The sequence below is a fragment of the Nostoc sp. genome (genome assembly GCF_036917155.1).
In the GTDB taxonomy this organism is placed as follows: Bacteria; Cyanobacteriota; Cyanobacteriia; order Cyanobacteriales; family Nostocaceae; genus Nostoc.
In genome coordinates this window covers 1-57,671 of the sequence record NZ_JBALDZ010000131.1, presented here as the reverse complement: position 1 = coordinate 57,671, position 57,671 = coordinate 1, and the positions used below count along the sequence as shown (strand labels likewise).

The following is a 57,671-nucleotide window of genomic DNA, read 5'->3' as shown; positions in this document are numbered from 1 at the left end:
AAGAAAATAGTGAGATTAAATCAGCAAAAACATTACCAATATTACTATTACTTTTTATGCGAAATTCTTCAGATATTTCAACAGCTTTGTCTTTTATTTTTTCTTGTATTAACTCTGAAGAAAGTTGCGGTGCTTGATTAAGCAAATATTCAAATCTCAGCGATTGTTGAAAATTATGTAACTCATGGAGAGCTTCTTTTTCCATATCAGAATTGATGAAAATTTGAGTTATATTATCTCCTCTAACTCTTTGTAATATTGGAGTTACTAAAAATTCTTTAGATAAAAACTGAGTTAAAAGTGGTACAGTAATTAGGATTATCAAAAATCTCAAGGCAATTATTGTTCTACTTTTAGAAATGCGATAATTCCTGAGAAATTCTTCTTCTGTCTGGGGTGCAAAATCTTCTTGTATTTTATGAATTGTTCTGCCAATAGAACTCGGAACCGCCCCATTTCTTGGAGTTAGAGATTTAACTTCAATATCATTGATATTAGATAAGTTTGGCTGTTTTCTTATTTCGTTTTGGTTAGTTTTGAGAGGTTGAGAAGTTGATACTAATGAGCTTTGATTAATTATTTCATCTTTGATAGCGTATCTTTCTACAACTTCATCAATGACCTTTAATTTTTCTAACAAAACAGAATTAGAAATATTGACAATTCCCCGACTAAGTTGGAATTCTGCAAGCCTGATTTTAATAATAGTTAGGCTCTTATTGAGATATACTTGCCAATAAGACATAACACTTTCAGTATATTTTACTGACTGTGAGGATATTTTTTTGCGATCAAAATGTTCGTCCTCAATGCTTTTAATTCTCTGAGCGGCTTGGTAAGCTTCTAAGAGTGCCCTTTCTGGTGTATTTAACAACCAACGGTTAAGCGATCGCAAATATCCTTTGAAATTTTGGCGGAGTGATTCTGCTGTTTTTGCAAATGAATCTTTCATTACATATATGACTATTTAGATAATATGTATTATAGTTATATAACCATGAAGAATGGGTAATAGCTAGTTGAAAATATTAACAAACAGAATTCAGGAGTCAGAATTCAGAATTGAATTCTGAACGAAAAAGCGGATAGCGTAGCTAAGCCTTTGTCTTCTCCCTTGGTGTTAGCCTCTCCCAATGTGATTCGGGGAGACGCAATCATGCGAACGAGCGTCTGAATAAACGGCGTTTAAGACCCCCACTAAATCGGAGATTTAGTGGTCTTTAATGAGTGGTGGGTCTGAATCCCCCACTCATTAATTCTGACTCCTGAATTCTGAATTCTGAATTCTTTTTCAACTATACTACTACAGCAATTCGTTTCAATCCCCAGTATCTTAATGCCTACAATAATCTGGTCTTGCCCACGATAACTTAGAAGACTTCTAGGGGGCAATTGATGACTAGAACCGAGCCATACAGATTCACCCCAAAGATGCCGCTCCTTACAATACAAATAATAACGCGGTTCGTCTCGCAGGGAAGAACGCACAGGAATAAATAAGTATTCTGGCGATGAAACAGGAGTAGATCATAGACTAGCGATCGCTTCAGCAACTAGTTTAGAAACAAAGGGCAAAATAGCCTGACTCTTAGCCTGCGCTTTCCCTTCAGTAAATACCACTAAGAGGTAAGGGCGCTGTCCTGGTAACTCAATATACGCGGCATCATGGCGAACTTGACTTGTCCAACCTGCTTTTGACCAAATTTGAGCATTTTTAGTCAGTCCACCACCTAAAAAACCTGTCACCTGATTTTCTTCACCGTCAGAGGATAAATCATTGAGAGGACGTTTTAGTAAAGCCATCATTGCTTGCGATCGCGTACTTGAAACCGCCACCCCACCGATAATACTATGTAGTAAGCGAGCGATCGCATTTGTGGTCAACATATTGCGATTTTCTAGTAACTCTCCCACAAAGGCCCGTTCCCGTCCATAAGGGCCATCACCCCAAGTTTTTTGACAGACATTAATCGTCTCAATTTCTTCCCAACCCAATGATTGGTAATAACGGTTCACAATATTACGCTGATATTTCCAGGTTTCAAAGGGCCCAGTTGGTAATTCTGGCCCTGAGGTGGTGCCAGTCAAAATATCCACAACCAAGCTGGTAGCATCATTACTAGAATCTACAATCATATCGCGTAAGGCTCGCTCCAACTCCTTGGAAGTTTGACTCATGCCTTTTTCTAGCCATTCATTTACCGTTACCAGGTAAAATAACTTGACTACACTAGCAGGATAAATCCGTTCAACACCGCGATAAGTAAAACCACGAACTGGGTGATCCCAAAAAGCGTTGGGAGTCAGCGCACCACCAGTATTTACTCGCACTGGGGGATCGTAAACAACCCAAGTCAGGGCAATTTGGTTACGCGCTAAGGTTGGAAATTCTGCCCAAGCTGCATCTAAAATGCCATTACCCAGATTTTCCAATTGATCGTCTTTATTAAAAAAAATCATTCTCTGATAATGTCCTTTAATCTAAAATCACAAATCCAAAATCCAAAATCAGGCGAGTATCAGTGTTTAGCTGACTTGAATTTATATGATTCTCCTGAATGTACGCGTTTAGCAACTCAAGCCGCATCTGAACGACATTTATGGGTAACATCAAATTATCAAAATTTAGCAGTCGAAGTATATTTATGTGAAGATGACTATCCGGGATGGGTATCTCTTTCAGATTGGGATTCATTACAACCTGCTACTGTACCTTATCAGGCGGCAACATTTTCTGAATCTGAAATTAAAAAATTCCTCACTGAGATTATCGCCTTTACCCAAAAAGCGATGCAACAACCAAATTATTACCTTTGGGGTGGTACGGTGGGGCCAAATTATGACTGTTCTGGGTTGATGCAGGCGGCGTTTGCTTCGGTAGGGATTTGGCTACCAAGAGATGCCTATCAACAGGAAGGATTCACTCAACCAATTACGATTGCCGAATTGGCAGCCGGGGATCTGGTATTTTTTGGAACTAGCCAAAAAGCTACCCATGTCGGACTTTATTTGGCCGATGGTTATTATATCCATAGTTCTGGGAAAGATCAGGGACGGGATGGGATTGGGATTGATGTTCTTTCGGAACAGGGAGATCGGGTTAGTCAGTCATATTATCAGCAGCTGCGGGGTGCTGGTAGAGTTTTTAAGAGTTACGAACCACAGAGACGCTGAGGGCGCTGAGGCTTATGAGGAGTGGGTTGATCGATCAAGGGGTGATGGGGGAAAATGGGGGGATTTCAGCAATTGTCCCAGATGTTTCAGTGGTGGTGCCAATACATGACGAGGTGGAAAGTTTGCCGCTTTTACTAGAAGCGATCGCATCTACTTTAGCCTCTAGTCAGATAAGTTATGAAATCATTTGTGTAGATGATGGTTCTACAGATGGTTCTGGGGATTTTCTCAAACAAGAGGCGCAAATCCGCACTGATTTAAAGGCGGTGATTTTGCGTCGTAACTATGGACAAACGGCGGCGATGGCTGCGGGATTTTATTATGCAGTCGGTAAAGCGATCGTCACTTTAGATGCCGATCTCCAGAACGATCCAGCTGATATCCCCATGTTATTAGCAAAGCTGGACGAAGGTTACGATTTAGTGAGTGGTTGGCGGCAAAAACGTCAAGATGGTGCTGTAAATCGGTTACTTCCTTCCAAAATTGCCAATTGGCTAATTCGGCGTACCACTAGCGTGAATATTCATGATTATGGCTGTTCGTTGAAAGCCTATCGTCCCGAACTGTTAGCAGATATGAACCTCTACGGTGAATTACACCGATTTTTACCTGCTTTAGCCTACATCGAAGGAGCTAGAATTACCGAAGTACCTGTACGTCATCATGCCCGTCGCTTTGGCCGCAGTAAATATGGAATTTGGCGGACATTCCGGGTATTGATGGATTTGTTAACCATTCTGTTTATGAAAAAATTCCTCACCCGCCCGATGCACGTTTTTGGGCTGTTGGGCTTGATTTCAATGTTTTCGGGCACTGCGATCGGCATTTACTTGACTTTCGTCAAATTGGCTTTCGGTGAGATGATTGGCAATCGCCCCTTACTAATTTTAGCAGTTCTCCTACTTGTTACGGGAGTACAGTTGTTTTGCTTCGGTCTTTTAGCCGAATTACTCATGCGTACATACCACGAATCCCAAGGACGGCCCATATATCGCGTGCGAGAAGTAGTAGCAAAAAATGTTAAGTAAGGTAACAATAGTAGTCCTAATCCGCCAGCGCAAATACAGGAGCAAACTGAAGAAGAGGATCGCAACTTTTGGCAAATTTTGGTCAGTCCACGGGTGAGAGTTCCAACTATAGTTATGTTGCTGGTTGGTTTATCCCTTGGTGCTATACATACCTTTGTGTCGCTGTTCCTCAAATCCACTAATCTGGACTTCAATGGCGGACTGTTTTTTACAGCTGCGGCAATTTCTAGTTTTAGTATCAGAATATTTTCTGGTAAGGCAAGCGATCGCTTCGGTCGTGGTTTATTTATTACCTTTGGTATTTTTTGCTACGTTTTAGTTTTACTACTGCTGTGGCAGGCTAACAGCGCGATCGTTTTCTTACTGGCTGCGATCGCTGAAGGTGCTGGTGGTGGTACACTCATCTCGATGATGATCACGATGATGGCAGACCGCTCCTTGCCTCAAGAGCGGGGGAAAGTTTTTGCTATATGCATAGCTGGACTTGATATGGGGATTGCGATCGCTGCTCCTCTTTTGGGCATCATCGCAGAACTTGTAGGCTACCGGAATATGTTTGGCTACGGTGCTGCAATCACTTTTCTAGCACTTATGATCTTTCTCACGCGATCGAGCAAAGACTTATCCAACTCCCTACGCTTCGCACTAGGTCTAGCTCCAGATGCTTACGCCTTAAACGACTTAAAACTTAGGAGTGATGAAATTTAACTCATCACTCCTAACTTTCAACTCTTAACTTTTTAAAACGGGCGAGGAGGGATTCGAACCCCCGACACCGTGGTCCGTAGCCACGTGCTCTAGTCCACTGAGCTACACGCCCTCTCCGACAATCTATATTAACACGTTCTAACCAAATGACGCAAGATAATTTTCCATCTAATTTTGCAAACCTAACCCATCTAGATCGCCAAGGACAGGCACAGATGGTAGATGTGTCTGATAAAGCACCCACTATTCGCCAAGCCGTAGCTGCGGCCAATGTGCGGATGTTGCCAGCCACCTTCGCTGCCATTCAAGCTGGAAATGTCCCCAAAGGTGATGTGTTGGCAACTGCAAGATTGGCTGGAATTATGGCAGCCAAGCAAACAGCCACTTTAATTCCTCTGTGTCATCCGTTGCCTTTGCAAAAAATCACAGTCGAAATTACACCCGATCCCCAACTACCTGGTTATCAAATTCAAGCCACAGTCAAAACTAAAGCTGAAACCGGTGTAGAGATGGAAGCCTTAACCGCCGTTTCTGTAGCTGCCCTGACTTTATACGATATGGCAAAAGCCTTAGAAAAGTCGATTCAAATTGAATCCATTCGTTTAATAAGTAAGAGTGGCGGAAAATCAGGAGATTATTCCCAGCCAGAGCAATAAACTACGCTATTTTGGAGCATTAGGTATTTTCTCCCTGCCCAGTCTTAAAATGGGACATGACGTAGAAGATTAGTTGATTCTCAATTGCAGCACTCCAGGTTTGATTTATGAGTCAATAATTTGAGGGATAAAAACGCAGCACTTAATATATATCGCGGCTACACAAACTTTCGTCCGCCTGCGCGGACTCTCTGAAACCCGCGTAGGCGGGTTTTGTTTGTATAGCCCCAGACTTCTAGTCTGTTCGCGTAGCGTGCGCCTTAGCGCAGGGCGATCCGCCAAAACAGGATGCTCCCAGATCGTAGTTCCTATCTCCTGCCTCCAAACCCGTAGCTTGTACTTCATACAACTGCTGTATTTGACAGCATAAAAAACAAAAATTATGACAAACAATATCATTGACAGGATTCATCGCTTTAACCAAGGACGCAACCCAAAACTACTTGAATTAAAATACAAGGCAATGCGTTCTGATGTTTTTAGTTTTTATCGCGGCACGTGTCATTTATTTTATGAAGACTTCCCTAAAAATTCCCCATTGAATGCAGCCCCGCCAGTATGGATTTGTGGTGATTTGCACCTGGAAAATTTTGGTAGTTATAAAGGTGATAACCGATTAGTTTACTTTGATCTTAATGATTTTGATGAAGCATGTCTTGCCCCTTGCACCTGGGATGTAGTGAGGTTTATTACCAGTGTGATAGTTGGCTCTCACGCGCTGGGGGTGAATGAATCAGAAGGATTGCATTTAAGCAATTACTTTCTTGATACTTACAGCAATGCTTTAGCTAAAGGTACTGCTAGAAGTGTTGAAAAGGAAACCGCTTCGGGCTTAGTTAAAGATTTATTAAGGAGTTTAAAAGACCGCTCTCGTCAAGAATTTTTAGATCAGCACACCAAGGAAAAGAAAGGTAAGCGGTATTTAACTATTGACAATAAACACATTATGGAAGCCACAAAAGCCGAACAGCAAGAAATCAGAGAACTCATCTCCAATTGGTGCAAATCTACACAAAAAGATGCAGATTTTTATCAAGTTTTAGATGTACAACAACGAATAGCTGGTACAGGTAGTTTAGGGCTAGAACGTTATGCAGTTTTAGTAGAAGGTAAAGGTTCTCCTGATGGTAATTATTTCTTAGATTTGAAGCAAACACAAAGTTCCTCATTACAACCCTATTTAACACTATCTCAGCCGGATTGGTCGAGTCAATCTGAACGGGTAGTAGCTATCCAACAACGGATGCAAGGAACCCCACCCGCTCTTTTAGGGGTAATACTTGACGGCAATAAATCTTATGTTTTACGAGAGTTGCAGCCAGTACAAGATCGGGTGAGTTTACAGGCATGGGATGGAAAGCTGGGACGTTTAGAAAAGTTGATGCAGACAATGGGTAAAGTGACAGCGTGGGATCAATTACGCAGTAGCGGTAGACAAGGTTCTGCGATCGCAGATGATTTAATCAAGTTTGCTCATTTATCTAATTGGCGTAATCACATCCTAGAATATGCAATCAGCTACTCTAAGCAAGTAGAACTAGATTACCAAGAATTCTGTCAATAATCGCTATGTAACCCTGTTTTGTCATTTATGCTTTGACCGAACAAGGCAAAAGTAAAAAGTTAAAAGAAACAAAGAGGTGATTATCTTTTTACCAAGCCCCTTCGGGGCGGGAACAGGGAACTCTTAACAGGGAACAGAAAAAAAATTAGCCCCGAATACAGGGTTTAAAGCCCCTAAATTTATTTATGAAAAGAGATAAAAATATTTGAAACGAGATGGCGTCAGCCACGATGTTTCAATGTGTCCTTGTACAAATCCCCTGATTTTAATTATGGGGATTTCCCTGTTGCCTGTTGCCCGTTCCCTGTTCCCTTTTAATTTTTACTTTTTAAGAAGAAGCTGCCAGAGCGATCGCTAATGGTAAAATTCGATGTTCCTGAATTTGAATCCTGGCATGGAGTGTTTCTGCTGTATCATCCGGCAGTACTGGTACTGCGGCTTGCATCAATATTGGGCCACTGTCCATTTCTAAACAAGCTATATGCACTGTACAACCAGTGATTTTTACCCCAGATGCCAAGGCTTGTTCTACAGCATGAATGCCTTTGAAACTAGGTAACAAACTAGGATGGATATTAATAATCCTCTCAGAAAAGGCATCAATTAATACTGACGTTAACAGTCGCATCCAACCTGCCATAATCACCCACTCTACATCGTAGTGCCGCAATGTCTGCACGATTTTCTCGTCAAACTCTTCTCGGCTTTGATAGTTGCGGTGATTTAATAAAACAGTTTCTACACCTCTATTAGCTGCTCTCAGCGCTGCTTTCGCCGAGGGATTATTGTAAATTAAAACTTGAATTTGGGCATTTAGCCGCCCATCTTGGATAGCTTGGGCAACTACATCAAAATTGCTGCCATTCCCAGAAGCCATAATTCCCAGTTTTAAAGGGGCAATTTGTTGACAAACATCGCTAATGCTGGGAGAAACCAAGCTCAGGGTAGGATCAGGGCGGAGGGTCATAACAGCTAAGAGGGTTAATTTATAGGTGCCAAAAATAAAGATAGCGAAAATAAATATTTTTGTTATCAAAAGACGGTTGCAGACAATGTAACAATAGCGATCGCAAGCAAATACTTTTAGCCATACCCACCAGTGAACGCCCCTACCAATATCTCTGCACAAACTCAGAATCGCAAAGCCGATCACATTCGGATCTGCTTAGAGGAAGATGTTCAGTCTCATCAAATCACTAATGGACTGGAACGTTATCGCTTTACCCATTGTTGTTTACCCGAACTAAACTACAACGATATTGATATTAGTACAACTTTCCTGGGGAAACACCTTGGCGCACCCTTGTTAATTTCTTCCATGACTGGCGGAACAGAACAAGCCGGAATTATTAACCAACGTTTAGCCCAAGTGGCGCAAGATTACAAAATTGCAATGGGTGTCGGTTCACAGCGAGTAGCGGTAGAAAAACCGCAGGTGGCTGATACTTTTGCTGTCCGCAAGTATGCGCCCGATGTTCTATTATTTGCGAACTTGGGGGCTGTGCAACTTAACTACAAGTACGGCTTAGATGAATGTTTGCGGGTAGTTGATATTCTAGAGGCTGATGCCCTGATTTTACACATTAACCCTCTACAAGAGTGCATTCAACCCCAAGGTGATACTAATTTTCGGGGTTTGCTTGACAAGATTTCTAAATTATGCTCAAAGATATCGATACCAGTGATTGCGAAAGAAGTTGGTAACGGCATTTCCGCAGCGATCGCACAGAAACTAATCGCCGCTGGGGTAGCAGCAATTGATGTCGCTGGTGCGGGGGGTACTTCTTGGGCAAAAGTAGAAAGCGAACGGGCAGAAAGTCCCTTACAACGTCGCTTAGGGATAACATTTGCCGATTGGGGTTTACCGACAGCAGAGTGCATTACAACCATTAGAGCGATCGCTCCAGATGTGCCCTTAATTGCTTCAGGTGGTTTGCGGCATGGATTGGATGTCGCAGCCGCGATCGCCTTGGGAGCAGATATTGCTGGTTTAGCAATGCCTTTTTTGCAAGCAGCAGCCACATCAGATACAGCAGTAGCCAAACTCGCTGAAGTATTAATCGCCGAAATTACCACAGTCTTATTTTGCACTGGCAACACCACCTTGTATCAGTTAAAGCACTCTGGTAGTTTACAGCGCATAGAATAAGTAAATGGGGCATTGGGCATTGGGCATGGGGGATTAGTTCTTTCTCCTCTATTGGTTATAACTAGTGACCAATCTTCAATGACGCCAGTCGCCCCAAATTGGGAAACCTCCAGATGCTACCTTGGCGCTAACGCCAAGGGTTCATAGCTAGTTGTTCATTTGCTCACTATTGCTTACTTATGCTATATTTTACCTATGGCATATATACCACTTAGAAAAGCGGTTGAATTTCTGGGATTGCATCCAAATACGTTGAGGAGATATGCAGATGAAGGCAAAATCAAAAGCATTAAAAACCCAGCAGGGCAAAGACTCTATGACGTTGAATCTTACGTCAATGGCAGTTCAGGTAGAGCTACCATTATTTGTTACTGCCGAGTTAGTTCCACAAAGCAGCGAGATGATCTTGACAGACAAATCGCCTATATGCAATCCCTCTACCCAGAAGCCGAAATCATCAAAGACATCGGTTCAGGAATCAACTTTAAAAGGAAAGGACTGCAATCCTTACTGGACAGACTTTTGCGCGGGGATAAGTTCACACTTGTTGTTGCCTGTCGTGACAGACTCGCAAGATTTGGATTTGAACTTGTACAGTACATGGTCGAACAAAACGGTGGACAAATCGTGGTTCTCGACACAACTGTATACTGCCCAAATACCGAACTCACCCAAGATTTACTCTCAATCCTTCACATCTTTTCATACAGAATGCACGGACTTAGAAAATACTCTCAGAAAATCAAAGAAGATTTCTCTAAGTTTGACACCTGCACAAAAAGTGATAATTAAACAATGGTTTGGTGTTTCCAGATTTGTTCATAACACAACTATCAAGTTGTTGCAAGATAGTGAAATCAAAGCAAGTTGGAAAGCTCTGAAAACAGATATATTGAATAATTTAGGCCAGATAAAAAACCTGGTGTCTGAGTTACATAAAAAGACAGCTAAGTTTTTGGTTGATAACTTCGATGTAATTCTTTTACCAAATTTTGAAACATCTCAGATGTCAAAAAAGGAAAAAAGAAGAATAAGGAGTAAATCTGTAAGGCAAATGTTGACTCTATCTCACTATCAATTCAAACAATTTCTCAAACATAAAGCTTTTGAATACAGAAAAGTGGTGTTGGATGTCAATGAAGCCTATACCTCAAAAACAGTTAGTTGGACTGGCGAAATAGTCAAAAATCTCGGCGGTTCTAAAACTATTAAATCTCTATCTGCAAATAATATTATGGATAGAGATTTGAATGGTGCGCGAGGAATTTTTCTTCGTGCATTGGTTGATACGCCTTGGTTAAGAGAAAATCTTAACTTATGTATTTGTTAGCATTAGTTAGCAAAAAAGTATCGGAAAAGACTAGACTGCCAAGTTCCCACCTACATCATTACCACTGATGTTCGTTCGTCTTTGGCATCGATGACTAGCTAACCCTAATACCCGCTTGTCCACATTTCCCATGCCCAATGCCCCATGCCCAATAACTAAATAACTAATGCGTAATTTTATCAAACAAACTTTTGCTAGTGTCGTTGGCACCTTACTAGGACTAATTATTTTCGGTGGTCTAGGAACCACTGGACTTTTCTTGCTGATATTGGCTGCTAGTTCCTCTAAAGATACTGGGCCAAATGTCAAAGATAAGTCAGTGCTAGTTTTTGACTTGTCAATGAAAATTACTGATAGCGAACCTAGTTCAAGTGAACTGTTTCAAAACACGATATCAGGTGTAGATGATGATAGGATGGCACTCCGCAAAGTTTTAGAAACTTTGGAAAAGGCGCGGCGCGATCCGCGAATTGTCGGGATCTATCTGGATGCAACGAACACAAGCCAAGCTGGTAACGTCGGCTATGCCTCCCTGAAAGAAATTCGGAAAGCCCTGGAAGAGTTTCGCGCATCTGGGAAAAAGATTATCGCTTATGGCAGTGATTGGAGTAAAAAGGAATATTACCTTAGTTCAGTGGCGGATTCCATTATACTTAATCCTCTGGGAATGATGGAAGTCAACGGTTTGAGTTCACAACCAATGTTCTTAGCAGGAGCATTGCAAAAGTATGGCATTGGTGTTCAAGTCGTGCGGGTAGGGAAATTTAAAGGAGCCGTTGAGCCGTTTATCCTCACCAAGTTGAGTCCAGAAAACCGCGAACAAACTCAGAAATTGTTGGATGATGTTTGGGGAGAGTGGCGCATTGCTGTAGGCGCAAGTCGAAAAATTGAACCTAACCAGTTACAGGCGATCGCAGATAATCAGGCCATACTAGAAGCCACACAAGCTAAAACCAGCGGTTTAGTCGATCAAGTACAATACCCCGATGAAGTGGTAACAGACCTGAAAAAGTTGACAGATAGCGATAAAGAGGACAAAACATTCCGACAAATTAGCCTGAATAACTACGCACAAGTTTCCGGCAAATCTTTGGGTGTAGAACGTAACTCCAAAAATCAAATTGCCGTTGTTTATGCTGAGGGTGAGATTGTCGATGGTAAAGGTGATGATGGGCAAGTTGGAGGCGATCGCTTTGCCAAAATCTTCAACAAACTACGACAAGATAAAGATGTGAAGGCTGTTGTATTACGAATTAACAGTCCTGGTGGTAGTGCTACCGCAGCCGAAGTCATGCAGCGAGAAGTGAAATTAACTCGTGAGGTCAAACCAGTTGTGGTGTCAATGGGTGATGTCGCCGCCTCTGGTGGTTATTGGATTGCTAGCGACTCTAATCGCATTTTTGCAGAACCAAATACCATTACAGGTTCCATAGGGGTGTTTGGGATGCTATTTAATGGGCAAAAGTTGGCTAATGATAATGGCATTACCTGGGATTCAGTGAAAACTGCACGTTATGCTGATAGTCAAACAGTTTCGCGTCCAAAATCGCCTCAAGAATTGGAACTTTATCAGCGCAGCGTTAACAGGATTTATAGTATGTTTTTGAATAAAGTTTCTCAAGGTCGCAAACTCCCAGAACAAAAAGTAGCAGAAATTGCCCAAGGACGGGTTTGGTCAGGTGAAGCGGCCAAAGAAATTGGTTTGGTGGATGAAATTGGTGGTTTGGATACTGCGATCGCATACACTGCCAAGCAGGCGAAACTAGGAGAAGACTGGGAGGTGCAAGAATATCCTCGCACTAGCAGTTTCGGAGAACGCTTTTTTGGGCGTGCAACAGAAGAGGCGCGGACTGCTTTAGGAATTGAATCGGCGAAACTCAAATCAGCCAATCCCATCACCACTGAATTCCAAAAATTACAACAGGAAGTAGAGATTCTGCAAAAGATGAACGATCCACAAGGAATTTACGCCCGCTTGCCTTTCAACTTAAAGATTGATTAGATGCTTTTTTGAGCGACTAAACCGAGGCAAATGGTTTGGACTCCAATACGCTTTGTTAAGGTTGTTATCGGTGAGATTCGATAGCGGTTCCCACTCAGATGCGGTACAAAATTATATTGCAAGATATAGGGCAATACGGTTCAGTTAAGGCTAAAATCCTTTTTTTTAACGTAGACGCGGAGCGGCTTGCCGCAGGCTACCGCAAAGGAAGAGAAGGAAGAGAAGCTTAACTGAACTGTATTGAGATATAGGGGCAATTCATGAATTGCCCCTACGGGTGTACCTCACGTGAACGAGAACCGCTATATAGTGCTTTCTAGATAAATCAAGAGCGCAATCTCGTGCGACATAAATGCGACATAAATTTTAATACATTTAGTCATGCTTTTGTCACAATTTTGCAATAACTTTGTCAATATGACGTGTGATGCTATAGCTCTGGCTTCGGAAGTAGTCTTATGCTCAACCCACACGCCAGAGTCTACCGAGGAGAATCACTTCAGGCACAGGCCCTTATGAAGATGACTCTTCAAATCAAAATTGCAAAATTTCATATAGTTTAGAAGGAACAAGAAGATGAATTGGAAAGTACTTGCTTTACTCCCTGCTCTAACTCTAGCTACTGCTTTGCCTGCTTTCTCTTTAAGCAATAATAAAAGTCAAAATCCGGCTACTGCTACCTACATCGCCCAAAGTGCTCCGCAAAAAAACACGATTAAAAAAACTAATGCTGTTGCCAAGCACAAGCCCAGGAGTATAGCAAAGCGTAGTAATGTACTTACAGTAGGTAGCAGGGGAGAGACAGTAAAAACTGCTCAGAATTCTTTAAAGCAGCAAGGATTCTATACAGCAAGTGTGAATGGTGTGTTTGATAACAAGACTCGTGCAGCAGTAATCAAATTTCAGAAGTCTAAAGGATTAAGAGCAGACGGAATAATTGGACACCGGACTTTAGCAGCTCTTAAATAAAATTGTTTACTATCCTCATTACTGAAATGCCTTAAACACAAAAAGCTAGGAAATAAATTCTAGCCTAAAATAGTAACCCAGCTTTTTCTATCTCAATATTGCCTGCGGCTATGTCGCAGGCATTTTAATATTGTGCTAACTACGGTGGGCTACGCCAACGTGAATCCTCGACTCAGTGAAGCGGTTTCAAGGCAATAATAACTGAATAACAAAGCTGTGGATTTTTCTGTAATTTAGCAACCTTGGCTTTAAGGATGAGAGGGATATGCTCAAATGTATGCAATCCCGTTTAACGAATTATGACAATATTATCTTTGGCAACTTGAGATCAGCGATACACTGAGGAAAATTCCTTGAGGAAGCGTTGATGGCACGAGCAAACGGGGTTACAAGTGAAACGTCTGTAGAGGAATTGCCTACAGTTGCAGACAAAGACACGGCAACAATTGAAAATTCGCCAGAACCAGTAGAGGATGCCCAGGATATTGACGATATATTGAACTCACTAAAAATTTTACTGAGTACCCTAGAAAAGCTCCAAAAAGTCCGGCAGGAAGTGGGTGATATCAAACCATTGATTGGGCGGATGCTTGATGGAGAACTGGTAGCTGGTGAAGAACTTGAGCAACTCAAGGCAGGTGTGAGCAGTCTTGCTCGCCTTGTTCGTGCTTATAATGACCATCAAGTAGCGTTGGCGAAAGCACAACCTGCTAGAAACTTGTTAGATCAAGTCTTGAAAGAGCGTAAAGTGAGTTGAGTTGGATTGGGGATTGGGGAAGGTGGGGCCCCCTCTGGGGATAAGGGGTAATGGGGACTAGGAACTGGGGAAAAAATCCTTTGGATATTTGCTTGGAATCCCAATCTCCATTCAAATCTTAGGAGTTTACAACTGCTCAGTAATTTGCCAGATGAATGTCTTGACTTAGTTGTATCCTCTCCACCTTATAATCTAGGCAAAGAATACGAATCAAGACAGGCTCTTGAGATTTATTTGGCAGAACAAACAGCCGTGCTGCTTGAATGTAGCCGGATTCTCAAAAATACAGGTTCGCTATTTTGGCAAGTTGGTGCTTTTTCTGACCGAGGAATGCTGATTCCTCTGGATATTCGCTTTTTTCCGATTTTAGAGTCATGCAGATTAATTCCTCGCAACCGAATTATATGGGCTAGGCAACATGGTCTTCATGCCCAGAAAAAGTTTTCTTGTAGACATGAAACTATTCTTTGGTTTACCTATTTATTTTCCAGCGATCGCTTCATAAATAATAACTATCCACATGAATCTACAATTAGAATTGCCATTTCAGGAATTTTCTTCTTGCACTTCCCAATCCTTGGACAGTTCATCTACATTCATTAATAACATGAAACTGCCAGTTCATCGCTGGTTTAGATTTAGTGCAGGTTTTTCTGCACAATGGGTAGAAACTATAATTACCCAAGCTAAAGAACGAGGAGAAACTACTGTCTTAGATCCATTCTCTGGTTCTGGTACAACTTTACTTGCATCTGAAAAGCTTGGAGTTGAATGTTTGGGAATTGAGGCTCATCCCTTTGTTGTGCATATAGCAAGAGCTAAACTTTTATATCAAACTGACGCTGATGCTTATCTTGAACATATAGAAAAAGTTATAAAATGTGCCGAAAATATTCAGCCCTGTATAGATACATACCCGAAACTGATTCATGAATGCTTTAGTATATCTTCACTTGAGTCTTTAGATAGATTGCGCCAGTCTTGGGAAAAATTTGCTGATGATTCATCTGAATCTCAGTTAGTTTGGTTAACACTTGTATCAATTCTTCGTCATGTTTCTCATGCTGGAACTGCACCTTGGCAGTACATTTTACCAAATCGAAAGAAACAATATTCTTTAGATACAATGTCTGCTTTTGGGCTAATGGCAGAGAGTATAGCTACAGATATGAGAATTGCCGGAAAAATGGCGGCTTCTGTTGCTACACTTATTCAATCTGATGCTCGGACTTGCCAGGGTGTACCTGATAATTTTGCTAACTTGGTAATCACCTCACCACCGTATGCTAACAACTATGACTATGCAGATGCTACACGTCTAGAAATGTGTTTTATGAAAGAAATTTCCGGTTGGGGTGATTTACAAAGTGCGGTGAGGCAATACTTAATTCGTTCATGTTCGCAGCACGTAACCAATAAGAATGTAAACATTGATGAAGTTCTAGCATCTCATGAGCTATATCCAATCAAGACTAGTATTATTGAAATCTGTCACAAATTGTCCCAAGAACGACATTTACATGGAGGTAAAAAGAATTATCATTTGATGATTGCCTGCTATTTTTTGGATATGGCTAGAGTTTGGATAGCACTTCGCAGAGTATGCAAAAGTCCTGCAACAGTTTGCTTTATGATTGGCGATTCTGCTCCCTATGGTGTTTATATTCCGGTGATTGAATGGATGGGTTTATTAGCACAAGCCGCAGGGTTTAAATCTTTTAATTTTGAAAAAGTTCGTGACCGAAATGTGAAGTGGAAAAATCGCAAGCATAGAGTTCCTCTTTGCGAAGGTTGTTTGTGGGTTTACGGATAGGGTAATCACAACCCAAATTATTTTTGCACAAATGTAATGGCAGAATCATTTTCACATAAATGGGGTCAGATTTTAGGGCATTTCATCCAAGAATTTATTCGTGAGACACTTCAACAAGTGGCTGATGAGCATGGTTTTTACTTAGACTCTCAGAGAAAGCGCAAGGCACGAATCACTAAAAAGGTATCATGGCAAGATCGCTACGGTAACTATCACGATCTTGACTATGTACTGGAACGAGGAGGTACAGAAGATACTCTTGATCTTCCAGTAGCATTTATTGAGACTGCATGGCGGCGTTACACCAAGCATTCTAGAAACAAGGTTCAAGAAATTGAAGGAGCGCTTGATCAATTAGAATCTAAGGGCTTTAAAATTCTTTATCTTAAGTATGACAACATCGTTAAATCATTTACATCTGTTGGTATAAATGCATCTTTCAATGAAAGTACGTTAGAAGCAGACTTTCAAAATAAGATTGAGCAATGGAAAAAATTATCAGCGCCGGATATTACTAACATCAAAAATCAAATGCTAAGTCTTGAAAAATTCCAAATAGATAAATTTATCAATACATTAGAGCAGTCATTTGCTAGACTAGTCCAACAGGTAAATATCATTGTCCTACATGGGCAATGTCAACAAACTGCCACTGTCGAAAATGCTATTGAATATATTCATAACTATCCAGATAATCAACCTACATTAGCCCCACCATTAAAATACGAGATTGATATTCGTTATAATAATGGTGACTTAATTCATGCCATATTTAACAATAAAATTGAAGCACTCAAATTTCTAAGAACATTTATTTAAAGTGCTAATTAAATAATTCGTAATGGGCTACGCTAACGTAATACTCGCCTCCGGCGAGAAGCAAGCTACGTAATTCGTAATTAAGTAATGATAAACGTTGCACCCGCCATTGTAATATTAGGTCAAAATAGCGTGACAGTAGCACGCAAAATAATCAGTGTTCTACCAGGGGCGACGCTATACGGTCTAGAGGGTCGCACATCTGGAGTTGATGTCAGCTTTACGAACTTTGGCGAGACGCTGCGCGAGTTATTTGTTCAGGGAAGGCCGCTGATTGGTATTTGTGCCGCCGGCATTTTAATTAGGACGTTAGCTCCGCTACTTTCAGATAAACGACAGGAACCACCAGTGCTAGCTGTAGCTGAAGATGGTAGCGCTGTCGTCCCCCTCTTGGGCGGACTTGGTGGGGTAAACGATTTGGCACGCCGCATTGCTGAAGCGCTGGATGTCAAACCTGCAATTACGACCACAGGTGATTTACGTTTGGGCACAACGCTGTTATCTCCTCCCTCTGGATACCATTTAGCGAACCCAGACGATGCCAAGAAATTTATCTCAGATTTGCTAGCTGGGACGCAAGTCAAGCTAGAAGGAGTAGCATCTTGGTTGAGCAATAGTAAATTGCCCATAGATCCACAGGGAGATTTGACGATTCAAGTTACAGAAAGTTTGGTGACTCCCACAGCCAACTGCCTTGTCTACCACCCAGCAACGATCGCGATCGCAATTAGTGACATCATTGATGATGCAGTAGCTTTAGTCCAGCAGCTACTAGCTGATGCCAAACTAGAAAAAACATCAGTCGCCGGCATATTTGCACCCATCACTACCGCCGCCGATCCCAAAATCCACGCCGTCGCTAGGGCCTTGGGAGTACCTGCCCGCTTTTTTACCCCAAATCAGCTAGAAAGTCTGCTTTCACAAGGTTATAGCCCCGCGCAAGCCGCAGCGATCGCCGCTACAGGTACATTTCCCTTATCTTCCTCTTCTCCTAACATTGCGATCGCTATTGCCCCCCAACCAATTGACCCCAACACCATCGGTCAGCCACGCGGACGGTTAGCGATTATTGGCACTGGCCCTGGTGGGGAGCAATGGATGTCAAAAGAAGTGAAGGAGATACTCAAGTCGGCAACTGACCTCGTGGGTTATAAAACGTATTTAGATTTAGTTGGTTCTCTGGCTGATGGCAAGGAACGGCATGAATCCGACAACCGCGAAGAAGAAGCACGGGCAAAGATGGCTCTTGATTTGGCCGCATCTGGGCGATATGTAGCTGTAGTTTCCTCTGGCGACCCCGGTATCTATGCAATGGCAACAGCAGTTTTTGAGGTATGCGATCGCGATCATAAACCCGAATGGGAAAGTATCGACATTCATGTAGCCCCAGGCATCTCTGCAATGCAGGCAGCAGCCGCAGCCATTGGTGCGCCCCTGGGGCATGACTTCTGTGCTATTTCCCTCTCTGATATCTTGAAACCTTGGTCTGCGATCGCACAACGAATTATCGCTGCTGCTGAAGCTGATTTTGTGATTGCTTTCTACAATCCTGTTTCCAAAGAGCGTACCTGGCAACTAGCAGAAGCGAGAAATATTTTGCTGCAACATCGTACACCAGATACACCAGTAGTATTAGCACGGAATCTCGGTAGACCAGGACAGACGGTAAAAGCGATCGCACTTGACCAGTTAACACCAGCAAGCGCTGATATGCGGACAATTATTCTTGTTGGTTCCACAAAAACCAGAACCGTCAAGCGCAGCGATGGTAGCATCTGGGTTTATACACCGCGTCGCTATACCTAACAGCCAATAGGGAACAGGGTTGAAACTCTCTTGATCAGCTAAAAAACTCTAATTTACCAAGCCCCTTCGGGGCGGGAACAGGGAACTCTTAACAGGGAACAGAAAAAAAATTAGCCCCGAATACAGGGTTTAAAGCCCCTAAATTTATTTATGAAAAGAGATAAAAATATTTGAAACGAGATGGCGTCAGCCACGATGTTTCAATGTGTCCTTGTACAAATCCCCTGATTTTAATTATGGGGATTTCCCTGTTGCCTGTTGCCCGTTCCCTGTTCCCTTTTAAATAATCGAATTAAACATAATTCTTGTGGGGTGGGCATTTTGCCATTGGTGTCAAGTTAAGAAAAATAGAAACTTGTCAAGTGGGTAAAACTTATTGATTAAACTGGGGTAAAACTTGGTATCATCACTTGACTAATGTTCTTGATCCAAAACAACTTTCTCCACAACAAGTCTGTGATTTGTATCGCCGACGTTGGCAAATCGAAGATACCTTTTTACTGACTAAACGCTTACTAGGTCACTAGATGGTAAGCGATCGCTATTATCTTATCGTTAAATCCTACAATTTTGTAGTGTGGTAATCGCTGGGGGTAGCTGCAATTTTACCATCAGGACTAATGCTCCTGGTAGTTTTTCACTCTCCCCCCATTTTTAAAAGGGTTAGGGGGATCAATAAGTGCCTAAAATTACAAACAAATACTTTTCAAACAACCTCTTAGATTGTCAAACACCACACAAATATTAACATTATAAAATGCACTCTAAAGATACAATATAAGATGGTTAAAAGCTATTGCTAGCTACAAGATTATTGTGCTTACGGCTATAGTAAAACAAAATCTTTAAGTCGGCATTGTTGTTAGACAAAATTAAAATGTAATTTGTTATGCAACCTTCTCTGGCTCTTGCTGGCTTAAATATTCTTGTAGTTGAAGATGATGATGATATTCGCTTTTTTATTACTACAGTATTAGAAGCAGATGGAGCCACCATCGTAGCAGTTCCATCAGCACCGGCAGCACGGGAAATTTTACCCCAATTGCAACCTGATGTCTTAATTTGTGATATAGGTATGCCTGGGGAAGATGGCTACACTTTGATCAGAAAAATACGGGCGCTTAAGCCAGATATGGGTGGACAAGTTCCAGCTATTGCCTTAACTGCTTATAGCGATAGCGAGAACCGGATTCGCGCTTTGGAAGCTGGCTTTCAGACTCATGTATCTAAGCCAGTTTCTCCAGGAGAACTAGTTGAGATTGTTGCTAATTTGTTTGCTTCTTGTAATTGGTAATTGATCATATTTTTACCACACTCAGTCCTGAGTGCTGTACATGGGTAGCGGGGCGTTGAGCCAGTGCTGAGTAACAAGAGATCGTACTCAGTACTTTCGCACTATGATGAAGAGTGCTGAGTTCCGAGTGCTGAGTGCTGAGTGCTGAGATGAAAGACCAAAAACTCCATCCCAAGAGTGGGATGGAGTTTTTCATCTCTTTTGAGGTACTAATACAGGCAGTTGACGGGCGCCGGCTACGAATTTAGCGTGTTGTCCAACAGTCAAAACATTAAACTGACTGGATATAATTTCTAAACTTTTGTTCACTATTGCCAGCTTTTTGTAAGTAGGGATACTCATACCAGGGAAGAATGATAATTCTGGCACATCCTCTTGACTTACAAAGTCTGTAGGATGGAGTAGCAAAGAAGGCTGAACGCGTGTAAGTTTACACAGCCACAGGGCAATTCGCAAGTAGAGTAACGCCAATTCCGAAGAGAATGTACTCAGAAACATGATGTAACTGAAGTGAATTGGCACTTTGAAAATTGGCATGGTGGTAACGGGAATCTCTGTTAGTTTATCCTTACCCAAATGCCATTGGTAAGGTTTTAAAGGCTGCAAACCCTCTTTAAAGCCGCCAAAAAGCGCTTCCCGTTTTTTACGTTCTTCTTTACTTAATTTACAGGTTATTAAATAATAAGCTCGTGCTATTGGCCCCAAAAATGTGGGAAAAGTTGAAGCATCATATTCGTATCCCCGTCGTGCTAAGACTTTTAATACTGCTGGAGAAAAACTGTATCCTGGCCCCCGAAAACCGATAGGATGTTGATGAGTAACGCGTTTGATATGTTGTTCGGCGAGGGCCACTTCTTCTTCAATTTCATTCTCTGAATATAGATGTAGCCAAGGATCGTGATCAAATGAATGATTGCCAATTTCGTGACCGGCGTTAGCGATCGCTTGTATTGCCTTAGTATTCTTTTCTAGCGCTGCATCCTGACCTACAATGAACACTGTGATTGTCAAATCCCATTGTTGAAGAATATCTAAGAAACGAGGCACTGCGATATCTAGGTAAGATGGGAAAGTCTCCCAACCGGAAGCGCCCTGATTTTTTAAATAAGACCAAACATTATCCAAGTCTAAAGAAAGACTGGCTATTGGTCTGTTTCCTTTTTGCTTGGTTTTCATTATGAGTTCAAGTATTTGGACAATTTTAAGCGTAAATATAGTCTTAGTTTTGGGCTTTATCAGTAAAGTTTCATACTTCCACTCAGGGCTGTATGCAGTGGAAACCTCAAGCCAGAAGTTTTACTGCTTCTGAACTTTAAGAACAAAATTCTGTGGGCGTAGCCTATAATTGACATCGCCGAGATTAGTGTCCCATATTTATAAACAAATTCTGCTTCTCTGAAAAATATTCCGGGTGAATTTAGATAATGGGTTTCTAGCACTCCTTTGATCTCGACTCGATCGGCTCTTCGGACAACTTTTTACCCTGATACTTAATTACTGGCAATTAATATATCATAACCAAGATACATTTAAACTTATATAAGCATGTTTTAGCAAGTAATGATTTGGGCGTTCAGTTTATATAATCGCTTCCAATCAAAAGCAATCATACAAAAAATTTTATTCACCGAAAAGTCGAGGGTCAGCCCCAAGATGCGACATGGGGAGGTAAGCGAAGGCGACTTTAGTCGCCTTGATATATTTGTGATCACACGTGATACAATTAGAGGATGGAACAAGCACTGACTGTAGTTTGCAAACTTCAACCAACCTCTGAACAAATTCTCAAAATGGATGATTTGTTGAAAGCGTTTGCAGATGCTTGCAACCATGTCAACGAGCAAGTCAAACCGGGAGTAACGAGTAAAACTACGATTCAAAGCTTGGTTTATCAAGACATCCGCCCTCGGTTTGGGTTGAGTGCAAATCAAGCAGTTAGAGTTTGTGCTAGGGTTGGAGCAAACCGGAAAACAGCAAAAGTAAAAGGTGAAGTTGTTAAAAAATTCAGCCCAACCTCTGCTGATTACGATGCTCGAATCTTTGATTTTAGAGAAAAAGATAGAACCATTAGACATCTCCAGAAATTAAATATGCGTTATCCAGAGTCCTTGTAGAGACGTAGCACTGCTACGTCTCTACATTCATTTTCACCAGATGTCTATTAGTTTGACGCTGTTGGGATGTAGAGAGCATATTCCTGTAGTTCTTGCTAATTATCAACTGGGTAAGTTGAAAGGGCATAAACCTACAAGCGCCCAATTGTGCAAACACAAAGACGGATTATTCTATATCCATATTCAACTGACATCCTAGATATTGATTTGCTGCTTCTGGGTCAAACACATTGCAATTCCCTTTTCGTAGTAAGCTGCTTCATTAATAAAAATCGGCCAAACGGTAGATGCACCCTCATAAACAATTGTTTTACCGTCAAGGGTAATAAAAATCGGATCTCCTGGATTCAAGGCTTGATAATCCTTGTCCTGAAGCTCTGGATGAATCATCCCAAATATTGTCCCATCAGATTTTTTTGGGTAGTCCACAGTTGATAAGTGGTCATAGAGAATCAATGTTTCGTTATTTGATGGGATTTCACCCTGGTTAAACTGTTCTAGATAGTCTAGAAGCGCGTAAACAAGTTCCTCTGTTTGTTGGAACAGCGTTGCTTTTAAGACACCTTGGGCAATCGGCCCAACCTCGATCGCAAAGCCTAATTCGCACAGAGAATTTACAAATGGGTTTTCTTCAACAGATTGAAAAGAGCAACGATAAATTCTAACCAAAGGATTAATCTGGCTCAGATAAGCAGCCAATTTCAAATTTAAAGGACGACTGTTATCAAGAATAATTGTCAGACCCATATTAGCTGTACTGCTGTGCAAGTCTAAGATGAAATCTGCTTGTTTATCCCCATTTGATGCTAGGGTATGTTGAATTAATTTAGCTTGCAATTCTTCGTAACTTTTCAGAGTCGGATCTTGTAAGTCTTGCTTGAGAAAACAGCGATTTAAATCCTTCTCTATATATCGCCTCCCGGCGGCAAAAGCATGAGGATTTGCTAACAGGGTGACTGTCTCAAAACTCGATCTAGTAATTAAATCAGGAAACTGGGCAAATTTTTGGATGAGGTATGCTCCTGTAAACTCATTGCCATGAGTTCCACCAACAATTGCCACTCGATTAATCTGGTTCACGATTACAGTAACTCCGCAATGCAGCCATCGAGGTATCAGTTCTCAATGTACCTTATGAAGCATTCACCTTGCCGATGCGATCGCGATCGTGTGGTTGATCCAGATAGGACATATCAGGGCCATTGGGGATAATTCCGCCGGGATTGAGTGGAAATAGGTTTCCGTAGTAGTCTCGCTTCACAGTTTCTACATCGCAAGTGTCAGCCACACCTGGAAGCTGATACAAATCGCGCAGATAAGCTCCAAGATTCTGATAGTCTCGAATTCGCTGCTGATTGCATTTAAATAGCCCGTAGTAGGCACTATCAAACCGAAATAATGTTGTAAATAAACGCACATCTGCGAGTGTCAGATTTTCGCCGCAGAGATATCGATTAGTCTGCAATGCAATCTCAATTTCATCAAGAGTTGCGAACAATTCATTACAGGCTTGATTGTATGCCTCTTGAGTCTGGGCAAAGCCGCAGCGATACACGCCATTATTTACAGTATGGTAAATCTTTTCATTCCACCAGTCAATCTTTTCTTTAAGCTCCTCTGGGTAAAGATTTAGCGTCGGATTGTTGGCGAACTCGTTAAACTCAGAGTTGAGCATCACAATAATCTCTGCACTCTCATTGTTGACGATCGCTTTTGTTTGGTTATCCCATAGTACTGGAACTGTAGAGCGTCCACTATAACCGGGTTCTGCCTTCTGATAAAATTCAGCCAGTGTACGACAACCTTCAACTTCATCGTTAAATATCCAACCGCCTTCAATGGGAGAAGGAGAGACGATACATACTGATATTACCGCTTCGAGTTTTTTGAGCGATCGCACAACCAAGGTTCGATGCGCCCAAGGACAGCCCAGCCCAACATAGAGTTTGTAGCGTCCGGCGGCTGGTGGGTGCGGATTCCCTTCTTCTGTGCCGATGAACTTGCGAAACTGGCTATTAGGACGAATATATGCTCCCGACTGATTGCGAGGAGCAAGGTTTGACATCATTATCTGCCACATACTTGTCCAGACAAACTTTCCTAGCCAGATAATCAGCTTGGGAGGAAGCGACTTGCCTTTCTTCTTGGGGAGATTTTTCTTGTCATCCATTGGAGTTGAGTTGGTCATGGCGACAATCTTGCTTTGGGAGTGATCGATGTTACCAGGTAGGAGTCAGCTACACTAAGACTATGAAAAAGAGGTATTAATCTCAATTGGTTGTGAAAGATAAGTCCCAACACAAAAAACAATCCAAGGGGTAATAATTTTTTCTTGATGTTTAATTAGCATACTGTTTGGCAATCCCATGATTTTTGCAGTAATTCTAGTTTGGGTAGCTAACAGAATAAGAATAGTGTAGCGATAGAGTGCTTGTAAGCTTTCCATTTTGATTAGTGAGTTTGAGAGCATAATAACTACTACCTTCAGATACCCATAGTACTCTCTCAATCATAATTTAAAGCAACTAAATCCTTCATCCGCAAATGTGCCCGTGCCTTACCAGGACAAAGAGCCTATGCTCAAAAGCCCAACCGCAAAGGCAAAAATGTCTCGGTAATTGGTGCCATTAGCTTAAAAGGACTGCTCACCCAGTGGAGTGGTTTAGGTTCTATCGATGCCTTGACCTTTGATGCTTTCATCTCACTCTCATCTCGTACCTCAGCTTTGGCCTGGCGCAGTCGTTCTAATGGATAATTGCTCGATTCATAAAAGTCCTGAACTTGAAGCCTTGATCATCGCTGCTGGCGCTCGCCTCATTTATCTCCCCCCCTACTCCCGATTTTTCAATCACTGCTGCTACTGTACTTCAGAAGACTGATAACCGCTATATAAACATTACTTATTACTTCAGTAAAATATAGCACATTAAACTACGCATACTTAATTAGCGATCGCTATTTGGAGAAAAACTTTTTGGTTTACTGATATTTACTAACGTAACTGGTTATCTCTTAACTTTGTTGGCATAAGTTTTAAAAATTTTATATTACTTATGGGGGTACTATGAAATTTTGATTCAATTTTGCATAATCAATACAAAAATGTTTGATAGCTAGTTAAAAGCTTTTTATCTCAAAATTTACCCTAATAGTACTTAGGATTAGGATTAGTATCATTTACATAGATTTTTCAAAAATTTCTACTACGGCTTTAATTTAAGTTAACTAGCGTGCATAAGTGAGGTTTGATGGTACTAGATTTCCAGAAATTCTTTAGAGCATCCAATCCCAGTAGGACTCTAGACCTAAGCAAACCTGAAGAGCGGCAGTATTACATCGATTTTTCGGCAGTGCGTGGTAGCAATCTTATTAAAGAACTGGGACGCACCATTATATTCTCTGAGAATGAGCCTAGTTGTCAGCTCTTTACTGGTCACATTGGTTGTGGTAAATCAACTGAGTTATCACGACTAAAAGCCGAGTTAGAACAGAAAGGCTTCTATGTAGTATACTTTGAGTCCTCTCAAGACTTAGATATGGCGGACGTGGATATTAGCGATATTTTACTGGCGATCGCTCGTCAAGTGAGTCAAAGTTTTGAGGAAGCTCAAATCAAACTTCAACCAAACCGTTTCCAGAGTTTACTCCAAGGAACTGTTAACCTTTTAAATTCAGAGGTATCGGGAGTTAAAGCTAAAGTTCCAGGTGTGGGTGATATTGGGATTAATACTGAACAAGGAAAGTTTTCTTTGGCAGTGGGTATTGGTGAAATTACTACCAAAGCTAAGGACAGTAAAGATATTCGCTCTCTCTTGCGACAACATCTAGAGCCACGGGTTAACAATATCTTAGAAGCTATTAATCAGGAGCTAATTAAACCTGCACAACAGCATCTCAAGCAGCAAGGAAAAGTAGGACTTGTTGTAATAATTGATAATCTCGACCGGATTGATAATAGGCAAAGACAGTCAGGGCGAACTCAACCTGAGTACCTTTTTATAGACCGAGGAGAACAACTTAACAAACTTAAGTGTCACGTTGTCTATACCGTACCATTGATTTTAGCTTTCTCTAACGATAAAGAAAACTTGACTAATCGCTTTGGCTCAGATCCCCAACTGTTGCCGATGGTTCGGGTGCAGGAACGAGATGGTAGCCCATGTGAAGAAGGAATTGCTTTGCTGCGACAGATGTTACTGGCAAGAGCCTTCCCTGACGTAGAATCGGAGAAACGACTCACCTTGATCTCAGAAGTGTTTGACACACCTGAAACTTTAGATCGTCTGTGCCACGTAAGTGGTGGTCATGTACGAAATTTGCTGGTTCTACTCAATAGCTGTCTGAAAAAAGACGACCCGCCTTTCTCTCGTGAGCTAGTAGAGCGGGTAATTAGCCAGCGTCGCAGTGAACTGAGCAAAGCTATCACACCAGAAGAGTGGAAACTGCTCTGGCAAGTAATGCAACAAAAAACTGTCAGAGGCGAAGAGGAGTACCAAACTTTATTGCGAAGTTTGTTTGTTTTTGAGTATCGCAATACTGAGGAAAGTTGGTTTGATATCAACCCAATTTTGGCTGAAGCAAAGGAATTGCAGTTATGAGTGGCTTGCACTAGGAAGAAGTAATGCAGATTAATGAAGATTCTTTAAAAACCCTAATTCGCGGGATTACTCAATTTCAGGGGGAGTTTTCCTTAATATTAGCAGTTTCCAACTATAGGGTATTGCGAGATCAAATCGTGCAGCAGTTACGGGAGCAATGTTCCATTGAAACCCGCGAACTGATACTAGAGCAGTCTGTTCAGACCCTTTACACCAGGATTACGGAAGAATGTAATGAAGAACAGCCTAATGCACTAATGATATTTGGTTTGGAGTCAGTACGCGACCTCGACCAAGTTCTGATGGCGACCAATCAGATTCGAGAGGAGTTTCGCAAGTTTACCTTTCCTCTAGTGCTTTGGGTAACAGATGAACTCCTGCAAAAGCTGATTCGGTCGGTTCCAGATTTCCACAGTTGGGCAACGACGGTGGATTTTAAGATTACGACTGACGAGTTAATTCAACTTATCCAACAAACGGTTAATGAGGTCTTTGCTAAGATTTTAAATTCTCGTGAAAATGTATTTTTAGATAATGCCACACTCAAGCTTGAAAAGGGTTCCCCACGTTACGCTGAACTAAAGTCAGCTCGCCAAGAATTACAAAACCGGGAGGTGAAGTTAGACCCGGAGTTGGAAGCTGGTTTGGAATTTGTCCTAGCTCGAATAGTAGATAACTCCCAAGTAGATTCTCGGCAACATTACGAGCGGAGTTTGTTTCTGTGGCAGCATACCCATAACCAAGAACGTTGTGGAATTTTATTCTTATATCTCGGATTATGGTGGCGTAACTATGCGATGCGGCATCGAGCAGAGCATCAGCAAGCTTGCGTTCGCGCCAAAGAATATTTTCAGCAGTCAATTGAGGTTTTTGAGCAAGCGAACCGTCCCGATTTAGCCGCTAAATTTATCAATTTCCTGGCAGAGGTGCTGCATCGGCTGAAACGTTGGGATGAACTAGAGGTAGTAGCGAAAAAAGCCTTAGCTCTTCATCAAACTAATTTTGACCCATTCAGGCAAGCGCGAACTTATGGTTTTTTGGCTGAGATAGCATTGTCTAAAACATTATGGACTGAGGCAAAACAAGCTGCCCAGCAAGCTCTTATTCTACTAGGTAATGCAGCAGAAGCTATATCAAATCCCTCACTGGAACAAACCATTTTATTAGATTTGGAAAATTCGTTCCATCAAGGATGGTATTTATTCTCGCTAGCAAAAGCGCAACGGCATTTGGATCAGGTGGAAGAGACGATCTCCACTTTAGAAACTGCCAGGAACAAAACCAAACCCCATTACGATCCAGAACTTTATATCCTGATTCTGAAAGCCTTACAAGAATGCTACTTCCAACAAGGTGAATATCTCACTGCATTTCATATTAAGCAAGAACGACAAGCGATTGAAAGTCAGTTTGGTTTACGGTCCTTCATCGGTGCAGGGAGGTTGCAGCCGAAACAACAGGTTACTAACCCAGCGTTACCATTTGCCGTACCACAAGACGAAGTTGCTCAGGAAATTGCCTCTTCAGGGCGGTTGCACAGTGTTGAACGCTTGGTTGAACGGATTGGGCGAGATGACTGTAAACTGACAGTAATTCATGGGGAATCAGGGGTTGGTAAAAGTTCAATTGAGCAGGCTGGATTAATTCCAGTTCTGCAACAGGAGCCGATTAATGCCCGCAGTGTAATGACGGTTTTGCAGCAAGTTTATGCAGATTGGGCTGACGAACTGGGTAAGCGTTTGGCAAAAGAACTTGGGAAAATCCAAAAACGAGTTTCTCCAATAGCTTTGAAAACCGGAGAAATAGAAAATAACAAATCAGAATCAGGGCTGGCTTCCGTCACCTTTGAATCAACAGAAGCCATTCTCACTCAGTTAGGCAGAAATGTGGATGCTAGTCTGTTAACTATTCTGATTTTCGACCAATTTGAAGAATTTTTCTTTATTTGTAAAGATCCTCTTGAAAGAAAAAAGTTTTATGATTTTTTGCGCGATTGCTTAGATATTCCTTATGTAAAAGTCATTCTTTCCTTACGGGAAGATTACCTACATTATTTGTTAGAGTGTACTCGCTTTACCAAACTAGAAGTCATTAATAATAATATTCTGGATAAGAATATTCTTTTTTACTTAGGTAACTTTAAACCAGATGAAGCTAAACTAGTTATTCAAAGTTTAACTGAAAAAACTCAGTTTTATCTAGAAACCGCTTTAATTGATGAACTTGTCAAAGATTTAGCCGGAGGAGTTGATGAAGTGCGTCCAGTAGAGTTACAAATTGTGGGCGCACAATTACAAGTTGAAAATATTACCACGCTAGCACAATATCAAGAAAAAGGTCCAAAAGCAGCGCTGGTAGAGAGATTTTTAGAAGGAGTCATAAAAGATTGTGGACCAGAAAATCAGCAGCTTGCCGAACTTGTATTGTGGCTATTAACCGATGAGAACAGCACTCGTCCCCTCAGAACTCGTGAGGATATAAAAAATTCTTTACAAGAATTACTAACAGATGCCAGTCACCTAGATTTAGTTCTAGAAATTTTTGTTAAGTCCGGATTGGTGTTGCTGTTACCTAGTTCGCCAGAAAATCTTTATCAACTGATTCACGATTATCTTGCTGCTTTTATTCGCCAGCAAAAAAATAACGAACTTATTGAAGAACTGGAAAAAGAAAGAGAACAGAGAAAGCGCAGCGAAGCCGAGTTAAATAGGGTACTAAAACGACAATTAAAACTGGCGATCACAGGTGGAAGCTTAATGGCAGTTCTCGCTGTCTTAGCGGGTGTATTTGGAGTCCAAGCAAAAATTAGTGAAACTAATGCAGAACTGAGAGAAATTAGTGCCGCCTCAGAATCTCTTTTTGCTTCAAACAAAGGGTTAGAAGCGTTGATAGAAGGTTTAATATCTGGGAAAAAACTGAAACACGGATTTGGAGTGAAAGCCAATACTCAGAATCAAGTGATATCTAGATTGCAAGAAGTGGTTTATGGCGTAAGTGAGCGCAATCGCTTAGAAGGGCATACTAATACAATCACAGATATTACTTTTAGCTTCAATGGGGAATTAATTGCCACTAGTAGTGAAGATAAAACTGTGAAACTGTGGAGTCGCAACGGTAAGCAGATTAAAACTTTAAAAGGAGGGCATAGTGATGGCGTTACTAGCGTTGCTTTTAGCCCCGATGGTAAAATTATTGCCTCTGGTAGTAAGGATAAAAAAATTATCCTCTGGAATCTTGATGGTAAGCCAATAAAAACTTTAGAAGGACATAAAGATTGGGTAAGAGACCTTAGTTTTAGCCCAGATGGACAGAAAATTGCTTCGGCTAGTGAAGATAAGACTGTGAGAATTTGGAGTGTCAACGGTACTCCAATGGCAGATCTTCAAGGACATGAATCTAATGTCACGATGGTCAGGTTCAGTCCAGATGGCCAGACCATTGCCTCAGCTAGTGAGGACGGCATTATTAAACTTTGGAAACTCGATGGTAAAGAACTCAAGACCATCAGCAGTCCAGCTAGTATCCTTAGTCTTGCTTTTAGCTCTAATGGCAAGATGTTAATGGCAGTTAGTAAGGACAATACCCTCAGATTATGGAGTCTTGATGGCACTCTCCTCAAGACTACTAACTATATTACCCCGAATACACCAGCTTTCGCTAATTTAAGTTCTGATGGTAAGTTACTAATAGCTTCCGATTCATACGGGCAGGTGCTTTTTTGGAAAATTGAAGGCATTAGAATTAAACAGTTAAAATTTCTGCAACTTCCTACTCCTAAAAGTGCCAGTTTTAGCCCTGACGGCAAGAATCTGGCTTTTGCTAGTGACGACAATGTTATAAAACTTCAGAGTCTTGATAATCAAAGTTTTGAAATTCAAAATGATAACAGCGATACAATTAAAATTGTAGGACTTAGCCCTGAGAATTTGCCAGTATCGGTTGATCATGACACATTGAAATTTTGGAACATCAATGGCACTCTAGCCAAAACTATTAAGGTTTCAAACGATATTGAAGTTTCAGATGATATTAATAGCGTGAGCTTCAGTCGTGACGGTCAAATAATTGCTTCAATTGGCACTGATACGACTACAAAACTCTGGAAGCGTGACGGGAATTTAGTCGGAACTTTCGACGAGAATACATCATCTCGCGATTTTAGCCCTGACGGTCAGGTAATTGCTACTGTAAACAGGAATAATACAGTAAAGTTGTGGACATCTGATGGCAGATTAATTAAAACGCTGCAAGGTCACAGAGAACGTATTACTGAGCTAGTTTTTAGTCCAGATAGTCACCTGATTGCTACTGTCAGTCGCGACAATACAGTAAAGTTGTGGACATCTGATGGCAGATTAATTAAAACGCTGCAAGGTCACAGAGAACGCATTACTGAGCTAGTTTTTAGTCCAGATAGTCAGCTTATTGCTACTGTCAGTCGCGACAATATGGTAAAGTTGTGGAACCATGAGGGTAAGCTGATTCAAACGTTTGAAGAGTACAACGATGATAAACCTCGATGGGAAAATTCCTTGAATACACAAGTGAAATTTAGCCCCGACAGCCAGATGTTATTTATACCCAGTAATTACAATGATGTGAAACTCTGGGGTCGAGATGGGAAAGTGTTTCAAACCCTCAAGGGACATGACGGACAGGTTAATAGCGTGAGTTTTAGCCCCAATAGTCAGATAATTGCGACGACTAGCGACGATAATACGGTAAAACTTTGGAAACGTGACGGCACATTAATTAAAACTCTAGAGGAAAGTTACTTCAGGAAAGGTGATGTTAGTTTCAGCCCTGATAGCAAGCTACTTGTCTCTACTAGTTGGAGTACGGTAAAGCTTTGGAGTAGCGATGGCAAATTGGTCACAAATCTTACAGGAAATGATGAGACACCTGAGATTAGTTTCAGCCCTAACAGCCAGACCATTGCTTCTATTAATAAAAATAGTGTCAGACTTTGGAGCCGAACGGGTAAGCTGATTAGAACTATAAAGAATGATGTTAATGACGCTCCTAAAATTAGTGTTAGTAAAGATGGAAAACTAATTGCCTCTGTTGGTAAGAATAACGCCGTAAATTTTTGGAGCAGTGATGGTGCGTTAATTCAAACCCTTAGAGGACATAATAGTGAAATTACTTTAGTAAGTTTCAGCCCAGATGCTCAAACCCTTGCCACTGTAGATAAAGATAATATCGTAAAACTCTGGAGCAAAGACGGCAAGCAAATTCTAACTCTTAAGGGGCATGGCAATCGAGTTGAGCGCGTCAGTTTTGGTGGTGATGGCAACACGGTTGCTATTTCTGGCGTTGAAGATGTAGTGAAACTCTGGAACAGCAAAGGCGAGAGCGTTGCTACCTTAAAAGGACATCGGGATCGCATCAATAGTGTCAATTTTAGTCCCAAAGGTAAGCTTATTGCCTCCGCCAGTAATGACAAAACGGTGAGACTTTGGAGACTGGATGGTACTCAACTTCAGGTTTTGACAGGACATACAGACAAAGTTAATCGCGTTCGTTTTAGCTTTGACGAGCAGTTCATTGCTTCCTCTAGCGACGATAAAACTGTAAGAATTTGGAACCAAAAGGGTAAGCTTCTTAAAACACTTAAAGGACATAAAAGTGCTGTTCGGGATGTAAGTTTTAGTCCCAATAGCCAAATGATAGCCTCAGCTAGCGATGACAGCACTGTTATTCTTTGGAATCGTGATAGTGACAAGTATAAAGTTCTGCCAGGGCACAGTGCCAATGTTAAAAGTGTTAGTTTCAGCCCAGATGGTCAGATACTTGCCTCAGCTGATAGTCAGAGTCAGGTGAAAATTTGGAGCCGTGACGGAATATTGCTGAAAAGCTTTAGGTCGAATAGCTTAGGTATCAACTTAGGTGGTAAGGAAGTCAGCTTCAGCTTTGACGGACAGAAAATTTTTGCCTGGAATAGTCATTATGGCAACCAAGTTAAGCTTTGGAGTAGAAATCTCAACGAACTGTTGGAGCAAGGTTGTAGCCAAGTACGGGATTATCTGAAGAGTAACCAAAACGTAAACAAAAGCGATCGCGCGCTCTGCGACAAGCTCTAAAAACGACTTTATACATTGAAATACCCCGTAGTAATCAGTTGACACCCTTATCACTCCAATCCATCATTCAACGCATTAGTTTTGGAGAAAAACCCGTGAAAGTTACCATCAAAGATAGTGAAATACTCAAAACTGTTAACCCCAATGTAATACAGGCACATTTGCAAGCAACAGGCTGTGGCATGAAACAGGGCGTATATATAATGATGCCGGGGCAATTTGGCGACTGAAAAAATCTGCTGCTGATGAATATGAAATCTTGCTACCTCTCCAACATAGTTTAGGAGATTATGCCGAAAGAATCAGCGATATATTAAAAACATTGGAGACAGTAGAAAATCGTGACCAAGTTGAAATATTAAGTGAATTTATTACCAACTATCCCAATTTCACCGTCCAAGGTGTGGTTATGCAAATTGCCACTCCTCAAATTGATAAACTGAGTGGAGAAATTACTTTACTATGTACAGTTTTTGATAAATTGCAGGAAGTTAAAACCGAACTAGCGAACCATGATTATATCTTAGCCATTAAAGCCTATCAGGAACGTTTACCAATTCGCTGCACAGGTGATTTAGTAAAAGTTGACAATCATTTTATCCTGAAAAATCCCCACAATTTGCTTCTTAATAATATCTAACTCCAGCAGATCAATATTTTGAGCTTTTTTCTAAATCAATTCTGATATTGAGTCGCTCATCTGCTTTTGCAAGCGCTGGCGGTTATCATCATATTTCAATACTGTTTGCACTTGGGCGTGTCTGCTGAAACGCTGGGTAGCACGGTAGTTGCCATTATTCAAATCCAATACTGTAGTAATCGCACTGTGGCGGATGCGATGGGGTGACATCTTCTTAGTAATTCCCGCTTGCTTGCACAGCCCATCCACCAGTCGCCTGATTGCCTCCCTGACTTTTCACGGTATCTGGAAAACCTCTCTCTAAATCTCTCTCCTACAAGGAGAGAGACTTTGAATTTTCCCCCTTCCCGAAACGGGAAGGGGGCTAGGGGGTTAGGTCAATCGTTAGCTTTTCCACATGACGTGAAAAGTCAGATGAATGATAATCGTTTCCTGCAAAACTTCATCATCACTAAAAGCTTCTTGTCTGGATTCAAAGAGATGTATCTGGTCTAAAGCCATCATTTCCAAAAACATTCTGCGGAAGTCTCTAAAATATGGGCCATTACAGAAACTACGCGGCGAAATAGCTACAAGCTCTCCTCTTGATTCAAGAAGCTGAACTGTAGCAGCGATAAAACCTGTATATAGATTGCTGGCTTCTAATCCTATAGAACGTAACAAATCACGAACTTTGGAATGAGCGTTAATTTTTAAATATGGGGGATTGAGAATAGCGTGGGTAAATCTGCAATTGTCAGGATTATCGAACAAACTAGGGCCAAGAAGTCTGACTGCATCCTCAATAAAATCCGTATTCCGGATCTCATAGTTTAAATAAATCCCAGCTATTTGACATTCTCTTACACATAATTGCAATGTCTGACGTAAATACCCAATCAGAAAAGGATCAATTTCATAGGCAACAATATCTAAATTGGCTGGGCGTTGTTGGCTCTGACAAAGGTTAGCCACAAAGGCTGCAAGTAATGAGCCAACTCCTGCTCCGGCATCAAGTAGAGATATTTGAGGAAGATTAAGTTCGCCAAACATCCCAACCATTAATTCTGCGACTGGAGCAGGAGTCAAAAATTGACCCAGTTTTCCTTTTTGCTTTTGATCCTGTTTCAAGCTTGCAGCAATCCTCAGAAGGTCTACTTTACCAAGTAAGTTTCTGGCAGAACATTTCGACAAGCTTGTAAATTTCAACGGCTTGTGATGATTGTCTGTAGACTCTCTACTGCTTGATTGGAACATCACGGCTCATTTTCACAGAACAAAAACCAACTTTATCAGGTTTTGAATTTACGCCATGATATTTTAAGGAGAACTGATGCAAGAAGCGTCCCTTTATCCAAAAATTATTTTAAAACTATGCTTCCGGCTAAAGTCTTCATTACTCGTCGCCTACCCATCGAATTAGAGGAACTGCGATCGCTCGCCATTGTCGAAGTTTGGCCAGAACGCCAGCCCCCTCCCTACGAAATTTTACTAGAAAAAGTCAAGGAAATAGATGGTTTGTTATGTCTGCTGACTGACCAAATCGATCGCCAACTCATCGAGTCAGGGAAACTCAGAGTCATCAGTCAAATGGCGGTGGGTTACGATAACATTGACATTGCCGCCGCTACGGCACAACAAATTCCCGTTGGTAATACTCCTGGGGTGTTAACCGATGCTACCGCAGATTTTGCCTGGGCATTATTAATGGCAGCTGCACGGCGAGTAGTGGAGGCAGATCGGTTTACTCGTGCAGGTTTGTGGCAGACTTGGGAACCAGATTTGTTATTGGGGCCAAATGTTACGGGTGCTACCTTGGGAATTGTCGGTTTTGGGCGGATTGGACAAGCAGTTGCTCGTCGTGCCAAAGGCTTTGAAATGCAGATTTTGTATACGAGTAGACAACGATGCAGCCCAGAGTTAGAACAATCTCTAGGTGCAGAGTTTGCTACGTTAGAACACTTGCTGCAAGAGTCGGATTTTGTGACACTGCATACACCATCGGCTGATGATACTTACCATTTGATTAGCGATCGCCAATTTGAGTTGATGAAGCGAGCGGCTATTTTGATTAACACGGCGCGAGGAACTATTGTCGATCCAGATTCTCTCTATCGTGCCCTTGCCAGTGGTCAAATTGCCGCTGCGGCTGTGGATGTCACCGAACCTGAACCGATTCCCAGCGATAGCCTGTTGTTGACCTTAGAAAATCTAATTATTGCACCTCATATTGGCAGTGCCAGCCGTCAAACGCGCTCAAAAATGGCAACAATGGCGATCGCTAACTTAATCGCAGGACTGAGAGGCGATCGTTTGGCTGATTGTGTCAACCCTGAAGTTTATGAGAAGAATTCAGAACTCAGGAGTCAGAATTCAGCTTGTGGGTAGAGTATTCAGAATTCTGAATTCAGAATTATTTATAATTTTTAATTTTTAATTCTGTCCCTTGGAAAGGCAAAGCAGGTAAGCGGAATGCAAAAATGGCACCGTGAGGATTTCGATTTTCCACCCAGATTTTACCGCCATGTGCTTCCACAATCTGACGGGTCAAGTATAACCCTAAGCCTGAACCTTTAGCTTGGCGATCGCTGTTTCCTTGGTAAAACCGCTCAAATAGATGTGGTAGTTCTTCTAGCTTTATACCTGCTCCAGCATCTATGACTTTGGCTGTTTGATAAGAAGAACCAGACTCTAATACAACCTCCACTTTGCTACCACGAGGAGAGTGGTTAATGGCATTAGTCAATAGATTAGTAAATACGCGTTGCAACTGAAAAGCATCTCCATAAACCCAAAGGAATTGGCGAAAGTCTGATGCACCATAATTGAACGAAATGTAGACACGACGACTAGAAGCCAGTTGAGTTAGATTTGTTGCTACTTCTTCAGCAATCCCCACTAAATCAACAGGTGCTAAACGCAACTTCAACCCTTCTAAATCATTGCGATAGACATCCAGAAGTGTTTCTAACATCTGCAAACTAGTTTTATGACTGCGAATCATTGTAGCCAAAACTTGCTTTTGCACAGGAATCACAGAACCAAAATTTTCTCGTTCAAAAGCTTGTAAGGTTTCAATTGCTCCTAACAGAGGAGTTTTCAGGTCATGGGTGAGGGTGGAAGCAAAATCTTCGCGGACACTGGCTAGCTTCTCTTGTGCTTGAAGTTTGACTTCTTGTTGCAGCAGTGTTTCTTGATATAGACGGTTGCGATCGCTGAGAATACCTGTCACAATCAGGGCTAAAATTGCAATTAATCGACTGGCGATTGTCGCACCACTCACCGAGTAAATGCCTGGAACCCACACATTCAAAATCGTTAAAACACAAGCAACTAGAGTTAATTGCAATGTCAACATTCGACCTAGACGAGCATTTGCTAGCAGAATTGGGCCGATATAAAGATAACCAAAAACGTAGTCTGGTGGTGTAGAGAACTCCAACAACACTACAACTGTAAATAATCCCACAATCAACCAGAATATACTTCTTACAGAAGCCGGAGAAGGGGAAAATAATAAGGGTGAAGGTTGACCTTCAAGAAAGCTGTGGGGTAAGGGTGAATGGGAAAATAATTCCTTACTAGCCTTAACCTTTTTCCTTTCCCTTATCTTTTGCCATAAATCCAATATCATCAAATGTAAGTTGCTGGGATACTTAACAAGTTTTTTGGTTAGCTTCTGGAACATGGATATATCAGCAGTAAGCTTATTTATTAAATCTAACCAATCTTCAAAGAATCAGTTGACTTTTTTGCCAAATAACTGTTTATTTACAATCTTATTTGATTTCTATACTTGCAGATATATATACAGCTAAATACTCTATATGTTTAGATATACAAGAGCGGACTGACTCATATATCTCAGTTTAAATATTAAGTTATACCTTGTATTCTGACAAAAAAAGTTACATCATTGATATCAAAAGCACCTAAATACATAGTAAGTAGTGTTTTTAAGATAGGAGAAAGTTGCACGATTGACACCGATACTGAGTACTTATTAGGCAATTATTCAGATAAATTTGGCTCAAACTTTTGGCATGTAACATGCTAATATACTTCATCTATTTTTGTGAATCATGAAAGTAAAATATCTAATAAACATCTCAAATTTACTCATATCGGAGTTTAACTAACTCATGTTACAAGGATGGATTCAAATTACATTAACGCTGCTAATTATAGTAGCAATTACTCCCTTCTTTGGGAGATACATGGCGCGTGTATTCCTAGAGCAAAGAACTTTTCTAGACGTGATTTTGAATCCGGTTGAGCGAGTGCTTTACTCTTTGGTTGGCGTTCAAACCCAAGAAAATATGACGGGTTGGCAGTATGCGCGAGCAATCTTGTACAGCAATGTAGTTATGATGTTGCTGATTTTCTTCCTGATTGCAAATCAGCGATGGCTACCGCTTAACCCAACCAAGATAGATGCCCCAACCTGGGACACTATAGTACATACCACTATTTCCTTTATTACCAATACCAACCAGCAGCACTATTCTGGTGAAACCTACTTGAGCTACGGTAGTCAAATGTTGGGGCTGGGCTACCACATGTTCACCTCCGCTGCAACAGGTATCGCAGTCGCGATCGCCTTTATTCGAGGGTTGACGGGTAGACCTTTGGGTAACTTTTATGTAGACCTAATTCGCTCGATTACCCGAATTTTGCTGCCGATTAGTATTGTCGGTGGCATTATCTTTATTGCCCTTGGTATGCCAGAAACCTTAGCTGGCCCAGCAGTATTTCCGACCTTAGAAGACCCTAACATCAGTCAGGCGATCGCTCTTGGTCCAGTTGCCCATTTTGAAATTATTAAGCAATTAGGAGAAAACGGCGGCGGCTTTTTCTCTGTCAACTCGGCACACCCCTTTGAAAATCCCAACGGATTTTCTAATTTAATTCAGATCGTGGCAATGCTTTCGATTCCCACATCCCTGATCTATACCTATGGGTTGTTTGCAAATAACATCAAACAAGCCTGGTTACTCTATGGCATGGTGGGTGTAATTTTTATCGGATTTCTGATTGTCACCGCCATTGGAGAATATAACGGCAATCCGGCTGTAAATACGCTTTTGGGCAGTCAGCAACCGAACCTAGAGGGGAAAGAAGTCCGCTTTGGTTGGGCACAATCTGTGCTATTTGCAGTCAGTACAACTGGTACTATGTGCGGCGCTGTCAACAGTTTCCACGACTCCTTCATGCCCGCAGGCGGTTTTATTTTTCTCTCGAATATGTTCCTGCAAATCATGTGGGGTGGACAGGGTACTGGAACAGCTTACCTGTTTGCCTATAGCATCCTAGCGGTATTCGTCACAGGTCTGATGGTGGGACGCACCCCAGAATTTCTGGGACGCAAGATTGAAAAGCGTGAAGTCGTCCTGGCTAGCTTCCTGATTTTGCTAGTTCACCCCATCGCCATTTTGATTCCGGGGGGAATCGCCTTAGCTTTTCCTGACCAACTGGCAGGGATTAGCAATCCTGGCTTTCACGGCTTTTCTCAAGTTATCTATGAATATGCCTCAGCTGCGGCTAACAACGGTTCTGGGTTTGAAGGTTTAGGCGATTCACAACCCTCTCCCTTGGCGATCGCAACTGGCACAAAAACTACCGTAACCGCCCTCTGGTGGAACCTGAGTGCCTGCTTCAGCCTCTTAGCCGGACGCTATGTACCAATCATCGGTCTGTTGCTGCTAGCAGATAGTATGTCCCGCAAGCAAGCTGTTCCCTACACAACTGGTACATTACGAACCGACACCGGACTATTTACAGGCGTCACCGCAGGCGTAATTTTAATCTTGGGCGCACTCACATTCTTCCCAGTGCTGGCATTGGGGCCCATCGGTGAAGCCTTTTTTATCGCCAAAGGTATCGGGTAGGGAGTGGGGGCTGGGTACTGGGGGCTGGGTACTGGGTACTGGGTACTAGGAACTAAGGACTTAATTTTTTTGCCAATCCCTAATCCCTAATCCCCAATCCCTAATCCCTAATCCCCAATCCCCATTACCCCTTATCCCCAGAGGGGACCCCACCTTCCCCAATCCCCAATCCCCAATTCCCTAAAATTTAATCTATGCCAACTACTACTGATTCTCCTTCACGTATTCCATCTGGAACTCGTGACTCACGCAAGCATACTCCCAAAGCTGATTTGAAGGGACTTTACCAGAGAGCAGTTCGTGAGTCATTTCTCAAGCTCGATCCTCGAATTACTGTCAAAAACCCAGTCATGTTTGTTGTTTGGGTAGGGACAATTGTCACCTTTCTTGTCACCCTTAACCCAAATCTATTTGGCACAATTCAGGCAGATATCAACCAACAACGCCTCTTGAATGGGTTGATTACCTTCATTCTCTTTTTCACACTCGTTTTTGCAAACTTTGCCGAAGCCGTAGCGGAAGGGCGCGGTAAAGCACAGGCTGATTCACTGCGATCAACGCGATCGGATACGATCGCTAACAAAATCCTCCCTGATGGTTCAATAGTAAAAGTCAATTCTACAGAACTGCGACGGGGCGATTTAGTTCAAGTGGTTGCCAATAACATGATTCCCGCCGATGGGGATGTAATTAAAGGCATTGGCTCAGTGGATGAGTCGGCCATTACTGGGGAATCTGCCCCTGTACTAAAGCAACCAGGTACAGATATTGCCAGTTCGGTGACAGGAGGTACACGCTTACTTTCCGACGAGTTGACGATTCGCATTAGTGCTGATCCTGGTCAAGGCTTTATCGATCGCATGATTGCCCTGGTAGAAGGGGCACAACGCACCAAGACACCCAATGAAATTGCTTTGACAGTATTGCTAGCAGTACTAACACAGGTGTTCTTGATTGTAGTGTCAACCATTCCCCCCTACGTGGGCTACATCGCCACCTTTATCAGCACAGCCTTTGGCCCTGAAGCGGGAAACAGTTTGCGTACAGGTGCTAGCGTTGCCATTCTCATCTCACTACTGGTAGCTTTGATTCCCACAACTATTGGTGGTTTGCTCAGTGCGATCGGGATTGCGGGGATGGACAGAGTTGCCCAATTTAATGTTATTGCGACTTCTGGTAGAGCGGTAGAAGCCTGCGGTGACATCAATACCCTGGTGTTAGATAAGACAGGCACTATCACACTGGGTAATCGGATGGCTGACGAGTTTATTCCCTTGAATAACCACTCACTAATAGACGTGGCGCGAGTTTCCCTAGCTGCTAGCTTGTTTGACGAAACGCCAGAAGGCAAGTCAATTGTGATACTAGCAGAAAAGTCCCAGGCTGGGGTAGATTTCAATATCGACAAAGCCGAAGGTGTGGAATTTTCTGCAAAAACCCGGATGAGCGGTACGAATTTACCTGATGGCAAACAAATTCGGAAAGGGGCGGTAGATGCCATTAAGGGGTTTGTCCGTTCTCGTGGCGGCCAGGTTCCTGATGATATAGACGCAGCTTATGAGCGAGTTTCCCGGTTAGGAGGTACACCCTTAGCTGTCTGCCAAAATGACGATATTTATGGGGTTATTTACCTCAAAGATATTGTCAAACCTGGACTGCGGGAACGGTTTGACCAACTCCGCCGCATGGGTGTTCGCACCGTCATGCTGACAGGTGACAACCGAATTACGGCTTCGGTAATTGCCGAAGAGGCTGGGGTGGATGATTTCATTGCTGAAGCAACTCCAGAAGACAAAATTGAGGTGATTCGCTCGGAACAATCTCAGGGTAAGCTGGTAGCAATGACTGGAGATGGTACGAACGATGCACCTGCCCTCGCTCAAGCAAACGTGGGTGTGGCAATGAACTCTGGGACGCAAGCTGCCAAAGAAGCTGCTAACATGGTGGACTTAGACTCTGACCCCACGAAGTTAATTGACCTAGTAACCATAGGTAAACAGTTACTAATTACTCGTGGTGCATTGACAACATTCTCCATCGCTAACGACATTGCCAAGTATTTTGCCATCATTCCCACGATTTTTGCTGCGGCTGGCATCGGCGCACTGAATATTATGGGATTAAAGAGTGCCCAATCTGCGATTATCTCGGCGCTGATTTACAACGCCCTGATTATTCCCGCATTAATTCCGCTAGCACTTAAAGGTGTGAAGTTTTTACCTTTAACAGCAGATCAACTGCTACGTCGCAACATCTTGATCTATGGTCTTGGCGGCATCATTGCTCCCTTCATTGCCATCAAACTGATAGATATTATCCTACCTTTGTCTTAATTTACTATGAAACCTGTTCATCTCCGCCGCGCGATTGCTGCCCAAGTATTAGAAGAAATAACTGAAATCTGGTATCAATGGCGTAGACAAAAGCTACCACTGTATTTGTTCCTGGCGATGTGTTTCAACCTAGTGGTTGCGCCTATGGTCTATGCCGCTACTGGTGAAGAACTTTCCCGCAGTCAATCTTGGGGATTGGGATTGTTAGGACTGACGACGCTAGGACTTTCCATCTATTTATTCTTTGTAATGTTTGTACCGGAGAAATTTTAATGAGTTTTGCACGCGAAGCTAGTAGAGCTATTCGTTCTACCTTGGTACTCTGGGTAATTGGAGCAATTATTTATCCTTTTGCAATGATTGCCATTGGGCAGATTGTGTTTCCGTTTCAAGCAAATGGTAGTCTACTGAAAAATAGCGCCGGTCAAGTTGTCGGTTCTGCCTTAATTGGTCAACCTTTTACTAGCGATCGCTATTTTAACAGCCGTCCCAGCACCACGAGCTACAGCACAGCCGATCCCAAAAAGGACGATGGGGGAGTTTTGAAAACCGGAGTTTCCGGTGCTAGTAACTTGGCTCCCAGTAATCCCGCATTACTGGAACGCATCAAAGGTAAAGATGACCCTGACCCCACCAAAAAAATTGAAGGTGACTTAACTCGTCTGAAAAAAGCAGGTGTGCAACCCACTGGCGATTTAGTCTACACTTCTGCTTCCAGCCTTGACCCCCACATTACCCCGGAAGCTGCCACAGCGCAAATTGCACGAGTAGCCAAGGCGCGGGGAGTTCAACCGAACCAACTCGAAACTTTAATTTCCCAAAATACCGATGGTCGCTTTCTCGGCATCTTTGGCGAACCTGGAGTTAATGTTTTAAAGCTGAATTTAGCTCTCGATCAGATTAAGGGATAAAGGTTTGGGAAATAGTGAAAAGGGGGTGTTTCTAATTTTTTCTACACCTCCTATTCGGAATCATTATTTATATAGCAATCCTATCTGATTGGTAAAAATCGCAAGGTTTAGATCCCCGACTTCTCAAAGAAGTCGGGGATCTTCTTGATCATAGATGATTTTAGAGATTAGGTCTGTATTGAACTCAATAGAGAAGCGCTGTAGCAATCCTAAATGAATTGTGAAAAATATTTTTTAATCGTAGAGGCATAAGTAAGTCGGTGCTAATATTTCCAGCTATGTTAAGGAATTTTAATGTCGGGTGTGTTGTCGCCAAGCGCCGCACCTTAAAAGGGAACAGGGAACGGGCAACAGGGAACAGGGAAATCCCCATAATTAAAATTAGGGGATTTGTACAAGGACGTATTTTTTCTTGCGCTACGCGTCCCCTTAAAAAATGTTTTTATTTCTTTCATAAATAAATTTAGGGGCTTGTACCCTAAATCTTCGGGGCTAATTCTTGCACTGTTCCCTGTTCCCTCTTCCCTGTTCCCGCCCCGAAGGGGCTTGGTCAACAATCTCAGGTGCGTTGCTATAAGGCATAACACACCCTACAGCTAATTTATATTTCTTCATATACATTGAATTTTTCTCACCGACTTACTTAGCGGCTTTCCGCAGGTTAACACAGAGACATCATAAAGAGAGATTTCTATAAATGATTTCGGGCTGCTATATCAAAGCTATATCTTTAAATATATGCCTATTTATCTAATTACTAAACATATCTTTTATTTTTTAATACATTTTATATATCCTGAAAATATATCTACAAGGAAACATGTTTTATCTGTAAAATATTGCACAATACTATTAGAGTTAAAAAATATTTTGTGTTGAAAAACAAAAAAGTTTTAGAGCCAAGCCTCTTTGGTGTTTTAATCCAATCTAATAGCGTTTACTGCGGTCTTAATTTAAGTGAAATTCAGTTACCTGAAAAATGTGTTTTTCTAGGAATTTTAAGAGAAATTCAAGTAATTTCAGCAACAGATAATCCTACTATTTTTGCTGGAGACTACATTTTAGCAATAGCAACCCATCCGATGATGGTTCCCGCTCTCAAAGTCACTCTCAAGAAAATTCATTCTGTTTACTATTCCCTCAACTATTGCTTATTGGAAGCTCGACCAGCAGACGGGCAATCTGTTAATTCAGATGACTCAGATTTAACAACTAATTTCAATTCCACATATTATTAGACAGATGAACATTCACATCGGCAAATTCCCTCCAAAATCTGGGATGGAAACTAAGCAAGATAGTAGTTTCTCACTAGTTTGCGAAGATGCTTAATTTAGATGACCTTTACTAAATCTGAGTTCGACTGACTAAAGGTTTTTAATATGCATACTTCAGAGTTTTTCCGACTTTATGTATCCGCCCAACAAAGTGTTCATCACTCAACTCTACTTGAAGCGAACCTGACGAAGCTAACACATAATGACACAAAAGCACAAAACGGAGATATCCCCTTTGTCGCAGTATTTTTGGCTCACATTTCATTCATGATTGTTTGGGCAATGGTCGTTTATCTCGTTTCATCTTTCTGTAAAGCGCTAGAAGATCCCCCAGAAAATGCGGCACAAGATAAAGACGAAATAGTAAGCATCAAATATTTACAGCAACATCCCTGTGAAAGCTGTCAATTTTTTAACAACAACCGTTATCTAAAATGTGCAGTACAGCCCGCTATTGCTCTAACTATACAAGCACTCAATTGCTCTGATTACAGTCCTAAATAGGTGAGTTTCTCGCTACACTATAGCGATCGCTTTATGTCACGCTTACCGATTATGCTCCAAGGTTTTGTGCAAATCTTCCTCACCCTGTTCCTAGTTGTGGCGTCAGTACCCATCATTGGACACTACCTAGCTGAAGTCTTTTTCATGGAAAGAACTTGGCTCGATGCAGTGATGAACCCATTGGAGGACTTAATTTATCTCCTCATTGGTATTGAACCACAAGAGAGCATGACTGGAACAACTTATGCGATCGCTGTTCTACTTAGCAATACAGCAATGGCAGTTTTGGCACTACTACTGCTGATGTTTCAAAGCTTACTACCGTTGAATCCTACCAATTTAGGGATGCCCACTTGGGACACAGCATTACACACCACCATTTCGTTCTTAGTTGCTGCCGATTTGCAACACTATGTCCCAGAAAGCACAATGTCTTACCTGAGCCAGATCACAGCCTTGGGTTTCTTAATGTTTGTTGCGCCAGCCACCGGATTAGCGGTAGGAATTGCCTTCATTCGCGGCTTAACAGGTAGAACTTTGGGCAACTTTTACGTAGATTTGACTCGCTCGATAACGCGAGTCCTGCTACCCATCGCTATTGTCAGTACAGTGTTGTTGATGTTGGGTGGTGTGCCGGAAACTCTGGGCGGCCCTGTAAATATTACCACCTTAGAGGGAGTAAGCCAGGCGATCGCTCGTGGCCCCATCGCCCACTTTGAAAGCATCAAAATGTTGGGTGAAAACGGCGGAGCCTTCTTTGGTGGCAACTCGGCTCATCCTTTTGAAAATCCCAATGGCGGTACAAATTTGGTGCAAGTGGTGGCAATGTTACTGGTTCCTACAGCATTACTTCATACATACGGCATCTTCATCGGTAACTTAAAACAGAGTCGCCGACTATTGTGGATGGTGTTCGCCATTTTTGTAATCTTAATTGGTGTAACTGCGATCGGTGAATATCAGGGCAATCCCGCCGTTAATGCCCTGCTAGGTAATCAGCAGCCCAATTTGGAAGGTAAAGAAGTCCGGTTGGGCTGGGCGGAAACTGCGTTATTCGCCATCACCACAACAGCAACCATGACTGGTTCTGCTAATGGTGCCTTTGACTCGCTGATGCCCTCAGGTGGATTTTGTGCTTTGCTCAACCTGTTTTTGCAAGTGATTTGGGGAGCAATGGGCACTGGGGCCGCTTCTTTGGTGGTGTATATGTTTTTGGCAGTGTTCCTGACTGGCTTAATCGTAGGACGAACCCCAGAGTTTTTGGGGCGAAAAATCGAAAAACGGGAAATTACCCTCGCCAGCGTAATTATTCTGATCCACCCGCTATTAATTTTACTCCCTAGTGCCATTACCCTAGCTTTTCCTGAGCAACTTGCAGGTATGAGCAATCCTGGCTTTCATGGTTTTACCCAGGTGATTTATGAGTATGCCTCGGCAGCTGCGGGTAACGGTTCCGGCTTTGAAGGTTTAGCAGACACCCAACCCGCCCCGACTGCCTTGTGGTGGAACCTGACAACAGCATTTACCCTCTGGATGGGACGGTTTATTCCGATTATTGCTTTATTACTGCTAGCAGATAGCCTGTCGTGCAAGCAACTTATACCTACCTCAATTGCCACCCTAAATACAGATACCAAACTATTTACTAGCGTGACTGCCGCCATCATTTTGATTCTGGGAGCATTGACATTTTTTCCTGTTTTGGTTCTAGGGCCTGTTGCTGAAGCCTTCCAAATTGCGATAGGAAGATAATACCATTTTGAATTTTAGATTTTAGATTTTGGATTGGGAATCGCTTTCTATGTCTGGGTTTTGTGAAACCATCTGTCACAATCATTTTTCAAATTGGTATAACCTTTAATTTCTCACTTTTAGACTGGAGTTTGTATTTATGAATCCCCTTTTTCGACTCCTGATTCCGATACCGTTTGTCCTGACTCCCTCGTTGGTTAGCCAAGGTAATGATTTGCTTCGACAGCATGGAATTCAACAGCTTCAAGAAACAAGAAAATGTTTCAGTTGCAATTTATCGGCAGTGAACTTTTCGGGAGCGAACTTAGAACAAGTTGACTTGCGAGCGGCAAATCTTCAGGGAGCTAACCTAAAAAATGCTAATCTCCGGTATGCAAATTTAGAGTGGGCAGATATTCGAGAAGCAAATCTCCAAGGAGCGGATTTAACTGGAGCTATTCTTAAGAATACATTGCTAACTGATGCTGATTTACAAAAGGCAAATTTGTCAGCATCTAACTTAGAAGGAACTGATTTTAGGAATGCCAATCTTAGTTATGCAAATCTCATCAAAGCTTCAAAAAACAATGATATTCAAGGTCGTAATTCTGTCACTATCTGCGAAACAGTATTACCAAATGGGATTAAATCAGGTCGCTGCAATCAGCCCCAAATAAATAAAAAATTCAGCTTGTCATCAGGAGTAAATTAATGCTAAAACCAAATTACGAAGATAAAAATAGCTTTCTCTATCCTCGCGATCGCTACCACGGTAAATTTCAGCCAAACAACCTAATATTTAATGCCAACCTCCAAGAGTTTTCTCAAAAAATTGGCTACATTACTAGCTTAGAAACTGGTGGAAAGCTATCTCCAGAAGAAGCATTCAGTCAAATTGAGGCACTATGGAAAAGGTTGGAGGATAGTAAAAACAAGCTGGAGATTAGTAGCGATTTATCGGTTTAATTTAGTTAACTAATTCAATGCAGTGAGTAGTTAACTGAGAGCCTTAAAATAGAGTTTGAATTTCTAAAATTTTACTTGAGAAACCTGAACAGATTTTATGAAACAGAAAGAAACGGTATTTGTTATCCCGACTCATCGACTGAGAGATGTAGCACAGACTATCGAAAAATATGATGAGAATTTCTGGGCAAATGGTCATGCTTTAAAAATTATCGTCTTTGATGATTCCAGCATTGCCAACCATGAGAAATATTACCCGCTTTTAGAGCAGACTAAGACAGTCAATGATGTGTTTTATGTCGGGCCTCAACAGAAAGAACAATTTATTACATTTTTAAACGAAAGACTGCGCGATCGCAAGCTAGAATCACTAGTCAAAAACCTATTCCGACCTAGTTATGGAGGAAATCGCAACTTCACGCTGATGTACACTCTTGGGCATTTAATGGTTAGTGCCGATGACGACATGCGACCAGATGCCTTAATTGAAACTAGCCCAGAATCTTTATCAGGTGATGAAATATGTCGAGGGAAATTAATCAAGTCCAACCAACAAGGTGGCTACGTCCATAAATCTTTTGACTTACTCACAGCTTTTGGTGATGTTCTCGGTCAAAAAGCCAGTCATGTACCAGAAAACTTCGAGGCTGGAGAATTGGTTGTTGATACAGCAATGGATTTAGAAACTAACACAACTAAGGGTTACTTTCGAGAGAACAGCCTCTTATTACAACCAGGGAGAGTATTAAATAATGCCATCGTCAAGATTGCCCAAACTTTTCGCACCGGGACTAATGATATCGATACACTTGATTTTATTCACATGTATCTCAATGATGAAAACCAAATTAGTCCAAATGACCTAAATGATTTTTATATTCTTACTAATTTTCGACCTGTTATTACTAACAAAAACTGGAGAATGGATTGTGGGGTCGCTGGATATGATAATCAGCTCGGTTTACCACCATTTTTTCCAACTCGACTCAGATTTGAAGATTATATCTACAGGATTTGGATACAGCAAGAGGGCATCGTGGCTGCACACGTTGATGCTGTCCAAAACCATATTAGAAATAACTATATGCGTAATCCTCTAGCCAGTGAACTATTTAATGAAGAAATATGTAGCTTGCTAAAAAGGAAGATTAAAAGTAGTGTTTATCATCTTGATGACTTGGGAATCAAGTTCGATTACTCTGGCGAGGTAACATTGCAAGACTCTGAGGAAATCCTGGAAAAAATTGCTGCTATCCACAGACAGGTAATCAAGGCTTCAATATCTGCCCAGAATGAAGAACGTAAACTGTCTCTTCAATTATTTGCTGAGAATTTATCGAGAGTATTTTATGGATTTGAACCAGACTTTTTTCAGCAAAACGTTTCCAGAATTATCGATGATGTCATTAGCCAATTCCACGGTTCTCTAGAAATATGGCCAACTCTAGTGGAAATCTGTTACTTTTACAAAGACAAAAAAGACCTACCACAAATTAGGGTAAAAAACAAGAAGGTAAAATCTAGAAATGGCACAAAATCGAGCGAAATTCTCGTATAAATGTGACCTTTGCCAAACAGGCCATTATTTATCTGGGAAAGTTTTCTGAAACCTTTTTCTTGTGAGCCTCAGCATTTTCAAATGCTCTGAGTTTAGGTAAACCTTCACTATCCTGACCAAGAATACGACAGACACGCCCCATCCTGGACTAGGAGAGCCAAGCAGAGTTTTTGGGTAAGAAACAGCTGTCCCCCAGTCCAGAATAGGATGGCGCTGAGGATAACTTCTGGGTTGCTCACCCAATCCTTAAAGCCTGCCAGCAGAGGTTGAGTTTCGTCCGGTTGAAAGTCTTGCAAGTCAATGGCCTAAATAATAGACATCTAAAGAATTGGCGTAGGGACAATACCCTGCGGGAAGCCGCTTTGCGTCTACATGAATTGTCCCTACAAAGGATTCTGGGTAAAGCATATTTAATTTCTAGAAATGTCTAGTAGATGAGAAGGATCTCGCCTTCCCTTGCACAAAGCATAAAAGTAGTTATAAAAAACTCCACGCCACTTGCGGGATGGAGTTTTAGGGCATGGGGAATGGGGAAGAAGTTACCAATGCCCAATGCCCAATGCCCTGTTTGGCCCAAGCGACGGGGCGACTATCCCTCTACAGACACCTGGGGATGGAGTTTCCCGTCGCTTTCGATGAATAGTAACTCTACCAATTGCGCCACCCACCTTTAGATGCAACTTCATTATTAGTAGACTTCAGTCCGTGAGTTTGCAACAGAGTTTGATATTCTGTGCTGCTTGCCCAGCGATCAATTTCTCGCGCCCGTAGCACTGGCACTGGATGGGTTAATTGCGCTGTACGGGCAGCTTTGACCATTTCACCTAGTTCAGTCTTACTAATATCATCGTAAGCGCGGGCTTGAGCAACAAAGGCATCGAGATTTAGTTGTGGCGCTAAGGTGGGAGAACCACCTGCCAACTTCATCAACACTGACATGACAACTTTGGGGTCTTGGGTTGCTAGTAGTGCGGCGCGATCGCAGGTAAACTCAGCACAGCGTACCCATTCTAAAAGCTGTGCCTGTATAGCTTGAGCAACAAAGGTGCCGACATTGGGCACAATTGCCGCAGCTAATATTAATAAATTTACAGGAGTCAAGTAAACACTATGATCGCACTTGAGATGCCCCAACTCATGGGCAATTACTGCCTGTATTTCCTCTGGTGTGAGCATATCAATCAGGGAAGTATGTAGCACAACAAAGGGCTGCTTACCCCGCACAGCAAAAGTATAGGCGTTGGGAGCCGGATGCTGCCGGACATACAACTGGGGAGGATCTATGTCCAGAATTTTACAGGCATCTAACAATAATTTGTATAAATCGGGCAGTTGGTTTTCACCCACCAAAATGCTGGAGGCAATATTTTCCACATAGAAAACCTGCTCGGCCATTGGCCCAAGCCAATTTCGCACTAACATATCTATGCCTGGTATCTGCTTGAGCGCTCTGGTAGCTTCCAGGTCTAATGGATGACGAAATGAGTCAGCTTTTAAACCAATCAGCGGGGTTTTGAAGAAGGACATAGTGCAACAAGCTATAAAAAACACAACTATGGAATCTGGCTGGATAGATAAACAGCCTCCCACAGTTAGTATAACGATTTCAGTAGGGGGTTTCCTTTCTTGCATACTCGTAACTTTCGGTATCACTGCTCATTTCACCCCTTTGCTGCATACGCCTACCGAGCAAACTCTGTCCTTTAGTGTCCGTTGCAGTTAATCTTGATTGGACACACTAATTCACGCTCGGAAAATTCAATGCGCTTTGGTTTTTTTACTTTATGTGTTCTCGCACTAGCAACAACAAGTGGGCACGCCGCTCAGTCTCCCAAGATCCCAGCACTGGTGATGACCAGCCCGGATTCCGCTTCTGCCAACTACGAAGATAAATGCAGCAACGGCAGCAACCTTGACCAGTTTAATCGCGATCGGTTTCTTAAACTTATGCTTGCTGATCAAAAATCAAAGCTATCTCAACTGAAAGTAGCTCTCCTCAATGAAATTAAACAAAGTGGTGATGAGCCACGAGGCGAGGGTGTCCATATTGGTGAATGGAATCAAACCTTCCATGACCGAAGTGGTTGTGGCACAAACACTAACACTTACTCAGCATTTGTTGTCACCATAACTGGTGGAAATGCAAACCATACGGTCGTGAAATACCTCGTCACGATTGATGACGACGATAACGCAGGCAAAAGAACCCTCAAGATCCGCGACATCCGCCCAATTAACCTACGAAGTGATAACTGACCAAGCCATTTCTCCTCGCTTCCTAGTTCCTGCCCTTGTAAAGATAAAACCTGCATCTTCAAACTGTATACCGTATCCCCGAACAGTAGAAGGAGGGTTCAGGAGTGCTGAGTAACCCCATAGATAAATCTAGGGGATTGAAGTAAGGACGCATTAAATATGGGCTACATGAAGCTAGAATTAGTGACACGATCAAAGGAGATCGTCTTTTTTTGTTGTCACTATGAAGATATTAGTACTGAATGCTGGATCGAGCAGCCAAAAGAGTTGTCTGTATGAAATTGCAGATGAAGCTCTCCCCACCCAAGCACCCCAACCCATTTGGTTTGGGAAAATCACCTGGACTCAAGATCGGGCTGTGGCAGAAATTGAGGTAAAAACTGCTTCGGGTGGAACGCTGCAAAAATCAATCTCTGGTGATTCTCCCCAGGCGCACCTCACCTATATGCTCAATACACTTAATCATGATGCTACCAAGGTAATTGATCGGTTGTCAGAAATCGATGTGGTGGGGCATCGAATAGTACATGGTGGAGAAGATTATCGAGATAGTGTGGTAATTACGGAGGATGTCAAAAAGGCGATCGCAGGTCTATCTAATCTTGCTCCAGCACATAATCCAGTGGGTTTGGAAGGTATAGAAGCAATTGAAAAAATCTTAGGAGATATCACCCAAGTAGCAGCCTTTGATACCGGATTTCATGGCACTTTACCCGATGCAGCAGCAATCTATCCCGGCCCATATCAGTGGGTAGAGCAAGGTATTCGTCGCTATGGGTTTCATGGTATTAGTCACCAATATTGTTCTCAACGTGCTGTCCAAATTCTCGGTCGAGATGTCGCATCTGAGCGGTTAATTATCTGCCATCTGGGTAATGGTTGCTCTTTAGCGGCAATTAAAAACGGTCGCAGTATTGATACCACTATGGGATTCACGCCCCTAGAAGGGTTAATGATGGGTAGTCGTTCTGGTTCAGTTGATCCGGGGATTCTGATTTACCTATTACAGTACTGTAATTACACTGTAGAAGGGTTGAATCATGTATTAAATAAAGATTCTGGTTTACAGGGAATTTCGGGTGTATCTAGCGATATGCGTGAGGTGAGAGAGGCGATCGCTCAAGGTAATTCCCGCGCTCAACTGGCCTGGGATATCTACGTGCATCGCTTGCGTTCTGCGATCGGCGCAATGCTTACTAGCTTGGGGGGATTAGATGCTTTAGTTTTTACAGCAGGTGTGGGTGAACACTCTTGGCAAATTCGCCAAGCCGCCTGTGAAGCCTTTGGATTTATTGGACTAAAAATAGACCTTGAAAAAAATCAACAGCAGCCTGTGGATGAGGATATTGCTACACCTGATTCAGCAGTACGTATATTAGTTATTCATACTCAAGAAGATTGGGCGATCGCTCAACAATGTTGGCAACTTTTGAAACAGTAAAAAAAAGAATTATTGAAAAAGAATTCAGAATTCAGGAGTCAGAATTAATGAGTGGGGGATTCAGACCCACCACTCATTAAAGACCACTAAATCTCCGATTTAGTGGGGGTCTTAAACGCCGTTTATTCAGACGCTCGTTCGCATGATTGCGTCTCCCCGAATCACATTGGGAGAGGCTAACGCCAAGGGAGAAGACAAAGGCTTAGCTACGCTATCCGCTTTTTCGTTCAAAATTCAATTCTGAATTCTGACTCCTGAATTCTGTTTGTTAAATTTATTATTTATATACTCAAAATCATAGGAACCGACGGATGAGCAGTTTCCCAACTCGTGGCCCGATAAAATTTAAAATATACTCCGCAAGTTTTGGGGCGATAAGTGACAAAAGCGGCAATAATAAGGCATTAACATTTTTAAATCCACTAGCAGCACCAATAAAAACACTAGGGATAAGGCAAATTAGCGACCATGCCCACCAAGTTATAAATTTAGAGTTGATAGAAGTACATCTTTGCAGTTGACTGACGAGTACATAGCGGGTAGTTGCAAATAATATAGTAAAACCTATCAAAGCAAATATTGATAGCATCAAATTTGCTGGATACAGATTATAGACTACTAACGCAGCAGGAAACAGCGAAGCTACCTCCCAAACTAGTAGATTTAATTTAGTCCGAAAGGAGCTTAATACTTGTTCAGTCAGCCAATAATGAGCCGAGACAATTATTGAGCAGTTGGAATTCTGCATAAAATTCCACTTAATTTTGTTAAATATATCACCATGAAGAAGAATAGTGCTTTGCAAAATGATGTCTTCTTCTTCATAAGTATCTGAATTTGATTGAGGCTGCTGATAGTAAGAATTAAAGGTGACTCCAGACTGTAATGCTATTTTTACCCGTGCAGTTTTACTCAAAAATAATTTTAAAAGATTAACTATAACAATAACGTAAAAAACTTTATTAAACTGTTTTTCAGTAATTTGCTTTTTATTTTCAATTACAATATTCTTGCTGAAGCAGGCGTAATACCAGAGAGAAATTATCAGCTTTGGTGGAATATATAGAGAAATACCAGTTTTTTGTGCTTGCTGAATCTGTTCTACAACTCTATCATTTAGGTAAAAACTACACTGTCCTTGATCAACCTTAAGTTCAAAGCGATCGCCCTGAGGAACCTGTAGAGAAAGAGAGAGTGCAACATCAGTTTGGCGATCTATTTTTGTTATATCAGCGTTCATTATTGAGATAAATTTGCGATACTTTGTACCAAACTAATCAAAAAACTAAATGTTCCACGCCACTGCTTCTCACCAGAAACTACTCCTTGATTATGTGTATTAATGATTAAGTTTTTAGCGTCTTCAGATAAACTAAACAGTTCTTTATTGTAACGAGTAATAATATCTCCATCTATCTGCATGACAGTTTGAGCATAAATAATATCAGTTTTGGTACTTGTAATATTAATACCATCCAGGGCAGCTTTTAGTTCAGTCATTTTACGCAGAGTCCGAACAAATTTATCATTTTCTAAAAGTCTTTGAACTTGTTTAAAATTTTCAATCCAATCATCTTGATTATTTCCATCCTTATCATCTAGAACAGGAGTTGGAGCCGGTAGTATTGGTTCAGCTAGTTTCACGTTCTCCTGATCGGCTTCAACAAGATTTTGTTGATGTTTTTTCGCCTCTTCAAGGTTCTGATGATATCGTTTTACCCTCTCATCCTGAGGATTATAAAAATCTGAACCCTCCTCAAGAAGAAGGTAAAAATATTCTCTTTCCAGTTGGTCAAATAAACTTTTATAACGTTTACGCAGTTCTTGAGCTTGAGAACCTTCTTTTGGAATTCCTTTTGCCTTAAAGTAATCTGGATCGCGTATCGAATATATCTCTTGATATGCCTGCCAAGCATTAAACTTTGAGGCATTAATTCTATCCACAACCATCGTATTCACTTCTAAAGCTGTAATGTCAGAAACTAATGTCTGTACAGACGATACTAAATTGTTTAACAAGCCTCTAGCTTTTTTTTGAATATCTTCAGATCGAGTACCATTTCGGTCTTTAATTTTAATCTCATTAGACATAATGTCTCATCCTCTTACAGTTCTGACTAATCTGGCTGTAGCTTTGTGTTGATAGCTAGATATACGCAAATGAACCTAAAGATGTTGCTGTTGATGCTTTAGTTTGAATAACTAACAAATAATGCTTACAGTTGTGGTTTTTTGTGAGATTTAACTATTTCCATCAAAAATCCATATAATTTTTCCACGCTTTCTATATTCTTGTGAATAATCTCCCGACTTTCTTTAACTTGAGTTAAATGAAATTCGCGAATTTCTTTATAGGGACCGCTATCAGTAAATTGACTACCAATTTCATTTTCTATATCCCCATGAACAAGATTAATTCGAGTATATATTCGATTGCCTGGTTTAGCAGATGCCGATGTTATCTCATTTTGTGACTGCTCTGATGACTCTGCAACCCAAGTAGTGATTTTTAAATCAATCACTTCAACGATTACTGTTTTGATAGCATTAATAATTTCGTCAACATCCAATCCCTTTTTATCAGCATTAAGATTAGTGACTATTGTTTTAAAATCACTGTTTCTTGCACTAACAGCTAGTCCGTTACTTTCCAAGTTATCCGTAATTATAGGATTTACAGTATTTACCATAATTTTCTGGAAGTAAAAGGTTATAAATTTCAACAAAATCTCATTTTATATGATGTTGGAAATTTTACCGCCTTTACTTAATAAAACTAAGTAAAAGCAAAGAAACTTTAAAATTTTCAGAACTTGCTGCTCAATACACTGGCAGAAATTAAGTTAAAAATTATACTCTATATCTTTAAATATTAATTTGCAATATAACACCTATTTTTTTGTACTGAGTTTGCTGATATACCTATTTTTAGGTTTGCTTTAGGAAAAGATATAGCAATCTATAGCAGGAGTTACAAACAAAAATATCCCTGAATTATTAAAGAAGTCAGGGATCTGAGCCTATGGTGGAGAGTAAATCAAATAGGATTGCTATAGACTAGTTCCGTTCTAGTTGTTACCAAAGAGTAAAGTAGCGGCTTGCAAGCAAATATTACAACCTTGAAAAAGTCTCTGTTTATTCGTTACATCACCGCTAAACTCTTCTGACTAAAGGTTTTTTTATCTGTTCGAGCGTGGATGTTCTTCTGTCTACTGTATCACTGAGTAATTTTACATAAAGCATATTATATACAATAAGTTATATACAATAAGTTGCTTATGCCTGGGAAAACAAGAAAAATATGTTGTTGTTATCGCGTAAAGCTATTACTACACCTTTTGTAATTTGGGCGTGTATTTTAGGAGTTGGCTTGATTCAATTTCCCCAATTGCAAAAACTAATAAATCGCAAACAATCTGTCTCTTTAGAAACTCTACAGAAAGAAATAAAATCTGAAAATCTCCGTCTTAAGTTTCTCCAAAAAATGCCTAGTTTTAGTTATGATAACTTCATTGCAGACTTAGTATATCTCAACTTTCTACAATATTTTGGAGATGATGAAGTTCGGAATAGAACAGGTTACAGTTTAAGTCCAGAATATTTTGAAGTCATTCTAGAACGTGACCCGCGATTTCTAGCAGCGTATCGGAGTCTTTCTACCAGTACTTCATTGTATGCTGGCATGCCAGAACGTGCGATCGCACTATCAGAGAAAGGCTTAAAATCACTATCTCCCTCGGTTCCCGAAAAGTCTTATTATGTGTGGCGTTATAAAGGAGTTGATGAGTTATTATTTTTAGGTAACGCTAAAGCTGCCCAGAAATCTTTTGCAACAGCGACAAACTGGGCTAGTAAATTTTCAGATCCAGAGAGTCAGGTGATAGCTAATACTTCCCAAAGAACTGCTGAATTTCTGAGCCGAAATCCTAACAGTAGATATGCTCAAATTTCTAGCTGGTCAATGGTTTTAAATAATCATGTTGATCAGAGAACTCAGAAACGAGCAATTAGGGAAATTGAAGCTTTGGGAGGAAAAGTAATTACAACTCCTGAAGGTACTAATAAAATTGTACTTCCCCCTAAAGATTAAAATAATTCTATTGCCCAGTTATTTACAAATTTCTCACTTATGATTTAGTCGGATAATAATGATATCAATACAATTGGCAGAATCGGACTTTCACATATTAGGGTGTTTTCCTGTTATTTCCCAGTTGCGCCCTCACCTTGAGCAGACTAAGTTTGTAGAAAAAGTTAGATATCAAATGCAAGAAGGATATAAGCTTGCATTCTTGGAAGGAGAAAATCAAGCTGTAGCGGTCGCCGGATTTCGGATTTATAATTGTTTATCATCGGGAAAGTTTTTATACATTGATGATTTAGTTGTTGATGAGTTGAAGCGGTCACATAGCTATGGTCAACAGTTATTTCAGTGGCTAATTGAATATGCCAGAAATCATGACTGTAAACACCTTAGTCTTGATTCTGGTGTTCAGCGATTTGCAGCTCATAGATTTTATCTCATGCAGCGTATGAGCATTACAAGTCATCACTTTTCAATGGAGTTGTAGCGACAGACAATCTGATTGTGACAAATAATATTTTTTGGTATGACCAAGCCCCTTCGGGGCGGGAACAGGGAAGAGGGAACAGGGAACAGTGCAAGAATTAGCCCCGAAGATTTAGGGTACAAGCCCCTAAATTTATTTATGAAAGAAATAAAAACATTTTTTAAGGGGACGCGTAGCGCAAGAAAAAATACGTCCTTGTACAAATCCCCTAATTTTAATTATGGGGATTTCCCTGTTCCCTGTTGCCCGTTCCCTGTTCCCTTTTACGGCAAATTAATTCACTCTCAAACCCTAGAAATAAACATTAACGATCCGGGTTTACCATACTCAGTACTGAGTGCTGAGTAAAGAAGATTGAATACTCAGTACTTTTGCACTATGGTAAAAGCCCCGCCCCTTGTGGGTGGAATCTTTTGGTCAGGAGAAGGTTGATACCCCGCCCGCAAGTGGCGCGGTCTTTCAACTCAGCACTCTTCATTTTATGGGGCGACTATTTTTACAACATTGCGAGTTGATCAGAACTCGCTAGATAGTAATTTAACTAATTGGCAAGCACACTGCGATCGCTTACTTTTCTCACTACAAACTTTTGGTTGGCAGCAACCAGATTGGAACCGTCTACGCAAAGGCGCTCAAATTCTACACTAGCGAACCAGTACTAGAGCGCCGGTCGAGTAAAAGTAGTTGACAAAAGATACAATATTTGTTGTGTCCAATCTTCGAGGTTAAAGGCATAAGGGGTATAAAATGCG

Annotated in this window: 51 protein-coding genes, 1 tRNA gene and 3 pseudogenes (1 of these 55 running past the window's edge); 40 read left to right on the top strand and 15 right to left on the bottom strand. The window is 41.5% G+C overall.

Annotated elements, in window-relative coordinates:
* Both V7K67_RS18290 and V7K67_RS18285 read right to left on the bottom strand, forming a co-directional pair.
* On the bottom strand, positions 1-952 hold the 5' portion of the coding sequence (locus V7K67_RS18290) for a proton extrusion protein PcxA (RefSeq protein WP_334731420.1). 332 nt of this gene lie to the left of the window's left edge; the window shows 952 of its 1,284 coding nt (coding positions 1-952); the start codon lies at positions 950-952; its stop codon lies beyond the left edge, outside the window.
* A 575-nt stretch (positions 953-1,527) separates the two neighbouring features.
* Entirely contained in the window at positions 1,528-2,460 is a 933-nt protein-coding gene (locus tag V7K67_RS18285) for a serine hydrolase (RefSeq protein WP_335167827.1), read from the bottom strand.
* A gap of 9 nt (positions 2,461-2,469) precedes the next feature.
* Between V7K67_RS18285 and V7K67_RS18280 the strand changes: the two genes are divergently transcribed.
* The 3 genes and pseudogenes from V7K67_RS18280 to V7K67_RS18270 form a co-directional block, all read left to right on the top strand.
* Complete coding sequence (locus tag V7K67_RS18280; protein WP_334731418.1) at positions 2,470-3,174, top strand: C40 family peptidase; 705 nt, start codon at positions 2,470-2,472, stop codon at positions 3,172-3,174.
* Between the two features lie 14 nt (positions 3,175-3,188).
* Positions 3,189-4,202, top strand: a complete 1,014-nt coding sequence (locus tag V7K67_RS18275; protein ID WP_334731417.1) for a glycosyltransferase family 2 protein — start codon at positions 3,189-3,191, stop codon at positions 4,200-4,202.
* Positions 4,203-4,220: 18 nt separating this feature from the next.
* Positions 4,221-4,910 (top strand): annotated as a pseudogene (locus V7K67_RS18270) (MFS transporter); the annotation flags it as partial.
* 38 nt (positions 4,911-4,948) lie between these two features.
* On the opposite strand, the gene V7K67_RS18265 reads toward V7K67_RS18270, so the two are convergent.
* A tRNA-Arg gene (locus V7K67_RS18265) sits at positions 4,949-5,022 on the bottom strand.
* 34 nt (positions 5,023-5,056) lie between these two features.
* Between V7K67_RS18265 and moaC the strand changes: the two genes are divergently transcribed.
* Complete coding sequence (gene moaC / locus V7K67_RS18260) at positions 5,057-5,566, top strand: cyclic pyranopterin monophosphate synthase MoaC (RefSeq protein ID WP_334731416.1); 510 nt, start codon at positions 5,057-5,059, stop codon at positions 5,564-5,566.
* Between the two features lie 382 nt (positions 5,567-5,948).
* Positions 5,949-7,130 carry a DUF2252 domain-containing protein gene (locus tag V7K67_RS18255; RefSeq protein WP_334731415.1) on the top strand — a complete coding sequence of 394 codons (1,182 nt, stop codon included), beginning with the start codon at positions 5,949-5,951 and terminating at the stop codon, positions 7,128-7,130.
* Positions 7,131-7,458: 328 nt separating this feature from the next.
* On the opposite strand, the gene purN is transcribed toward V7K67_RS18255, so the two are convergent.
* A complete protein-coding gene (gene purN / locus V7K67_RS18250) occupies positions 7,459-8,097 on the bottom strand; it encodes a phosphoribosylglycinamide formyltransferase (RefSeq protein WP_334730712.1) in 639 nt (212 codons plus the stop codon).
* 132 nt (positions 8,098-8,229) lie between these two features.
* Here purN and fni point away from each other — a divergent pair, with 132 nt between their 5' ends.
* The 12 genes and pseudogenes from fni (at position 8,230) to V7K67_RS18190 (ending at position 20,069) form a co-directional block, all read left to right on the top strand.
* Positions 8,230-9,279: a type 2 isopentenyl-diphosphate Delta-isomerase gene (gene fni / locus V7K67_RS18245; protein ID WP_335167824.1), complete on the top strand. Its 1,050-nt coding sequence runs from the start codon at positions 8,230-8,232 to the stop codon at positions 9,277-9,279.
* Between the two features lie 195 nt (positions 9,280-9,474).
* Positions 9,475-10,071, top strand: a complete 597-nt coding sequence (locus V7K67_RS18240) for an IS607 family transposase (protein ID WP_334730714.1) — start codon at positions 9,475-9,477, stop codon at positions 10,069-10,071.
* Positions 10,043-10,609 carry a zinc ribbon domain-containing protein gene (locus V7K67_RS18235; protein ID WP_335167822.1) on the top strand — a complete coding sequence of 189 codons (567 nt, stop codon included), beginning with the start codon at positions 10,043-10,045 and terminating at the stop codon, positions 10,607-10,609. Before V7K67_RS18240 ends, V7K67_RS18235 begins: the two co-directional genes overlap by 29 nt.
* A gap of 166 nt (positions 10,610-10,775) precedes the next feature.
* On the top strand, positions 10,776-12,611 hold the full coding sequence (gene sppA, locus V7K67_RS18230; RefSeq protein WP_334730716.1) for a signal peptide peptidase SppA: 1,836 nt from the start codon (positions 10,776-10,778) through the stop codon (positions 12,609-12,611).
* A 576-nt stretch (positions 12,612-13,187) separates the two neighbouring features.
* A complete protein-coding gene (locus tag V7K67_RS18225; RefSeq protein ID WP_334730717.1) occupies positions 13,188-13,580 on the top strand; it encodes a peptidoglycan-binding domain-containing protein in 393 nt (130 codons plus the stop codon).
* Positions 13,581-13,947: 367 nt separating this feature from the next.
* On the top strand, positions 13,948-14,337 hold the full coding sequence (locus V7K67_RS18220; RefSeq protein WP_335167819.1) for a hypothetical protein: 390 nt from the start codon (positions 13,948-13,950) through the stop codon (positions 14,335-14,337).
* Between the two features lie 144 nt (positions 14,338-14,481).
* Positions 14,482-14,940, top strand: coding sequence for a DNA methyltransferase (locus V7K67_RS18215; RefSeq protein WP_335167817.1), 459 nt, complete (start codon positions 14,482-14,484; stop codon positions 14,938-14,940).
* Between the two features lie 4 nt (positions 14,941-14,944).
* Entirely contained in the window at positions 14,945-16,150 is a 1,206-nt protein-coding gene (locus V7K67_RS18210) for a DNA methyltransferase (protein ID WP_335167815.1), read from the top strand.
* A 36-nt stretch (positions 16,151-16,186) separates the two neighbouring features.
* Positions 16,187-16,969, top strand: a complete 783-nt coding sequence (locus V7K67_RS18205) for a hypothetical protein (protein ID WP_335167813.1) — start codon at positions 16,187-16,189, stop codon at positions 16,967-16,969.
* A gap of 87 nt (positions 16,970-17,056) precedes the next feature.
* Positions 17,057-18,775: a precorrin-3B C(17)-methyltransferase gene (gene cobJ, locus V7K67_RS18200; protein WP_335167811.1), complete on the top strand. Its 1,719-nt coding sequence runs from the start codon at positions 17,057-17,059 to the stop codon at positions 18,773-18,775.
* A gap of 386 nt (positions 18,776-19,161) precedes the next feature.
* Positions 19,162-19,296 (top strand): annotated as a pseudogene (locus tag V7K67_RS18195) (transposase); the annotation flags it as partial.
* 368 nt (positions 19,297-19,664) lie between these two features.
* Positions 19,665-20,069 carry a response regulator gene (locus V7K67_RS18190; protein WP_334710928.1) on the top strand — a complete coding sequence of 135 codons (405 nt, stop codon included), beginning with the start codon at positions 19,665-19,667 and terminating at the stop codon, positions 20,067-20,069.
* 192 nt (positions 20,070-20,261) lie between these two features.
* Here V7K67_RS18190 and V7K67_RS18185 read toward each other — a convergent pair whose 3' ends face one another.
* Entirely contained in the window at positions 20,262-21,245 is a 984-nt protein-coding gene (locus V7K67_RS18185; RefSeq protein ID WP_335167809.1) for a polysaccharide deacetylase family protein, read from the bottom strand.
* Positions 21,246-21,799: 554 nt separating this feature from the next.
* Between V7K67_RS18185 and V7K67_RS18180 the strand changes: the two genes are divergently transcribed.
* The gene (locus V7K67_RS18180; protein WP_334729167.1) at positions 21,800-22,183 is read left to right on the top strand and encodes a transposase; all 384 of its coding nucleotides are present in this window, start codon (positions 21,800-21,802) and stop codon (positions 22,181-22,183) included.
* A 195-nt stretch (positions 22,184-22,378) separates the two neighbouring features.
* Here V7K67_RS18180 and V7K67_RS18175 read toward each other — a convergent pair whose 3' ends face one another.
* Together V7K67_RS18175 and V7K67_RS18170 are read right to left on the bottom strand one after the other, a co-directional pair.
* Positions 22,379-23,263 carry an aspartoacylase gene (locus V7K67_RS18175; RefSeq protein ID WP_334729165.1) on the bottom strand — a complete coding sequence of 295 codons (885 nt, stop codon included), beginning with the start codon at positions 23,261-23,263 and terminating at the stop codon, positions 22,379-22,381.
* A gap of 52 nt (positions 23,264-23,315) precedes the next feature.
* The gene (locus V7K67_RS18170) at positions 23,316-24,371 is read right to left on the bottom strand and encodes a glutathione S-transferase family protein (RefSeq protein WP_334729164.1); all 1,056 of its coding nucleotides are present in this window, start codon (positions 24,369-24,371) and stop codon (positions 23,316-23,318) included.
* 502 nt (positions 24,372-24,873) lie between these two features.
* Between V7K67_RS18170 and V7K67_RS34450 the strand changes: the two genes are divergently transcribed.
* From V7K67_RS34450 to V7K67_RS18150, 5 genes are all read left to right on the top strand, one after another.
* Positions 24,874-25,062, top strand: a complete 189-nt coding sequence (locus V7K67_RS34450; RefSeq protein WP_442943862.1) for a transposase — start codon at positions 24,874-24,876, stop codon at positions 25,060-25,062.
* Between the two features lie 369 nt (positions 25,063-25,431).
* Positions 25,432-26,781, top strand: a complete 1,350-nt coding sequence (locus V7K67_RS18165; protein ID WP_334729162.1) for a P-loop NTPase fold protein — start codon at positions 25,432-25,434, stop codon at positions 26,779-26,781.
* 23 nt (positions 26,782-26,804) lie between these two features.
* Complete coding sequence (locus tag V7K67_RS18160) at positions 26,805-32,864, top strand: nSTAND1 domain-containing NTPase (protein WP_335167806.1); 6,060 nt, start codon at positions 26,805-26,807, stop codon at positions 32,862-32,864.
* Positions 32,865-32,902: 38 nt separating this feature from the next.
* A complete protein-coding gene (locus V7K67_RS18155; RefSeq protein ID WP_335167804.1) occupies positions 32,903-33,094 on the top strand; it encodes a hypothetical protein in 192 nt (63 codons plus the stop codon).
* 29 nt (positions 33,095-33,123) lie between these two features.
* A complete protein-coding gene (locus V7K67_RS18150) occupies positions 33,124-33,504 on the top strand; it encodes a hypothetical protein (protein ID WP_334729159.1) in 381 nt (126 codons plus the stop codon).
* Positions 33,505-33,534: 30 nt separating this feature from the next.
* Here V7K67_RS18150 and V7K67_RS18145 read toward each other — a convergent pair whose 3' ends face one another.
* Positions 33,535-33,765, bottom strand: a complete 231-nt coding sequence (locus tag V7K67_RS18145) for a tyrosine-type recombinase/integrase (RefSeq protein WP_442943866.1) — start codon at positions 33,763-33,765, stop codon at positions 33,535-33,537.
* 123 nt (positions 33,766-33,888) lie between these two features.
* Positions 33,889-34,740, bottom strand: a complete 852-nt coding sequence (locus tag V7K67_RS18140; protein ID WP_334729169.1) for an Eco57I restriction-modification methylase domain-containing protein — start codon at positions 34,738-34,740, stop codon at positions 33,889-33,891.
* Between the two features lie 117 nt (positions 34,741-34,857).
* On the opposite strand from V7K67_RS18140, the gene V7K67_RS18135 reads away from it, so the two are divergent.
* The gene (locus V7K67_RS18135; RefSeq protein ID WP_334729157.1) at positions 34,858-35,871 is read left to right on the top strand and encodes a 2-hydroxyacid dehydrogenase; all 1,014 of its coding nucleotides are present in this window, start codon (positions 34,858-34,860) and stop codon (positions 35,869-35,871) included.
* A 25-nt stretch (positions 35,872-35,896) separates the two neighbouring features.
* Here V7K67_RS18135 and V7K67_RS18130 read toward each other — a convergent pair whose 3' ends face one another.
* Positions 35,897-37,171, bottom strand: coding sequence for a sensor histidine kinase (locus V7K67_RS18130; RefSeq protein WP_335167799.1), 1,275 nt, complete (start codon positions 37,169-37,171; stop codon positions 35,897-35,899).
* 454 nt (positions 37,172-37,625) lie between these two features.
* Between V7K67_RS18130 and kdpA (V7K67_RS18125) the strand changes: the two genes are divergently transcribed.
* The 10 genes from kdpA (V7K67_RS18125) (at position 37,626) to V7K67_RS18080 (ending at position 48,651) form a co-directional block, all read left to right on the top strand.
* Positions 37,626-39,371: a potassium-transporting ATPase subunit KdpA gene (gene kdpA / locus V7K67_RS18125; protein WP_335167796.1), complete on the top strand. Its 1,746-nt coding sequence runs from the start codon at positions 37,626-37,628 to the stop codon at positions 39,369-39,371.
* 194 nt (positions 39,372-39,565) lie between these two features.
* Positions 39,566-41,704 carry a potassium-transporting ATPase subunit KdpB gene (kdpB, locus tag V7K67_RS18120; protein WP_334711924.1) on the top strand — a complete coding sequence of 713 codons (2,139 nt, stop codon included), beginning with the start codon at positions 39,566-39,568 and terminating at the stop codon, positions 41,702-41,704.
* Positions 41,705-41,710: 6 nt separating this feature from the next.
* On the top strand, positions 41,711-41,977 hold the full coding sequence (locus V7K67_RS18115) for a potassium-transporting ATPase subunit F (RefSeq protein WP_179067355.1): 267 nt from the start codon (positions 41,711-41,713) through the stop codon (positions 41,975-41,977).
* Entirely contained in the window at positions 41,977-42,615 is a 639-nt protein-coding gene (gene kdpC / locus V7K67_RS18110) for a K(+)-transporting ATPase subunit C (RefSeq protein WP_334711922.1), read from the top strand. The genes V7K67_RS18115 and kdpC overlap by 1 nt, the downstream gene beginning before the upstream one ends.
* 839 nt (positions 42,616-43,454) lie before the next feature.
* Positions 43,455-43,853: a TrkA C-terminal domain-containing protein gene (locus V7K67_RS18105; protein WP_335167794.1), complete on the top strand. Its 399-nt coding sequence runs from the start codon at positions 43,455-43,457 to the stop codon at positions 43,851-43,853.
* 144 nt (positions 43,854-43,997) lie between these two features.
* On the top strand, positions 43,998-44,396 hold the full coding sequence (locus V7K67_RS18100) for a hypothetical protein (protein ID WP_334711920.1): 399 nt from the start codon (positions 43,998-44,000) through the stop codon (positions 44,394-44,396).
* A gap of 51 nt (positions 44,397-44,447) precedes the next feature.
* Entirely contained in the window at positions 44,448-46,148 is a 1,701-nt protein-coding gene (gene kdpA / locus V7K67_RS18095) for a potassium-transporting ATPase subunit KdpA (RefSeq protein ID WP_334733244.1), read from the top strand.
* A gap of 139 nt (positions 46,149-46,287) precedes the next feature.
* Positions 46,288-46,839: a pentapeptide repeat-containing protein gene (locus V7K67_RS18090; protein ID WP_334733241.1), complete on the top strand. Its 552-nt coding sequence runs from the start codon at positions 46,288-46,290 to the stop codon at positions 46,837-46,839.
* The gene (locus V7K67_RS18085; protein ID WP_335167791.1) at positions 46,839-47,093 is read left to right on the top strand and encodes a DUF7219 family protein; all 255 of its coding nucleotides are present in this window, start codon (positions 46,839-46,841) and stop codon (positions 47,091-47,093) included. Before V7K67_RS18090 ends, V7K67_RS18085 begins: the two co-directional genes overlap by 1 nt.
* A gap of 97 nt (positions 47,094-47,190) precedes the next feature.
* A complete protein-coding gene (locus V7K67_RS18080) occupies positions 47,191-48,651 on the top strand; it encodes a hypothetical protein (protein WP_334733243.1) in 1,461 nt (486 codons plus the stop codon).
* A gap of 107 nt (positions 48,652-48,758) precedes the next feature.
* On the opposite strand, the gene V7K67_RS18075 is transcribed toward V7K67_RS18080, so the two are convergent.
* Positions 48,759-48,947 (bottom strand): hypothetical protein, encoded by a 189-nt coding sequence (locus V7K67_RS18075; RefSeq protein ID WP_334731192.1) that lies wholly within the window; start codon positions 48,945-48,947, stop codon positions 48,759-48,761.
* A gap of 224 nt (positions 48,948-49,171) precedes the next feature.
* Between V7K67_RS18075 and V7K67_RS18070 the strand changes: the two genes are divergently transcribed.
* Entirely contained in the window at positions 49,172-49,294 is a 123-nt protein-coding gene (locus V7K67_RS18070; RefSeq protein ID WP_335167789.1) for a hypothetical protein, read from the top strand.
* 5 nt (positions 49,295-49,299) lie between these two features.
* Here V7K67_RS18070 and V7K67_RS18065 read toward each other — a convergent pair whose 3' ends face one another.
* A complete protein-coding gene (locus V7K67_RS18065) occupies positions 49,300-50,178 on the bottom strand; it encodes a M48 family metallopeptidase (protein WP_334705625.1) in 879 nt (292 codons plus the stop codon).
* A 324-nt stretch (positions 50,179-50,502) separates the two neighbouring features.
* Here V7K67_RS18065 and V7K67_RS18060 point away from each other — a divergent pair, with 324 nt between their 5' ends.
* Complete coding sequence (locus tag V7K67_RS18060) at positions 50,503-50,907, top strand: hypothetical protein (RefSeq protein WP_335167786.1); 405 nt, start codon at positions 50,503-50,505, stop codon at positions 50,905-50,907.
* A gap of 223 nt (positions 50,908-51,130) precedes the next feature.
* On the top strand, positions 51,131-52,348 hold the full coding sequence (locus V7K67_RS18055) for an acetate kinase (RefSeq protein WP_334731189.1): 1,218 nt from the start codon (positions 51,131-51,133) through the stop codon (positions 52,346-52,348).
* Between the two features lie 295 nt (positions 52,349-52,643).
* Here the strand turns inward: V7K67_RS18055 and V7K67_RS18050 are convergent, their stop codons facing one another.
* The 3 genes from V7K67_RS18050 to V7K67_RS18040 form a co-directional block, all read right to left on the bottom strand.
* Positions 52,644-53,588 carry a hypothetical protein gene (locus V7K67_RS18050; RefSeq protein WP_335167783.1) on the bottom strand — a complete coding sequence of 315 codons (945 nt, stop codon included), beginning with the start codon at positions 53,586-53,588 and terminating at the stop codon, positions 52,644-52,646.
* Positions 53,588-54,439 (bottom strand): hypothetical protein, encoded by an 852-nt coding sequence (locus V7K67_RS18045; protein WP_334731187.1) that lies wholly within the window; start codon positions 54,437-54,439, stop codon positions 53,588-53,590. The genes V7K67_RS18050 and V7K67_RS18045 overlap by 1 nt, the downstream gene beginning before the upstream one ends.
* Before the next feature lie 125 nt (positions 54,440-54,564).
* Complete coding sequence (locus V7K67_RS18040; protein ID WP_334731186.1) at positions 54,565-55,038, bottom strand: hypothetical protein; 474 nt, start codon at positions 55,036-55,038, stop codon at positions 54,565-54,567.
* 611 nt (positions 55,039-55,649) lie between these two features.
* Between V7K67_RS18040 and V7K67_RS18035 the strand changes: the two genes are divergently transcribed.
* The 3 genes and pseudogenes from V7K67_RS18035 to V7K67_RS18025 all read left to right on the top strand — a co-directional run.
* Positions 55,650-56,438 (top strand): hypothetical protein, encoded by a 789-nt coding sequence (locus V7K67_RS18035; RefSeq protein WP_335167780.1) that lies wholly within the window; start codon positions 55,650-55,652, stop codon positions 56,436-56,438.
* A gap of 58 nt (positions 56,439-56,496) precedes the next feature.
* Entirely contained in the window at positions 56,497-56,919 is a 423-nt protein-coding gene (locus V7K67_RS18030) for a GNAT family N-acetyltransferase (protein WP_334731184.1), read from the top strand.
* 480 nt (positions 56,920-57,399) lie between these two features.
* A pseudogene (locus V7K67_RS18025) lies at positions 57,400-57,561 on the top strand (aminotransferase class IV); the annotation flags it as partial.
* Positions 57,562-57,671 lie beyond the last annotated feature (110 nt).

What these genes read in the sequence shown, in the direction of transcription:
- V7K67_RS18285 (WP_335167827.1), bottom strand. Translation starts at nt 2,460, where the DNA reads ATGATTTTTTTTAATAAAGACGATCAATTGGAAAATCTGGGTAATGGC.
- V7K67_RS18280 (WP_334731418.1), top strand. Translation starts at nt 2,470, where the DNA reads ATGTCCTTTAATCTAAAATCACAAATCCAAAATCCAAAATCAGGCGAG.
- V7K67_RS18275 (WP_334731417.1), top strand. Translation starts at nt 3,189, where the DNA reads ATGAGGAGTGGGTTGATCGATCAAGGGGTGATGGGGGAAAATGGGGGG.
- moaC (WP_334731416.1), top strand. Translation starts at nt 5,057, where the DNA reads ATGACGCAAGATAATTTTCCATCTAATTTTGCAAACCTAACCCATCTA.
- V7K67_RS18255 (WP_334731415.1), top strand. Translation starts at nt 5,949, where the DNA reads ATGACAAACAATATCATTGACAGGATTCATCGCTTTAACCAAGGACGC.
- purN (WP_334730712.1), bottom strand. Translation starts at nt 8,097, where the DNA reads ATGACCCTCCGCCCTGATCCTACCCTGAGCTTGGTTTCTCCCAGCATT.
- V7K67_RS18240 (WP_334730714.1), top strand. Translation starts at nt 9,475, where the DNA reads ATGGCATATATACCACTTAGAAAAGCGGTTGAATTTCTGGGATTGCAT.
- sppA (WP_334730716.1), top strand. Translation starts at nt 10,776, where the DNA reads ATGCGTAATTTTATCAAACAAACTTTTGCTAGTGTCGTTGGCACCTTA.
- V7K67_RS18225 (WP_334730717.1), top strand. Translation starts at nt 13,188, where the DNA reads ATGAATTGGAAAGTACTTGCTTTACTCCCTGCTCTAACTCTAGCTACT.
- V7K67_RS18220 (WP_335167819.1), top strand. Translation starts at nt 13,948, where the DNA reads ATGGCACGAGCAAACGGGGTTACAAGTGAAACGTCTGTAGAGGAATTG.
- V7K67_RS18210 (WP_335167815.1), top strand. Translation starts at nt 14,945, where the DNA reads ATGAAACTGCCAGTTCATCGCTGGTTTAGATTTAGTGCAGGTTTTTCT.
- V7K67_RS18205 (WP_335167813.1), top strand. Translation starts at nt 16,187, where the DNA reads ATGGCAGAATCATTTTCACATAAATGGGGTCAGATTTTAGGGCATTTC.
- cobJ (WP_335167811.1), top strand. Translation starts at nt 17,057, where the DNA reads ATGATAAACGTTGCACCCGCCATTGTAATATTAGGTCAAAATAGCGTG.
- V7K67_RS18190 (WP_334710928.1), top strand. Translation starts at nt 19,665, where the DNA reads ATGCAACCTTCTCTGGCTCTTGCTGGCTTAAATATTCTTGTAGTTGAA.
- V7K67_RS18185 (WP_335167809.1), bottom strand. Translation starts at nt 21,245, where the DNA reads ATGAAAACCAAGCAAAAAGGAAACAGACCAATAGCCAGTCTTTCTTTA.
- V7K67_RS18180 (WP_334729167.1), top strand. Translation starts at nt 21,800, where the DNA reads ATGGAACAAGCACTGACTGTAGTTTGCAAACTTCAACCAACCTCTGAA.
- V7K67_RS18170 (WP_334729164.1), bottom strand. Translation starts at nt 24,371, where the DNA reads ATGACCAACTCAACTCCAATGGATGACAAGAAAAATCTCCCCAAGAAG.
- V7K67_RS34450 (WP_442943862.1), top strand. Translation starts at nt 24,874, where the DNA reads ATGCTTTCATCTCACTCTCATCTCGTACCTCAGCTTTGGCCTGGCGCA.
- V7K67_RS18165 (WP_334729162.1), top strand. Translation starts at nt 25,432, where the DNA reads ATGGTACTAGATTTCCAGAAATTCTTTAGAGCATCCAATCCCAGTAGG.
- V7K67_RS18160 (WP_335167806.1), top strand. Translation starts at nt 26,805, where the DNA reads ATGCAGATTAATGAAGATTCTTTAAAAACCCTAATTCGCGGGATTACT.
- V7K67_RS18140 (WP_334729169.1), bottom strand. Translation starts at nt 34,740, where the DNA reads ATGTTCCAATCAAGCAGTAGAGAGTCTACAGACAATCATCACAAGCCG.
- V7K67_RS18135 (WP_334729157.1), top strand. Translation starts at nt 34,858, where the DNA reads ATGCTTCCGGCTAAAGTCTTCATTACTCGTCGCCTACCCATCGAATTA.
- V7K67_RS18130 (WP_335167799.1), bottom strand. Translation starts at nt 37,171, where the DNA reads ATGTTCCAGAAGCTAACCAAAAAACTTGTTAAGTATCCCAGCAACTTA.
- kdpA (WP_335167796.1), top strand. Translation starts at nt 37,626, where the DNA reads ATGTTACAAGGATGGATTCAAATTACATTAACGCTGCTAATTATAGTA.
- kdpB (WP_334711924.1), top strand. Translation starts at nt 39,566, where the DNA reads ATGCCAACTACTACTGATTCTCCTTCACGTATTCCATCTGGAACTCGT.
- V7K67_RS18115 (WP_179067355.1), top strand. Translation starts at nt 41,711, where the DNA reads ATGAAACCTGTTCATCTCCGCCGCGCGATTGCTGCCCAAGTATTAGAA.
- kdpC (WP_334711922.1), top strand. Translation starts at nt 41,977, where the DNA reads ATGAGTTTTGCACGCGAAGCTAGTAGAGCTATTCGTTCTACCTTGGTA.
- V7K67_RS18100 (WP_334711920.1), top strand. Translation starts at nt 43,998, where the DNA reads ATGCATACTTCAGAGTTTTTCCGACTTTATGTATCCGCCCAACAAAGT.
- kdpA (WP_334733244.1), top strand. Translation starts at nt 44,448, where the DNA reads ATGCTCCAAGGTTTTGTGCAAATCTTCCTCACCCTGTTCCTAGTTGTG.
- V7K67_RS18090 (WP_334733241.1), top strand. Translation starts at nt 46,288, where the DNA reads ATGAATCCCCTTTTTCGACTCCTGATTCCGATACCGTTTGTCCTGACT.
- V7K67_RS18085 (WP_335167791.1), top strand. Translation starts at nt 46,839, where the DNA reads ATGCTAAAACCAAATTACGAAGATAAAAATAGCTTTCTCTATCCTCGC.
- V7K67_RS18080 (WP_334733243.1), top strand. Translation starts at nt 47,191, where the DNA reads ATGAAACAGAAAGAAACGGTATTTGTTATCCCGACTCATCGACTGAGA.
- V7K67_RS18070 (WP_335167789.1), top strand. Translation starts at nt 49,172, where the DNA reads ATGGGGAATGGGGAAGAAGTTACCAATGCCCAATGCCCAATGCCCTGT.
- V7K67_RS18065 (WP_334705625.1), bottom strand. Translation starts at nt 50,178, where the DNA reads ATGTCCTTCTTCAAAACCCCGCTGATTGGTTTAAAAGCTGACTCATTT.
- V7K67_RS18060 (WP_335167786.1), top strand. Translation starts at nt 50,503, where the DNA reads ATGACCAGCCCGGATTCCGCTTCTGCCAACTACGAAGATAAATGCAGC.
- V7K67_RS18055 (WP_334731189.1), top strand. Translation starts at nt 51,131, where the DNA reads ATGAAGATATTAGTACTGAATGCTGGATCGAGCAGCCAAAAGAGTTGT.
- V7K67_RS18050 (WP_335167783.1), bottom strand. Translation starts at nt 53,588, where the DNA reads ATGAACGCTGATATAACAAAAATAGATCGCCAAACTGATGTTGCACTC.
- V7K67_RS18045 (WP_334731187.1), bottom strand. Translation starts at nt 54,439, where the DNA reads ATGTCTAATGAGATTAAAATTAAAGACCGAAATGGTACTCGATCTGAA.
- V7K67_RS18040 (WP_334731186.1), bottom strand. Translation starts at nt 55,038, where the DNA reads ATGGTAAATACTGTAAATCCTATAATTACGGATAACTTGGAAAGTAAC.
- V7K67_RS18035 (WP_335167780.1), top strand. Translation starts at nt 55,650, where the DNA reads ATGTTGTTGTTATCGCGTAAAGCTATTACTACACCTTTTGTAATTTGG.
- V7K67_RS18030 (WP_334731184.1), top strand. Translation starts at nt 56,497, where the DNA reads ATGATATCAATACAATTGGCAGAATCGGACTTTCACATATTAGGGTGT.